Origin of the sequence: Corynebacterium macginleyi, assembly GCF_003688935.1 — a bacterium.
Taxonomy (GTDB): Bacteria; Actinomycetota; Actinomycetes; order Mycobacteriales; family Mycobacteriaceae; genus Corynebacterium; species Corynebacterium macginleyi.
Map to the genome: position 1 here is coordinate 57,672 of NZ_REGE01000005.1, position 57,406 is coordinate 115,077.

A 57,406-nucleotide genomic window follows, 5' to 3' on the forward strand; every position below is an offset into this window, starting at 1 on the left:
GGATCTACTGATTCCCGGCGGTATCGACAGCACGCAGGTTGCTGCAGCGGTCATAGGTGTCATGGCACAGGAGGAACCTGTGGTGGTCGTTAGCAAGCAGCCGAGCGTCGAGGCTTGGAAGGGCGAGGTTACTGCCATTCGCGATTCCATGTTTCGGATGCGCGGCCTGACGGGACGGGAGCTACTTCAGGCCTGCGGCTCCCCCGTGTTATCCGCGCTGGTGGGCTTTATGTCACAGGCAGCACGGCGGCGCACGCCCATGCTTGTTGATGCCCCGTTGACTGCCACCGCCGCCGTGTGTGCCGCTGCAGACACACGCATCCACGACTGGCTCCTAGCTGCCACTATCGCGCCACAGCCTGCTCACAGGATCGCTTTAAAAAAACTGCGACTTGAACCTCTACTGGATCTACAGATGGAACCGGTGCCGGCGCTCGGCTCCTTATCTGCACTGCCCCTTGTATTGCTGGGTATAGAAATCACTGCGGACGCTAGCCAGGAAGACTCTTAACTGCGCGTTGCACCCCCTGCTACAACGCGCCTATCCTGTGGTTCGTCCCAGCCGACTAGACCAAAATGTGCAACCAGCCGTGGGTATCATCCACGCCACCTCGCTGGATGCCGGTCAGGTGCTCGCGCAAGGCCATGGAGATTTCTCCGGCCTCGTTATTGTTGATACTGAAATCTGTGTCCTCCCCAAGGACGCGCCCCACCGGCGTAATGACGGCAGCAGTACCGCAGGCGAAGACCTCGGTCATCTCCCCTGATTCCACGTCGCGCTGCCATTCTTCGGCGGTAATGCGCCGCTCGCTTACGCTATAGCCTAGGTCCTCGGCGACCTGCAGCAACGACTGGCGAGTAATACCTGGCAGTAGGGAACCAGAAAGCGCCGGGGTGACGATCTCAGCATCGCTACCTGTGCCGTAGACGAACATGAGGTTCATCCCGCCCATTTCCTCGATATACCGGCGTTCAATGGCATCCAGCCACACCACCTGGTCACAACCTTTTTCCTCAGCCTGCGCCTGCGCCAACAAGGAACCTGCGTAATTGCCAGCAAATTTCGCAGCACCAGTACCACCCGGAGCGGCGCGAACGTAGTCGGTAGACAGCCAGACTGAAACTGGCTTAATTCCGCCGCTAAAATACGCCCCGGCGGGCGAAGCTAAGAGGATGAAACGGTAAGCATTTGCCGGGTGAACGCCGAGCGATACCTCGGTCGATATCATAAACGGGCGCAGGTAGAGCGATGCTTCTCCCCCTGCTTCTGGAACCCAGCTCTTATCTATATTCACCAGCTGGCGCAGCGCCTCAGTGAATTCTTCTTGCGGTAGCTGGGGCATCGCTAAACGCTGTGCCGAACTAATAAACCGTTGTGCGTTTTGATCGGGGCGGAAGGTAACGATAGAACCATCGGGCTGCCGGTAGGCCTTAATCCCCTCAAAGACGGCTTGACCATAGTGGAAAACACTGCTGGCAGGGTCCATCGTGAGCGGACCATAAGGGCGCACCTGTGCGTCGTGCCAACCCCTCTCTGTGGACCAATCGATGGTAACCATGTGATCCGTAAAGTACTGGCCGAAGCCGGGATTGGCCAGGATTCCTTCTAAGTCTTCTGCCGTCGTTGGCTGGTTCGTACGGGTAATCGTGTAATCAAGCATGCCCACAATCTACTCCTTGTATCTATAGACGGGTAGGAATATGTTCACTCTAGCGCGGTATTATGGGCGGAAGTTTCACAAGCACCGATTAAAAAGGAGGACTTTATGTCTCAGCACGCTGGACCCATACGGGGGGCATTTCCGGAACTGAAGCTAGAGAAAAAGACCCCGAAGAATGCGAGAGCCGTGCTAATCGCCGCATTCCAGGGCGAGGATGGAATTGAACTTCCGGGGACCTCACTGCTCAAGCCAGCTGCGTTACGGGAAACATATGAGTCTCTCCTCGCCGTTGACGCAACCGGCAAGGCCAATGAAGTCACCCGCATCCCCGCGCCCAAAAAGGCAGAGTTTGATTCCATCATCGCCGTCGGTCTAGGCAGTGCCGAGGATCTTGATGCGGAAACCCTGCGCCGCGCTGCAGGCTGTGCTGCACGCTCGATTTCCAAGCTGGACGAGGTGGCAACGTCCTTGGGCGATTTTGGAATCGCTCCCACAGTAGAAGGTCTTATTCTGGGCGGCTACAAGTTCCAGGGGCTGCGCTCTAAGCCTGGCAAGGATGCCGAGAAACCCGCTGCCTTTACGGTGATAGCAGAAAAATCCGCGCGTGAGGAATTTGCAGCGGCGAAAATCACCGCGGAATCCGTGGTGATTGCCCGAGATCTGGTCAATACCCCGTCGAACCTGCTGTACCCCGAGTCTTATGCAGACTTCCTCAGCGCCCAGGCCGACGAGGTTGGCCTCGAGGTAGAAATCCTGGATGAAAAAGCGCTGCAGAAGCAGGGCTTTGGCGGCATTACCGCCGTCGGCCGCGGTTCCGCTCACCCGCCGCGTTTGGTGCGCCTGAGTTGGAACCCGAAAAAGGCAAAAAAGCACGTAGCGCTCGTGGGCAAGGGCATCACCTTTGATACCGGCGGCATATCCCTGAAGCCGGGGTCTGGCATGTGGGACATGATTTCCGATATGGGAGGTTCCGCCGCCATGGCCGCATCCATCATCGCCGCGGCCAAGCTCAACCTGCCAGTAAAGATCACCGCTACCCTGCCGCTGGCAGAAAACATGCCGGGCGATAACGCCACCCGCCCGGGAGATGTCATCACCCACTACGGCGGCATTACCTCTGAGGTTCTTAATACTGATGCAGAGGGCCGCCTCGTGCTAGCTGATGCCATTGCGCGCGCTAGCGAAGATAAGCCAGACTACCTCATTGAAGCCGCCACGCTGACCGGCGCCCAGCTTGTCGCCCTAGGAGGGCGCACCGCCGGCGTCATGGGTTCGGAAGACTTCCGCGACCGCATGGCGGGCATCGGGCGTGAGGTAGGCGAAAATGCGTGGGCCATGCCGCTATTGGAAGAGCACGAAGAATCTGTGAAATCCGCCAGCGCCGATATCCGCAACATCGACACCAAGCGTGAAGGCGGCATGGAATACGCCGGCACCTACCTGAAGCACTTCGTGGGTGAGGGCATCGAGTGGGCCCACATAGATGTTGCCGGGCCATCTTTCAATACCACCGGCGCCTATGGGTATACGCCAAAGATGGGTACGGGCGCACCTACCCGCACCGTTATCGCTGCCCTGCGTGAGATCGCTGAATCAAAGTGATACGCCGCGTAGCCGCCTGAGCATAAAATAGCGGAGCTATGAACACTGCTTTAATCATCGTTGATGTCCAACACGATTTTTGCCCGGGCGGCGCGCTTGGCACCGAACGCGGTAACGAGGTCGCGGAGAAGATCTCTTCTTTACAGGCCGACTATGCCACCGTCGTTGCCACACAGGACTGGCACATCGACCCAGGGGCACACTTTGCAGCGGACCCGGATTTTGTCGATTCGTGGCCGGTTCACTGCGTTGCCGATTCCTATGGTGCTCAGATGCACGAGGCTATCGGGCCTGCGCAAGCGTATTTCCACAAGGGCGAATACACCGCCGCGTACTCCGGATTCGAGGGCGCTGCCGACGGCGTATTGCTGGCGGAATGGCTGCGTGAGCACGATATTGACGCAGTAGACATCGTCGGCATTGCCACGGATCACTGTGTGCAGGCAACCGCTACTGATGCTTTAAAAGAAGGTTTTTCCGTCCGCGTCTTAAGCGAGTATTGCTCTCCCGTGGATCCAGACCGCGGCGATGTGGCCCTGGCAAAACTAAGAAAGGCGGGCGCCACCATCGTCTAAGTCTTGCCCCGAATCAGGGTTCTCGCCGCGCTCAAAGCGGGCCCGACGTAGGCGCTGTTCTTCCCTTTTACGCAGAATGCGTTGGCGTTCAATGCGCTCGCGCATGCGTTGGGGGTACCCGGTTTCTTCGACGTCGAAAACGTCGCACTGCAAAATTCTTGCTACCGCGTCAATCCCCTTCGGCCCACCAATGCGCCGGTGAATAAACTCGCCTTGTTCATCCACAACGACTACTGACATTTCATTGACCACGGTCTCTGGCTCAATAAATGCCTCGATAAATGCCTTATCGGCGGCCCATGTTTTAAGCTCTTGTTCATCTTCCGGGCGGATAGTTTCTCCCGGACCGCGGGGCGGTCGCAGTGGCGATCGGGACTTTTTGCGGCGGAAGAGGTTGAACATAACCCACTAGTTTACCCGCATGGAGGGTATTACTAACCCCACCACTGCACGATGACAGGCCTCACGCTGTAAGATTGTGCGGTAGTGATAGATTACTTCCAACTTTTCGAGGAGTCTTAAAACTCATGGCGAACTCCGTTGAGATGCCCGAGCTGGGCGAGTCCGTAACCGAAGGCACCATTACCCAGTGGCTTAAGTCCGTTGGCGATACCGTCGAGGTGGATGAGCCTTTGCTCGAGGTCTCCACTGACAAGGTCGACACCGAAATTCCTTCCCCCGTGGCCGGCACGATTCTAGAAATCAAGGCCGAAGAAGACGAGACCATCGAGGTCGGCGAGGTCATCGCCCTCATCGGTGATGAAGATGAGGCTGGCTCCTCTTCCAATGACTCTGATGACTCCGACGACGACAAGTCTGCGGACGTCAAGGAAGAGTCCACGTCTGATTCCTCCGCCAAGTCCTCCGGCGAGACCACCGATGTGGAGATGCCCGAGCTGGGCGAGTCCGTAACCGAAGGCACCATTACCCAGTGGCTTAAGTCCGTTGGCGATACCGTCGAGGTGGACGAGCCCTTGCTCGAGGTCTCCACTGACAAGGTCGACACCGAAATTCCTTCCCCCGTGGCCGGCACCCTGGTAGAAATCCTCGCCGAAGAGGACGAAACCATCGAGGTGGGAGAAGCTATCGCCCGCGTCGGTGACGGCAACGCCGCACCATCCACGGATGACTCCGCTTCCGATGACGCTAACGACGCCAAATCTGAAGACAAGGAAGAAACCAAGTCCAAGGATGAGGAAGCGCCTAAGTCTGATGAGAAGAAGGAAGAACCGAAGCAGGATTCTTCCCTGAATACCTCCACCAAGGTCAACAACGGCGATAACGTTCCATATGTCACCCCGTTAGTGCGCAAGCTGGCTGATAAGCACGGCGTGGACCTTAACTCCGTTGAAGGCACCGGCGTGGGCGGACGCATCCGCAAGCAGGATGTCCTTGCCGCTGCTGGTCAGGGCGAGGCGGGGCCATCAACAAGCGGCGATAAGAAGGCTGCTGACTCCCCACGAGCACGCTGGTCCACCAAGTCTGTGGATCCAGACAAGCAGGAGCTTATCGGCACCACCCAAAAGGTCAACCGCATCCGCGAAATCACCGCTCGTAAGATGGTGGAAGCGCTGCAGATTTCCGCACAGCTGACTCACGTGCAGGAAATCGATATGACTCCTATCTGGGATATGCGCAAGAAGAACAAGAAGGCATTCATCGATAAGTACGGCGCCAACCTGTCCTTCCTGCCATTCATCGTGAAGGCCACCACGGAGGCTTTGGTTTCCCACCCGAACGTGAACGCCTCCTATAACCCAGAGACCAAGGAGATGACCTATCACGCGGATGTCAACGTTGCCATCGCCGTAGACACTCCGAAGGGTCTACTCACTCCGGTCATCCACAAGGCACAGAACCTGACTCTGCCGGAAATCGCGCAGCAGATTGCGGAGCTGGCTGAAAAGGCACGCAATAACAAGCTGAAGCCGAATGACCTGACCGGTGCCACCTTCACAGTGACCAATATCGGTTCGGAGGGTGCCCTGCTCGATACCCCGATCCTGGTTCCACCCCAAGCTGGAATCCTGGGTACCGCGGCTATCCAGAAGCGCGCTGTCGTAGTCAATGAGAACGGCCAGGATGCCATCGCCATCCGCCAGATGTGCTTCCTGCCATTCACCTACGACCACCAGGTCGTCGATGGTGCGGACGCAGGCCGCTTCGTTACCACCATCAAGGACCGTCTGGAAACTGCAGACTTTGAGGCTGACCTCAATATCTAAAAGAAGTTAATTAACAACATACCTCCCATTCTTTCCGTACGAAAGGATGGGAGGTTTGTCGTGCCTGGGGTACCGCGCGGAGGTGTAGCGCGTGAACTTCCAGGGTCAATATCAGACGAATTTCTTCCCGGCACTAGTGGCTATATGTGACTAATCGGGAGGTAAGCAGGGTACAACTCATTTTCATCGATGAATTACTGCATAAAAGTTTTTCAAGGGCCCTGTTTTTACCGTTTGTTAATCCTATACTTAGGGGCGGTTGAGACCATTGCACCCGATGAAGGAGACCTCACAGATGGATTTCATCTCCCGCCACCTAGGGCCGGATTCGGCCGAGCAGGCCGCCATGCTCGGCACGGTGGGCTACGACAGCGTACAAGCGCTAGTAGATGCCGCCATCCCTCCCAAAATCCGCGCTACGGAACTTCCCCGCCTGCCAGAAGCACTCTCTGAGGACGGAGCGCAGGCCGCTTTGCGGGAATTCGCCGATCAAAACACCGTACTTAAGCCCTTCTACGGCCAGGGCTACTCGGATACCCTGACCCCCGCCGTCATCCGGCGCGGCCTGCTTGAGGATGCCGGCTGGTATACCGCGTACACCCCCTACCAGCCTGAAATTTCCCAGGGCCGCTTGGAAGCACTACTTAACTTCCAGACCATGATCGAATCGCTCACGGGGCTGCCTATCGCAAATGCCTCGCTGTTGGATGAGGCTTCCGCTACCGCCGAAGCCGTCGGTCTGATGTCCCGCGCTGTGAAGAAGGGCCGTCGTGTTGTGCTGGATTCCCGCCTCCACCCGCAGGTGCTGACCGTTACTGCTGAGCGCGCCCGCGCCATTGAACTCGAGGTAGAGATCGTGGACCTGCGCGAAGGTTTGGTGGGCGAAGACCTCGTCGGTGCGGTCATCGCCTACACCGGCACCGAAGGCGAGATTTTTGATCCCTCTGGCCTCATCGAAGAGCTGCACACCCGCGGCGCGCTAGCCGCCGTTGTCACTGACCCGCTGTCACTGCTACTGCTGGAAGGCCCCGGAAACCTAGGAGCCGATATCGTGTTGGGCTCGTCCCAGCGCTTCGGCGTCCCCCTCTTCTTCGGCGGCCCACACGCTGCCTATATGGCGGTAACGGATAAGCTCAAGCGCCAGATGCCAGGCCGCATCGTCGGCGTTTCCAAGGACGCAGATGGCCGCCCCGCCTATCGCTTGGCGCTACAGACCCGCGAGCAGCACATCCGCCGCGAGCGCGCCACCTCCAATATCTGCACCGCCCAAGCACTGTTGGCCAATGTAGCCTCGATGTACGCGGTCTACCACGGGCCGAAGGGCTTGAAAGACATCGCCGAACGCGTACACGGGCTGGCATCCTCTTTTGCCCAATCCATCATTAACACTGGCTTGGAGATTACGGCACAGGACTTCTTCGATACTGTCACCGTCAGCGGTGTTGACGCGCAGAAGATCAAAGCCGATCTCCAAGATGCCGGCTACTTGGTGCGGGCTATTGGCACCGACAAGGTATCTGTATCCTTCGGTGAATCCGCTACGCAGCGCGATGTCGCGCACTTGGCAGCGGCTTTCGGTGCTACCCCGGCGGAGGCACGCTTTGACCTGCCAAAGGATCTGCAGCGCACTAAGGAACCGCTTGGGCACGAGATTTTCCATTCCATTCATTCCGAGACCCAGATGCTGCGCTACCTGCGCAAGCTCGCGGACAAGGACTTAGCATTGGACCGCTCCATGATTCCACTGGGCTCGTGCACCATGAAGCTCAATCCCACTGCAGCCATGGAACCCATCTCCTGGCCGGAATTCGCCGGCATTCATCCGTATGCCCCAGAAGAAACCACGACTGGCTGGCGTGCGCTGGTGGAAGAAATCGAAGGCTGGCTCGCAGAGCTGACCGGCTATGCCAAGGTCTCAATCCAGCCCAATGCCGGCTCCCAGGGCGAGTTGGCGGGCTTGCTTGCCATCCGCCGCTACCACGTAGCCAATGGCGATAATGAGCGTGATATCGTGCTTATCCCGGCCTCAGCCCACGGCACCAACGCCGCTTCGGCCACCCTGGCAAACCTGCGCGTCGTCGTGGTCAAAACCGCCGAGGACGGCTCCATTGATATGGCGGACCTGGAAGAAAAGATTGAAAAGCACGGCAACCACATCGCCGGCATCATGGTCACCTACCCCTCCACCCACGGCGTCTTTGACCCCGAGGTACGCGATGTCTGCGATAAGGTGCATGCGGTCGGCGGCCAGGTCTACATCGATGGCGCGAATATGAACGCGCTAACCGGCTGGGCTCGCCCAGGCGATTTCGGCGGGGATGTCTCCCACCTCAACCTGCACAAGACCTTCACGATTCCACACGGTGGCGGCGGCCCGGGTGTTGGCCCGGTGGCGGTGGCGAAGCACCTCGTTCCGTTCCTGCCCAGCGATGCCGCGTCCCCTGAGCTTAATGCCACCGCGAAAACCCCGGTGGGCCAAGGCGTTCCCATTACCGGCAGCAAGTACGGCTCAGCAGGCGTGCTTCCTATTTCGTGGGCTTACCTGGCAATGACCGGCGGCGAGGGCCTCGCCGCCGCATCCGGCCATGCAGTATTGAGCGCAAACTACCTGGCGGCCTCGCTCCACGAATACTTCCCTGTCCTCTACACGGGCAACGAAGGCCTGGTGGCGCATGAGTGCATTATCGATTTGCGCGAGCTCACTGATGCCTCCGGGGTCACCGCCGCCGATGTAGCCAAGCGTCTCATCGACTTTGGCTTCCATGCCCCCACCCTGGCCTTCCCCGTAGCTGGTACCTTGATGATTGAGCCCACCGAGTCTGAAGACAAGGGCGAGCTGGATCGCTTCATTGAAGCGATGCGCACCATCCGTACCGAAATCCAGGAGATCATCGATGGTGAGGTAGCTTACGAGGACTCCGTTATCCACCACGCACCGTTTACGGCTGAGTCGGTGACTACCGATAACTGGGAGTACTCCTTCAGCCGCACCAAGGCCGCCTGGCCAGTGAAGACCCTGTTGCATAGCTACAAGTATTTCCCGCCGGTTCGCCGCCTCGACGAGGCCTACGGCGACCGTAATCTGGTGTGCAGCTGCCCGCCGCCAGAAGCATTCGAAATCGACGAATCCCAGGAGTAACAATGACCGAACTTCTAACCTCCCCGCTCAATGCCAAACACCAGGAACTCGGCGCGACCTTCACGGCCTTTGGGCCGTGGACTATGCCGCTAAAGTACGCCAGCGAGCTGGAAGAACACCACGCTGTCCGCACCAGCGCAGGCCTCTTTGACCTGTCCCACATGGGAGAAATCTGGGTCAATGGACCCGATGCCGGCAGGTTCTTGTCCTATGCCTTCATCTCTGACTTGGATGCCGTGAAGGTGGGCAAGGCTAAATACTCCATGATCACCGCTGCCGACGGCGGCATCATTGATGACCTCATTTCCTATCGCTTCGAGGAAAATAAGTTCCTAGTTGTGCCCAATGCCGGCAACGCCGATATCGTCTGGGACGAGCTCAATAAGCGTTGCGAGGGCTTCGATGTCGAGCTTAAGAACGAGTCCCGCGATGTCGCCATGATCGCTGTACAAGGCCCCAAGGCTGCGGAGATCCTTGTCCCGCTGGTAGAGGATAATAAGCAGGAGACCGTCTACGAACTGGGCTATTACGCCGCCACGATGGGAAAGGTAGCACGCACCTTTGCCATCATCGCGCGCACCGGTTATACCGGTGAGGATGGCTTCGAGCTCATCGTCTATAACTCCGATGCCCCGCAACTGTGGGACGAATTGCTCAAGGCGGGCGAAGAATATGACGTCAAGCCGTGTGGCCTGGCGGCACGTGATTCGCTGCGTTTGGAGGCCGGCATGCCACTCTACGGCAATGAGCTCTCCCGCGATATCACGCCGGTAGAAGCAGGCATGGCGCGCGCTTTTGCTAAGAAAGAAGCAGACTTTGTAGGCGCGGAGGTCATTCGCAAGCGCGCCGAAGAAGGCCCCCAGGTGGTTATCTCCGGGCTCACCTCGGATCAGCGTCGCGCCGCGCGCGCCGGCGCCGAGGTTTTCCTCAATAACACCAAAGTCGGCACCGTCACCTCCGGCCAACCCTCCCCCACGCTTGGCCACCCAGTAGCCATTGCGCTACTCGATACCAGCGCAGAGCTCGAACCTGGCACCGCGGTCGAGGTAGAAATCCGCGGCAAGCGTTATCCTTTTGAAGTAACCACGTTGCCGTTCTATAAGCGCGATAAGTAAGACACCCGCACACCCTCGAAACTCAGCCCGAAAGGACTACACATCATGTCAAACCTGCCCCAAGATTTCTCCTACTCCGAAGACCACGAATGGGTTAACGCCGCCAAGGGCGCCGTGGAAGGCAAGACCGTTCGCATCGGCATCACTTCCGTGGCTGCAGACCGCCTGGGTGAGGTCGTCTTCGCAGAACTGCCTGAGGTAGGCGATACCGTCACCGCCGGCGATTCCTGTGGCGAGGTCGAATCCACCAAGTCCGTGTCTGACCTGTTTTCCCCCGTCACCGGAACTGTAACAGCCGTCAACGATGCCGTACACGATGACTACGCCGTCATCAACAACGATCCCTTCGGCGAAGGCTGGCTCTTCGAGGTCGAAGTAGATGAGGCAGGCGAGCTCATGGAGGCAGATGACTATGCCTCTGCTAACGGCCTCGACTAGAAAACGCTTAGTTCGACACCCCCTCGAGCACAAAATAGGCGGGAGGATGCCACGGCATTCTCCCGCTTTGCTTTTCCCTAACCAAAAAGACGACACTAGAGATTATGAGTGCACCACGCGATCCTTTCTTTCCCGCTGAACGCTCCATTCGCGCCTCAGCTAATCCCCTTGAAATACGCCACTTGGGCCGCATGGATTACCAAGAAGCGTGGGATTATCAGGCGGGTCTAGCGGCTGCGCGAGCTCAAGGCACGCAGGACGATGTGGTCTTAGTAGTAGAACACCCTAATATCTACACCGCAGGCAAGCGCACACAGCCAGAAGATATGCCGGATAAAGGCTTGCCGGTCATCACCGTGGACCGCGGCGGGCGTATTACTTGGCACGGCGAGGGACAATTGGTGCTCTACCCCATCATCAAGCTGGCAGAGCCTGTCGATGTCGTCGACTATGTCCGCCGCCTCGAGGAGGCCACCATCCAAGCCGTGCGCGAAATGGGCGTGACTACCGCGGGACGCATAGACGGCCGCTCTGGGGTGTGGGTTCCCGCTACCACCCAGGCAAAGGACCCTTCCGCCTCGCGGCGTGATCGCAAGATAGGCGCGCTGGGAATCCGCATCACCCGCGGGGTTACCATGCACGGGCTGGCGCTCAATTGCAACAATACGCTGGAGTATTACGACCACATCGTGGCCTGCGGCATCGATGATGCAGATATCACCACGCTCTCGCTGGAGCTCGGCCGCGAGGTCACGCTGGACGAGGCCGCAAAGCCGCTCTTGCGAGCGCTTGATGGTGCCCTCTCGGGCCGGCTTATCGTCGCCGATCACAGCTTCGGTTCCGCACCCGATCCCACGAAGATTGCGAATAAGAAGGCGCGACGGCAGAGTCACCAAGCGCAGGAATAGGCGCGGTGGAGCTAGTGTGGAATAGTTCTGCGCCTGCGCGCCATGCATCAGGAATAGCTATTAGCCATCATCACCTTTGAACGATAAAGTGAGTATCTGTGACTGTAAAGCCTGAAGGACGCAAGATGCTCCGCATTGAGAAGAAAAATGCGGAGTCACCCATCGAACAAAAGCCGCGGTGGATCCGCAACCAGGTTCGCACCGGACCGGGCTATGAGGACATGAAGTCCCGCGTGGCGGGCGCTTCCCTGCATACCGTCTGCCAGGAAGCCGGTTGTCCGAATATCCACGAATGCTGGGAATCCCGCGAGGCAACTTTCCTCATCGGCGGCGACAGATGTACCCGCCGTTGCGACTTCTGCGATATTGCTACTGGCAAGCCAGAACCACTTGACCGTGATGAACCGCGCCGCGTGGCTGAAAACATCCAGGAAATGGACCTCAACTACACCACTATTACCGGTGTGACCCGCGATGACCTCCCAGATGAGGGAGCGTGGCTGTATGCAGAGATAGTCCGCAAGATCCACGAGCTCAACCCGCACACCGGCGTGGAGAACCTCACCCCAGACTTCTCTGGCAAGCCAGACCTACTCGAAGAGGTATTCGAGGCGCAACCGGAGGTCTTTGCCCACAACCTGGAGACCGTGCCACGCATATTCAAGCGAATCCGCCCAGCCTTCCGCTACGAGCGCTCCCTCGATGTCATCCGCCAGGCCCACAACTTTGGCCTCATCACCAAGTCCAACCTGATTTTGGGCATGGGTGAGACCGAGGAGGAGATTGAGGAAGCATTGCGCGACCTGCGCGAGGCTGGCTGCGACATCATCACCATCACCCAGTACCTGCGCCCCGGCCCGCGCTTCCACCCCATCGAGCGCTGGGTGCGCCCGGAGGAGTTCGTGGCTCACTCCAAACTGGCTAAAGATCTGGGTTTCGGCGGCGTCATGTCCGGCCCGCTAGTTCGATCTTCCTACCGCGCCGGCCGCCTATATGTACAGGCCATGGAAAAGCGCGGCTTGGAGCTACCGGAGAACCTCAAGCACCTGACGGAGACATCGCAAGGCGCTACCGCCCAGGAGGCGTCCACTTTGCTGGATAAGTATGGTCCTTCGAAGGAAACCCCGGTGACCACCCGCATGGCCAAGACGCCGGCCACCGCTAATTCCCTAGCGGCAACCATGCGCTAAACCCCAGATTTTTCTTTCTCGGCCCTCGCCATCTGCCGGGGGCCGTTTAACATTTTTGCCACCTGACCTTTAAAGTAGGAACCATGTCGAAAGATGACAAAGCAGCCCTGAAAGCTGCCAAGAAACAAGAACGCGCGGCCAAGCGCCAAAAGCGCAAGCAAACCTGGTCCCAGTTGTGGCAGGCATTCAATTTGCAGCGCAAACAGGACAAAGCGCTTATCCCTATTATGCTAGCCGCCTTCCTCGGCGTCGGCCTCTTGTTCTTCCTCATTGGACTACTCTTTAATGGCCAGCGGTTCATGCTAATCATCGGCCTGGGCCTAGGCGCGCTTTTGGCGATGTTCCTGTTTACCCGCCGCCTGGAACGCGCTATGTACAAGCGTGTCGAAGACCAGACCGGCGCCGCTGGCTGGGCCTTAGAGCAGCAACTACGCAATACCGTCGGCATCGTGTGGTCCGTAAAACCCGGCATCGCCGCCACCCGCCAGCAAGACCTTATCCACCGAGTCATTGGTAATGCGGGCGTCATTTTTGTGTGCGAGGGCAATAAAAAACGCCTTCGCCCCACCCTTAACCAGTTGAAAAAGCGCGTAGACAAGATTGCCGGGGGCGTGCCGGTATATGAGGTCTACGTCGGCGCCGACGAGGGCGAGGTGCCAGTATCCAAGCTGCGCAACCACCTCATGAAGCTACCCCGCAACTACAATAAGAACGCGACGTATGACAATATCCGGCGCATTGAGGCCATGGATTCCATGCCAGGAACTATGCCCGGCATGCCAAAAGGCCCAATCCCACAGCAAGCCCACATCATGTCAGGCATGAACCGCCGCATGCGCCGTGCGCAAGAACGCAAGAGCAAGGGCTAAACGCTGCTCTAGTCTCCTCCTCGCCTTGGCCGGGCATTCGGGGCTCTCGCCTTGCTTCACCACACAAATAGTCCCTGCACCCACTCGATTGATAACGGCTGCAGGGACTGTCGTGGTTTTCGTGGCTTTCTCGCGCCGTTAAGAGTTGATAACGATGGTGCCCGTTGCACGGTCGTGCATGCCGCGGCCATCTGCATCCACCATGGCTGCAGGGAAGATAACGCCGGTAAGCAGCGTGCGTACGGCAGCGCGCCACAGGCCCACGTGGGCGCCGGGAACATCCAAGCGTGCGACGCCCATGCCAAGGATGAGCATTCCCGGCGTCCGTGCAAACAGCCAGCCGCACACGATGCCCATTAACGCCCAGAGCGCATAGCCCAAAAAAGACACGCCGCCGAGCTGCGTGGTGAGCATGTGGATGAGGTTGGCCAAAAGCATGCAACTGATCCAGTCAATGGCCACTGCACCCGCACGGCGCCCTACCGAGGCCATGGATCCGGGGCCAGATTCCGGCAGGCCCAGGTTTTCCCCGGGCCATCGGCCGGGGGTTCCTGTATCGTCATATTCTCCCGGAATATTGGGCCCATCGAGCCACGTGCGCTTGTCTGCCATGCTCACCAATTTAGTTGCCCCTCACTCAGAAGTGAAACGAGACTAATAGCCATGCCCGGTGGATAAAACTAGTAGGCTATAGGAAGATAATTCATCGGCCAACAAACAGGAGGCAATCTTGTCTTTCGAGACAGTGCAGGACATCGTCCACTTTATTCAGAATGAGGACGTAAAGTTCGTGGATGTCCGCTTTACAGACGTCCCCGGCACCGAGCACCACTTTTCCATCCCTGCCAGCGAATTTACTGAAGAAGATGCTGAAAATGGCTTGGCCTTTGATGGTTCTTCCATTCGTGGGTTTACCACCATCGAAGAATCCGATATGACGCTGCTGCCAGATCCGGCCACCGCGCATATTGATCCCTTCCGTACCGCAAAGACGCTGAATATCAAGTTCTTCGTCCACGATCCCTTTACCTATGAGCCGTTTACTCGTGACTCGCGCAATATTGCCCGCAAGGCCGAGGAATACTTGCAATCCACCGGCATCGCCGATACCTGCAACTTTGGTGCCGAGGCCGAATTCTACCTCTTCGATTCCGTGCGCTATGGCACCGATATGCAACACGGTTTCTATGAAGTAGACTCCGATGAAGGCTGGTGGAACCGCGATAATGAGACCAACATGGACGGCACTCCCAATACCGGTTACAAAACCCGCGTAAAGGGCGGCTACTTCCCCACCCCGCCGTACGATAAGCACAGCGAGATCCGCGATGACATTGTGGCCAACCTGCAAGAGGTGGGTTTTGAGATCGAGCGCTTCCACCATGAGGTGGGCGCTGCCCAAAACGAGATTAACTACCGCTTTAACTCCCTGCTGCACGCCGGAGATGACATTCAGACCTTCAAGTATGTGGTCAAACGCACCGCCCAAAAATGGGGCAAGACGGCGACCTTCATGCCGAAGCCCCTGGCCGGCGATAATGGCTCCGGTATGCACGCCCACATGTCCCTGTGGAAGGACGGCGAGCCGCTCTTCCACGATGAGGCCGGCTACGCCGGGCTTTCCGATATCGCTCGCTACTTCATCGGCGGTATCCTGCACCACGCCGGTGCCGTACTCGCCTTTACCAACCCAACCCTGAATTCTTACCACCGCTTGGTTCCTGGCTTTGAAGCACCGATTAACCTGGTGTACTCCCAGCGCAACCGTTCGGCCGCGATCCGCATCCCGATTACCGGTTCCAACCCAAAGGCTAAACGCATCGAGTTCCGTGCCCCGGACCCATCTAGCAACCCTTACTTGGCGTTTGCCGCCATGATGATGGCCGGTATAGATGGTGTGAAAAACCGCATCGAGCCGCACGCCCCGGTGGATAAGGATCTCTACGAGCTGCCGCCAGCAGAGGCCGAATCCATCCCGCAGGCACCGACCTCCTTGGAAGCTTCCCTCGAGGCGCTGAAGGAAGACATGGACTTCTTGACCGAGGGCGATGTCTTCACCGAGGATCTCCTCGAGACCTACATCACCTACAAGTACGAAAACGAGATCAACCCCGCCCGCCTGCGACCTACCCCACAGGAATTCGAGCTCTACTTCGACTGCTAATTTGCTGCTCGTTCTCAGCTGGCTTCCGTTCCGTAGCAGCCACCTAACTAACCCTTAGGTGGCTGCTGTCGTTTTGGCTGCGGTGATGCAGCTGGGCACACCCGGGAGTGTAGGCATATCCGCCGCTCACTTTGAAGATGAACGCTCTCCAGTACGCGCATGAGAGTTTTCCCCGCGGAAAACTGGCTCAATCAGAGTAATTCCGCCAGCTTCCCCTGCTAGGCGTGGCACGGCAATCTACCACCCAGCTCGTTTCTTCAACTAGCTCCAACAGTGCCATACACACACTGAGCCTGACCCACGAAGAAAGACTTTCCTCCGTTTATCATCGGACGATGCGCTCTTTTCCTATCACCTTCATCGCGTGGGATGGTGCGGACCTCGCTGGAGTGCGGGAGGTGCTCGCCGGATTACGCCGTGACGGGGTCTTGCTATACCAATCAGGCCTAGCACTAGAAACCTCCTGGCTTGGCGATGACGCCCGGGATTTCTACGGCACCGCCTGGACATGGAGCCCAGAAGATAGTGATCTGTTTTTTAAACTGGCGCGGCGCGGCAGACTCCTGACGACTGTAGGCACCACTGCCATATGCTGTGGATCTGAGGCCGATGTGGCGGAAGCACGAGACTCTATCGCTCAAGAGTTGGTCGTGGCGCGCAGCGCAGAGGAGCTACAACAACTGCTCATCTGCGCGCAGGAATCGCACTAAAGCCCGGGCTGCTCGCTGCGCTTCATCCAACCCATGCGGGGAGAAAACCCCTGCGGGTGCTTGAGGTGCGCCACGGCATCCGCAATCATCAGGCGATGGCGGCGTGACAGGCTATCCGGGAGGCGGCCCACCGAGAACCACTGCGCTTCGGTGTTTTCTTCATCGCTGATGATAGGCTCAGCGCCGTCGGTAACAGACAGGCGCAGGGCAATACCCATGAACATGCATTGATCGCCATTGGGATAGGTCACCGGACCGGACTGGCCGACACCGAGGAGCGCTTCCACCTTGGCATCAAGACCTACTTCTTCTTTGACCTCACGCAAGGCAGTGGTCGTAATCTCCTCGCCCGGCTCACAAATGCCTTCCACCGGGGTCCACACGGCATTATCGGCGCGCTTAACCAAAAGCACAGACGGCACCTCCCACAGGGCCGCACCGGTTGGTACATCGCGAACAATAATGGCGCTGCACGCCGGAACAAAGATCTCCTCGTGGCCGATGGATTCGCGTAGCTTCACTATATAATCAGGCGTTGCCATAAGACCCAGCGTAGCCAATCCGGCCTCATCCTATGCCACGGGGCCGAGGACCTGCAGCGCAAGTTCTTGAATATCCGGTGCGGTGGTAAAGGCCACGGCAATGTTTTGTTGCGTGTCTTCGCAGCTATGCCCCTCGTCCAAGGGCTCGGTGGTTCCAGAGACCAATCCGACGATGGTCTGCCGGCCATCCACATCGCCGTAGACGGGCCCGCCGGAATCACCGACGGCACTGCACATCTGCGCCAGGGCTGCGTTGGATTCATGTTCTAGCCCCTGGTAGTTCAGCTGTGTAAAATCCACCGCGTTCTTCACGTTCCCACAGGTCACATTGGTAGTATTGCCCAGCTTGCACACCGCATCCGGTAAGTTGTGCAACCGCGTCGCCACGGTCGTGGCTACCTCGCCTGGAGTGAAGTAGTCCGCGTCGCGGTAAAGCTCGATGAAGGCAACATCCAGATGATGGGTGTCTGCGGCGAAGAAATCAGAGTAGACCACCTCGCCTACCGGGTCGGCAGGGTAAGCGAAATCGCCCGCTTGTGTTCCGGCCCAGACCTTATCCCCAGGTTTGCCACAATGAGAGGCTGTCACGGCAATGCTACGGCCATCGGCAAGCGCGAAAGACCACGCCGCAGTGCAGGACTGGAAGGTAAAATATTCGCCCGGCTGCGGGTCATTCGCAGATAGATTTAGCGCTGCACCGGGGAGCATAGGTACCACCGCGGGCTCATAAAATTCGTTCGGCGGCGCCGCCGGTAGCGTTTCGGTGAATTGCGCAACCACCCGATCCTGCTGCTGGGTGTCATAGGTTCTACACGCTGCCACCGCGAACAGCGCGGCTGTCAGCAGGCTACTGACCATCCGTATCCGCGTCACCTGCAGAGTCCCTACCCTGTTCTTTTTTATTCGCCTCTGCCTGTGCTTTTAAGTCACGGATGAATTTTTCCGGATCGAATTCGGTGTAGTATTCCGGTCCAGCAAAGTTCTCTAGGGCCATATAGTGGCTACACCTCCGTGTTTTCTATGCTCGATGAAATATAGTCCTTGACCGCTGCGGCATCGTTGGGCATATCGACCACGTGGCGCTCCGCATCCACAATGCCAACGAAACGCTCCGGTGGCTGCGGTGCGCTCCCGATGGCCTCGGTGATGGTTTCACTGAATTTTACTGGCAATGCCGTTTCCAGACAGACTATGGGAGTAACCACGCCCTCTTCCTGGGCCACACGCGCGACTTTTATGCCATCGGCCGTGTGCGGATCCACCAGGTAACCATAGCGCTCGTATACATCCTTGATTGTGGCAAGACGGTCATCATGGGTAGAGGAACCAGACAAGAAACCGTAGTCTTCGCGTGCGGCCGTGATGAGAGATTCTCCAAGGCTAAACCCGCCGTCTTTGACCTTGGTGCCAAAAAGATCCGCAACGCGAGCGGCATCGCGCCCTACAAGATCGAAGGCGAAGCGCTCAAAATTAGAGGCTCGGGAAATATCCATAGACGGCGACGAAGTAGCCATGGTTTCTGCGGCAGGGCGCGGGCGGTAGTTGCCGGTGCGGAAGAACTCATCTAACACGTCATTCTCATTCGTCGCCACGATGAGGCGATCGATGGGAAGGCCCATGCTGCGGGCAATATGCCCGGCGCAGATATCGCCAAAGTTACCGGTAGGAACGCTGAAGGACACTTTTTGCCCGTTATCATCGGTGACCTTAATCCAGCAAGAAATATAGTAAACTACTTGAGCCAATAGGCGGGCCCAGTTAATAGAGTTAACCGCACCGATGCGATAGTTGGATTTAAACTCCACATCGCTGGAGACTGCCTTTACTACGTCCTGACAATCATCAAAAACACCGTTGAGGGCGATATTAAAGATATTCGGATCATTCAGACCGAACATTTGGGCTTGTTGAAAGGCGGTCATGCGCCCGGACGGCGTTAACATGAAAACGCGGATGCCATCGCGCCCACGCATGGCGTACTCGGCGGAGGAACCGGTATCGCCCGAGGTAGCCCCCAAAATATTCAGCGTCTCGCCGCGGCGGGCAAGCTCGTATTCAAAAAGCTCGCCCAAAAGCTGCATGGCCATATCTTTAAATGCAGCGGTGGGGCCTTCTGACAGGTGACCAATAAACAGGCCATCCCCAAGCTCGGTGACCGGGACAATCTCAGGGGAGGAAAATTTCGGGCTGGTATACGCCCGGGCGGCGATTTTATCCAGATCTTCTTCCGGAATATCGTCGATAAACAATTTGATTACCTCGGCCGCAAGGGCGGCATAGCCGCCAGTTTTCACCACTTCGCGCCACGCGTCCAGCGTGGCAGAGTCCAGTTGCGGGTAGGTTTCAGGCAGGTACAGGCCACCGTCGGGCGCAAGCCCTCCTAGAAGGATATCCGTAAAGGATGCGAGCTGGCCGGTGGTATCACGGGTCGACATATATTTCACAAGATGAATCCTAGTAGTTAACGCGTAAGGTATCATCCATGTCGCAGCCAAATCCGAGAGAAGTTATCACAACTCAAGCGTTAAAAGTTTGGCTCGCAGCGATGGCAGTCTATCTCGTAGCTATTACCGGGCGGTCTTCCTTCGGCGTAGCCGGCCTCGATGCTATGGAGCGCTTCGGCGTCAATGCCGGGCGCATCGCGGTATTTACTTCCGTGCAATTGGGCGTTTATGCCATCGCGGTCGCCGACTCTCCAGAAAAGCTCGGGGTTATTCCTTTGGACAAGGAACCGCCCAATTCCCAAAGCAGCAGCATCGGCACCCGACTGGGAGCGGTCTTTACCTCGCCCATCGCCTGGCAGGCATACTTTATCCACTACAGCGGCATGTTACCGCTGGTTGTCTTTGTCATGCTGTGGGGCATGCCCATGATGACCCAAGGCATGGAACTATCCAAAGGCAAGGCCGGCCTCGTACTGACCCTTTTGGCCGTATTTTTGGTTCTGCTTGGGCCCTTGCACGGGCGGATTTCCTCCCGCGCACACAATATAAGGCCCTGGGTCGCGCTCGGGGTCGTGAGCCTGCACGTGCTGACCTGGGTGCTATTTTTCGCCTTCGGCACCAGTGGGGGTCTTGCGGCCATTATCGCAGTCTCCTTTATCCTCGCGCTGTGCACACCCACCTCAAATTATGGTTTCGACATCATCCGCGAGAACATGGACCGCGCTGTCGTCGCGACCGCAACCGGCTTGGGTAATATGGGCGGGTTTACTTCTGGCATGCTGGGCGCGCAGTTATTTGGCATGGTCTTGGACCACTCTGCCAATGCCCCCAATTACTCCATGACGGATTTCACCACCGCCTCCCTCGCCGTCTGGGCCGTATGGCTGTGCGGCTTGGCCGGAGTCGTCATCACCTACATCCTACGTCGGCGCGGCGGCTACGCCGGGCCGACCGTGAGGATAGTAAAGGTAACCTAGCGCAGCTTATTCGGGCCTTTTGGCCTCATCGACATCCGCTGCCCCCGCGCCTTCAGTCTCCTCTGCTTCTTCCGCGTCTGGGTCCAAGATAAAGCTGATAGTTCCCTCTGGGTCCGCGAGAAACTCTCTAGTGGCGGCCACGGCTTCGGCCTTCTCAAAGGAGATGCGCTGGAAGCCGGTGTCATTTAATTCCACGATATCGGCATTGGGGCAACCCAGCAGAATCGGTGAATGCGTGGCGATAAATAGCTGCGCACCACGGTCAGCGGCTTGGGCAATCTCAGCGATCAGCGCCAATTGTCGAATGACGGATAAGCCCGATTCTGGCTCGTCCAAGATATATACCCCCGCCCCATCAAGGCGCTCATAGAGCACATCGAAGACGGACTCGCCGTGCGAGCGGGCCTGCACATCTACCTGGGTGGGCAGGGTGGAACGCCCGCCGGATTCTTCGGGGGATTGCTCGCGCGATAGGAGGTATTCATGATTTTCTGCGCGCAGGAAATAGGCCCGCTGAATTAGCGCCGTGCGCTCACAAACCACTGGGCTAACGGGCAGGATTGCTTCCGGATCCCCCATCCGTCCGCCCTTGGGAGAGCACCCAAGATCCGTTGCCATGGCGGCCAATAAACTGGATTTTCCTATGCCGTTATCGCCAACGAAAATCGTCACCGGACGGGTAAAGGAAAAGCGCCTCAAATCTGCCAGGTAATCGAAGACAGGCAGGTTACGGCGATAATCCCGCGGCATGGATTTTAGGCGAACGGCATCAACCAACATGCCTGACAGTTTAGCGGCAGCGGCGGTGCGTGGATGGGGTATTCCGGGCTATCGCCGCGCTATTGCTATTGCTCCTTCGAGGGCTGACTTGAGATGCAGGATTAAAGGATCCCCGGTTGCTGCTTGGGCTATGGTCTCTGCTGGAACCGCATTTACCGCAAAGGCAATACCTAATCCCCCGCTAATAGGAAAAACTATGGCTGCGGCCACCGCCAGAGTTGTAGATAAATTATTCTTAATTGTCATCGTCTCCTCCAGTCCCTCGGTAACGCACACCTTGATTTTTGATTCGTTACCGTTTCGTTATGGAAAACTCTAGGGAGACGAGCTGTTAAGGCCATGCCCTCCGTCTGCCGGTTTCCTGAAACTTCTTGGAGGCCATTCCTCGGCCCGGAGGACGCCCCAGCGACTGCACCAACCGAAGCACAGACCGGGATCTAGACAGAGTCTGGTACGGCCCTAATTCGCCGGGGCGCTTTCGGCCACGATGCCATCGCTGGCGGGGATGACAATCCCTTTATCGAAGGCGCCAATGATGGCCTTTTCATCCTCTTCATCTAACTCGCCAGAGGCCACAGCACTCTTTAATTCACGCTCTAAATACTGCCGGACATCAGACTTCCCGGATTTATTCTGGGTAATTTCGCGCGGAACCGACTCTATGGGAATCCCCAACGCCTTCGCCAGCGCCATCACGCGGTTGGCTTCTAAAGCCGCATCGCCTGCTACCGCACCAGTGCCCTGGGCGGGCGCTTCTTGTTGCACCACTCCCCCAGCCACGGCATCGCCTACGGTCATCGTCCCTTTCGGAGGCTGATGGCGGTTAGTTACCCACATACCCCCGACGACGGCAATAATAGCCACCACGGTAATACAACCCCACAGGTAGATGAGCTTCCTGCGATGGGCTTCCGGAGATTTAATCATGGTAATCCGAATTTCCTCCGAAGAATCCATAACCGTTACCGCGCGAGGAATTGCCATTGCCGCGTTCAATCAACATATCAATGAGCGAGCGGATCGTAGCCTCCCCAATGCGATCGGCGGGCCCGCGCGAGCTGAACTCCGCACCGCGCTGACGATCAAGGCCGTCTTGGCGATGCGCCGCATCGGGGTTCTGCCCGGCGCCGGGGGTGCTCGTTTGTGGGGCCGAGACCGTGATGGTCAAGGTGGTTCCCTCTATCTCGAGGACGTCATCATCACGGACTCCTGCCGCGCGAGCGGCAGAAAGCAAGGCGGCTAATTCTCCCACGGTGGCAGATCCCATCTCAAGCTGCAGCTGAAATGACATAACCAAAGGTCCTTTCTCTAAGTTATTCCTACTCTAGAGTCCGATACTTCATAAGTTAAGGGATTGAGAGCCATCTAAACCAAGTTATGCGGCAACTTTAAGAATGCTCGAAGGATTCTTCCTCTCCCCAGAAGACCTCATCGACCACCTTGCGCGCGTGTCGAGTCAATTTCAGGTAAGTATCCAGGAAATCCTGATTATTCTCCGGCGTCCACCCAGCTGCGCCGGCGACTTGGGCCAATTGCGGGCCCGGCCCAGGCAACTGGTCCACGCGCTTGCCGCGCACCAGCACCAACGCGTTGCGGGCGTCTGTTGTCATCAACCATGCCTCTCGCAGTTCACTTGTTTGTTCGGTGCTTAAGATTCCACTTTCTTCCAGCGCCTCCAGCACCGGCAAGGTCCCTGGCTGCCGCAGCGCGGGATGCTCATGTCCGTGCATCATAATCAGCAGCTGCACCGTCCACTCAATATCGCTCAAGGCTCCGCGGCCCAGCTTCGTGTGCGTGGTGCGATCGGCCCCACGCGGCAGGCGCTCATTATCCACGCGTGCCTTCATGCGCCGGATGGCGCGGATGGTGGACTGGCTCGCACCGCTATCCGGGTAGCGGTATTCATCGATCATCTCTATAAAACGCTGGCCCACTTCTTCATCCCCAGCGATGAAGGCAGCGCGCAGCAGCGCCTGCATTTCCCAGGCCTCGCCCCACTCGCGGTAATAGCGCTTGTAGGAGGCAATGCTGCGCACCGCCGCACCAGATCGGCCCTCCGGGCGCAGGCCCAGATCGACGTCCAGGGGTGGATCCCCAGAGGGCTTGGCTAGGCGGCGGCGCAGCTTTTCGACGATCCCTATGGCCCACCTCATGGCCTCACTCTCGTCATCTGCGGCATCAGGCTCTGCCACGAAAAGCACATCTGCATCGGAGCCGAACCCAAGCTCTCGGCCGCCGAGTCGGCCCATGCCAATAACTGCAATTCGCGCCGGCGGTTCCGCATCCTCGTGGTCAATCCGCCAGGCCCGCACCTCCGCGCGCAGGGCGGCTTCTAAAACCGCATTCCAGATAGTCGAAAGCTCCTGGCACACCTGCTCGACGGGGATAATTCCTAAGAGATCACCACTGGCTATGCGCGCCAGCTCCACCCTGCGCAGCGAGCGCGCGACCGCCACCGCCTTATCCGGATGCACGTGGCGCTTGCTGGAATTGACCAACGCCTGAGACACCTGCTCTGGTTTGGTTTCCAGCAACTTGGGACCGGTCGCGCCATCGGAAAGCTGTTTCACCGAATCCGGGGCGCTGATAATGAGGTCCGCGGTAAAAGACGACGTTCCTAGAATATGCATCAAGCGCTGGCCGACGATCCCCTCATCCCGCAAAATGCGCAGGAACCACGACTTATCACGAGCAGCATCGGAGAGCTTGCGGTAATTGAGCAACCCCATATCCGGGTCCGCGGTTTCTGCCAGCCATTCCATCAAGGTGGGCAGCAAGATCGCTTGAATGCGTGCCTTGCGGGACGTGCCTGAGGCCAAGGAGGTCAGGTGCTCGAAGGCGCGCACCGGCGCGCTATATCCCAATGCCGCAAGCTGCAGCTTCGCCGCCTCTGGTGAAAGTTTCAGCTCATCGGCGGACATGGTGACCACGGAATTTAGCAGCGGGCGATAAAACAGGCGCGAGTGCAACTCTGAAATGCGCATCCTGATGCGCCGCAAATGCGCAAGCATCCCCTGCACCGCAGACTTAGTGCCCTGCGGCGAAAATCCAGAAATCACCGCGAGCCAGTTAAGGCCCGCTTCATCCTCGTCTGCCGGCAGCGTATGCGTGCGGCGGAAACGCTCCAATTGCAGGCGATGTTCTAAAAGGCGCAGGAATTCATAGGCCTCGATGAGCTGCGTGCCATCTTCGCGTCCTACGTAGCCGGCGGAGATAAGGGCGCCTAGGGCATCCACTGTCGACAGCGCGCGCAGGGATTCATCGGAGCGGCCGTGCACCAATTGCAGCAATTGCACCGCAAATTCGATATCGCGCAGCCCGCCGACCCCCAGCTTGAGCTCGCGGTGTTTGAGCTCATCCGGCACATTATCTAAAACGCGCCGGCGCATGGCCTGGACGTCTTCCACGAAGGAATCACGCTGCGAGGCCGTCCACACCATCGGTTGGATCTGATCCAGGTAATCCTGCCCCAGCGGCAGGTAGCCGGTCATCGCCCGCGCTTTGAGCAGGGCCTGAAATTCCCAGGTTTCTGCCCATCTGCGGTAATACGTCACGTGCGAATCTAGTGTGCGCACCAGCGCGCCAGACTTGCCCTCGGGCCGAAGGTTCGCATCGACATCAAAAAATGTCGTGGACCCAATCCGGTTAAACTCCGCGGCTAGACGGGTAGCCTTGGGCGTTGCCTTGCTGCCGACGAAGATAACGTCCACATCAGAAATATAGTTAAGCTCGCCGGCACCGCACTTGCCCATCGCCATGACCGCAAGCTGTGCATCGAGCGGATCGTCGCCGTAGATCTTGCGCACCGCGACAGCGAGAGAGGCGGTAAGGGCGGCATCGGCAAGCGCTGTAGTCAGCGTGGTGACCTGCCGGAAACTTAATTCCGGCTGCGGGCGGGATCGCCGCTTGCGGGAGTGAAAGGTCCCCGCCACATCGTGCGCGGCAAGGCGCATCATCAGCGTGCGGTACTGGGTCCGCATCTCCTCTTTATGCTCGCCTTTACTCGCGCGGTACGTACCCGGCGCGCTGAGATCGTCTCTCGCCGGATCGGGAACATCGAGCTCTGCAGCAAACCTTGCTGGTTGCGCGCCGACCACCTCAAGCAGGCTGGTAAACATCTCTTCAGGCTCCGGAAGCGGCTTTTTCAGCTCTGCCCACAGCTCTGGGTGGGCAGCGAGGTGATCCCCAAAGGCCGTTGACGCACCCAAGAGTGCGAGAAGGCGCACCCGCACCTGCTCATTACTGCGGATTTCGGCATCGAGCTCCGGGGCCTGCTCGTAAATGCGCACGAGGTTGTTGAGTGCCAAATCTGGATCACCAACCGCAGCCAGGGTCCATAAAAGGTCAACGGACTCCAGATTATTCCATCCCAATTGTTCTAAGTCTTGTGCAGCATGGGCCCGGCTAAGGCCCAACGAGGCCGGTGACGGCACCGTGTCGGGACGCATTATTCTCCTAGAAATTCAGGTTGTTGCGCAGCTCGACTGCAGTAATTTGGCGCTGATACTCGCGCCATTCTTCCCATTTGGCGCGCAAAAAGAACTCGAAGACGCGCTCGCCCAAGACCTCCGCCATGAATTCGGACTTTTCAAATTCACGCAGGGCTTGGTCCATGCTGGAGGGAAGATCCTTATACCCCATGGCGCGGCGTTCGCGGTGGGTGAGCTGGTGGACATCATCTTCTGCAGGATCGTCTAATTCATAGCCTTCCCGGATACCCCGCAGCCCAGCGGCGAGGATGACCGCATAGCCCAAGTATGGGTTCATGGAGGCATCGATGGATCTGATCTCCACCCGTCGCGATTCCTCCTTAGTCAGGCGGTACGTCGGCACGCGCACTAGGGCAGAACGGTTCTGCACGCCCCATGTGGCCGTCCCCGGCGCCTCATTGCCAAACATCAGCCTCTTATAAGAGTTGGGCCATTGGTTGATAATCGGACTCATCTCTGTAGAGTGCTCCAAAATTCCGGCGATGAATTGCTTGGCGGTGCGTGAGAGCGAAAATTCATCATCCGGGTCATGAAAAGCGTTGGACTGGCCTTCAAAAAGGCTAAAGTGCGTGTGCATTCCAGAGCCCGGAAGATCCTCAAACGGTTTAGGCATAAACGTCGCCCGCACATTTGAATCCGTAGCTACCTGCTTAATAACCCTCCGGAAGGTCATAATATTATCCGCCATGGTCAGCACATCGGCGTGGCGAAGATCGATTTCCTGCTGACCCGGCGCGGTCTCGTGGTGGCTAAATTCGGTGGCGATGCCGAGCGATTCCAACGCCAACATCGCGCGGCGGCGAAAAAGCGGCGCGGTATCATGCGTCGCTTGATCGAAATACCCCCCGTTATCGGTAGGTACCAGGTCTGTCAGCTCCCGGCTATGTTCCAACAGATAGAACTCGATTTCTGGCGAGGCCATGCAGGTAAATCCATCCTTGGCCGCCTCCGTAACCTGGCGGCGCAGGATATGGCGCGGATCCACCACGGAGGGCTGGCCATCCGGCTGCGCAATATCGCAGAACATGCGCGCCGTTTGCAAATCCGGCTCGTTGTCATCAAAAGGCAGGATTTGGAAGGTGGAAGGATCCGGCAACGCGATAGTGTCCGATTCAGAGATACGGGAAAAACCCTCTACCGACGAGCCATCAAAGCCAACCCCCTCCTCAAAGGCGGATTCGAGTTCGGAGGGACTCATCACTACGGATTTGAGGGCGCCCATGATATCTGTAAACCACAAGCGGATAAAACGGATATCGCGTTCCTCAACGGTGCGTAAGACGAATTCGTGTTGGCTATTCATGCCCTAAACCTTACCGGCTCACCGCTAAGCAGTGCGCAGTTCATTAGTCAATTTCCACATGGTCAGATTCGCAGGTCGCCAGAGTATTCAGGGGGTAACAAGCGGGGGTTAATGCAACAGGTATGCCGGCAGGCACATGCTTTGCTGGTGAGGCAAGCGAACACCTGTACATGCTTTCTAAAGGAAGAACGCTACTATGACCTCTCACGTCGATGAATTTTCTGCCAGCGCTATCGATGCCATCGTTACTGCCGCCCAATACGGGTGGTCCCCAGACGATTTACGCCACATTCTTGGTTCTTATTCCTATCCCCTCATCTACCGCGCCAGCCCTCACGTACCTGCCCGCATTACCTCACCTGCACTCCGCAAAGCATGGTTGCAATTAGAAGCGCCGCAAGAAAATTTCGTTCCCCGCGATAAAATGCGCGCCATCATAAAAGAGCTGGTACATCTGCCGCGGTTGCGCGATACCGAGCTTTTAGCAGGCGGCGAGCTAAGCCAGGCCGAAAACTCTAGCGACCAGCAGGATAAACTCCGCCGCAAGGTCTTGGGGCTGCTGCGCAAAGCAGAATCCACGTCCTTTGTAGAAGAGGCAGAGGTACTCATTTCCAAGGCGCAATCGCTACAGCAAAAATACCGCATCGAAGATCTTTTAACCGTTGACCAGCCCCGCCTTATTTCCCACCGAGTGCACGTGCACCCGCCGTATATCAAGCACCAGGTCACCTTGTTGGGCACCATCGCCAATGCCAATGGCTGCACCAGCCTACTCATCCACGAAAAGGGTCTGGCCTGCATCATCGGCGCACCCGAAGACGCTGCGCACTGCGCCGACTTGTTCTCCTCCTTGAACCGCCAATGCGATTGGTACATGCGCAACAGTGAAGGTGCCGAATTTGCGCGCGTAACACAGACTACCGCTGCCTATCGACGCAGCTTCCGGCTTTCCTATGCCGCCCGTATCGGGGAACTGCTGCAGCTGGCCAATGAAGACGGTATTGAAGAAAAACTCGATGAATCCCCTTACTGCAGCCACCACGCAGAACTCATCGCCACCCAAACGCTGCCCGCACTCCAAGCGCGCACCGATCATGCCGAGGAAACCCGAAACCGCCTATTTCCCAATCTGAGTACTTCTACGCTATCCATGAATAGCTTGCATGGCATCACTGACGGTATCACGGCCGCGGATAAGTCTCACTTAGGCGGGTCTGCCATGGGCATCGATTCTTGATACCGGCGGCCCTTGCTCCGTAGCTTCCTCTGTCTGCTTTCAGTCCATGGTTTTGGTAGCGCATTTCTACCTGTACGCACAGCAAACGCTGCGAAATTTTTTAAGGCGGTGGCTGCGCCTCACGGGTAGAATCGCAGATGAAATTAATTGTTGTAAAAGCTTAAGGGTACGTGAATGTCAACACAGACTTTTCTGGAAGTAGAAGCGAAATTCGCCGTAGCGGAATCGACTCAACTGCCTGAACTTACTCGACTCGAATCCGTTGACCATATTGCAGAAACACGCCATCACGCTCTATCTGCTATTTATTACGACACGGAAGATTTGCGCCTGACACACGCCAAAATCACCTTGCGCCGCCGCACCGGCGGCAATGACGATGGCTGGCACATCAAGATCCCAAGCGAGAGTGGACGCACCGAGATCCACGCCGAACTGGGAGAACCGGTAGACGGCAAATACGAAGTACCCCAAGAACTTGTGCAGCAGGTGCGCTCTGTCGTTCGCCACAACGAGTTAAACCCCATCGCGCAGGTGGATAATAACCGCACCGAGATACTGCTTGCGGACGAGCAGAACAATCCGGTCGCAGAATTCTGCGATGACCACGTCACCGCCTTTTCTTTTCTGCCCGGCGGGCAGCAGCAATCCTGGCGCGAATGGGAAATGGAACTCGCCGGTGAGCTTCCAGGTACGGAAGAAGGAAGCCACTTTATACGCCGCGCCACATCCCTTCTCATCGGCGCTGGGGCTCGCGTTTCTTCGTCCCCGTCTAAGCTAACGACGGCCTTGGGCGATTCTTACAGCAATGCTCCCCTTCCGCCTGCGCTAATCACCCCAGATGTTGAGAAGGATTCCCCAGCAGCCGCGGTGATTGCAGCGCTGCAGGCCAACCGCGACAAGCTCATCGATTACGATCCGCGCGTTCGCCGCGATGAATGGGACTCGGTGCACCAAATGCGCGTGGCCACCCGTGAGCTGCGCAGCCACCTACAGACTTTTCACGGCATTGTCGTCGGCCCGCAGATCGAGAAAATCGAAGCCGATCTCAAGGAGCTCGCCAACATTTTGGGCGTTGCCCGCGATGCGGAGGTCGTCGAAGAGCGCTGGCTAGAGCTCTTGGAATCCGAGGATTCCGATACCTTGGATGCCGCCACTCGCGAGCACATCTCCCGCGATATGGCAACCGCCTACCGGCGGGCACACCGGAGGATTATCGCCGCACTAAATTCTGAGGAATACCTCGAATTACTCGAGTCCCTTGACCGCCTGCTGGCGAATCCCCCTACTGCCGGTTCCCAGTCCGCAGAAGATACCGACGGTACTGATGATTGCGTTGCCGTTGACCCGACCGGGGCTGCAGTCGATAATCCAGCCGAAGATGGCGCGGACACGAACGCGGCAGAGGAGGAATCTAACGCTGAAACGGGCGATACGCAGACCGAGGACGTCGATGTCGTCATGGCGCGCCACCTAGAAAAGGCCTACAATAAGCTGGTCAAGCGGCATAAGAAGGCCGTGGACAACTGGAATAACGCGGAGCTGTCGCTACAGGAGCGCGAGAATTACTTCCACGATATGCGCAAGGCTGCGAAGAAATTGCGTTACGCAGCAGAGGCAGCCGGTTCAGCAACGAAACTAAAGACCAAGCGCCTGTATAAGAGCTGCAAAAAGATGCAATCGGTTTTGGGGGATTTTCAAGACTCGGTGACCTCGCGGGATAAATTGCTAGAACTGGCCCGCAATGCTCACCGCCGCGGGGAAGATACCTTCGGCTACGGCCTGCTGTACCAGCGCGAACGCGCTATCAGCCTGGCTGCCTTAGAGGATTACACTGAATCCTTCAAAGACATCGAGGCCGCGTTTAAACCGCTGCGCAAAAAGCTGAAGAAATAGCGCGGCTGGGACACCGGCCCTGCCGAGCTGGGCGATTTCAGGTGATGGTCCGAAAACAACTACTCCCAGCCATCATCTTCTTTATCTGCTGCATCGGCTGCCTTGGTGCGAGCGCGCGCAATTTCTATGGCGCGCTCGGCCTCTTCACGGGTGTCATAGGGCCCCATGCGGTTCTCCCAGCCGGATACTTTGCCCCTGCTGACTTTTTTGGTGGAAGGGTCGTAATACCACTTCTCATCTGCTGTAATCGCCACGGTAGTCCCTTTCGTCTCTATGATTTTGGGCAGCACGTGTGCCCCGCCTGTCTGTGGTGGGTACCCACAATACCCATGTACGAGCACACGCGCCCGCTAGAATATGAGGTCAGTATTTCTTCTGATTCCTCCCGTGCACCGTCAAATAGGGCAAGGGAGCCGCTTTATCGGCTACTTTGTCCGTGGCGCTAGCCCCGCCACGTAGCCGCGTGTTTTTATCTGCCGAATTGAAAAAGGAGCTTTTGCCTTCATGCCACTGTGGTCGACGCCAGAGTCCCCTATTGCCGCGCGTGTTGCACAACAACACGCCTCTATCGTGGGAACTGACCCCACCCATACCGCCAGCGCACCCGGGACCTGGCCGCTCATGGGTGAGCATATCGATCATTATGGCGGCATCGTTGCCGCAAGCTTGTCGGATCTGCGCGCGGCGGCGGCCGTCAGCTTACGCACAGACGGCATCGTGGCTGTCCACTACATTCCGACTAGGGGGGAGCCTGTGCACGATTCCATTGGCCTCCAGGAGGTGGCTACGCTCGCAGCGGCGCAACAACCCACAACGGACTCAGAAGGGCAACCGGTCATCCCGCCTGCACCTGAAGGTGGTCTAGCCGCGCGCATCGGCGGCATCGTGCACACCATGATTAACCGCCAATTACTATCCCGGGAGACGGCAGGGGCAGATATCACGATCGTGAACGATATCCCCGCCGATATCGGCTTGGGCGCTGCATCGGCGGCGGATGTTGCCACAGCGCTTGCATTAATGGGCCCGGTCGATAACCTCGATGCGCCCTTGCGCGTGCGCGTTGCGGAAGTCTGCACTCAGGCTGTGACCACTTTTGCTCATCAGCCAGCTCTTCGCGCGCGTCACACTGCCGCGCTGCGCAGCAGTGGTGACGGCGTGTGCATCATCGACTATGCCGATGGATCAGTCACCCACGCGCCCCACGTCGTGGACCAAGACGTAACGGCCTTTGCCGTGGCGGTACCCGGGGGCAATGCGGAAGAGCAATCACAGGCGATTAGTGCTATCCGCCAGCGCCAGCAATTTATTGATGACGCCTGCCATTCCTTCGGCACGGAGTCGCTGCGCCTATTGCCCGATGCGCAACAGCGGGTGGTGGAGTGGCTCAAGGCAGTGCACAAGGTCTACGGCGAAGACGGGCGCCCCAGCATCACAGCGGCTACCGAGTGGATGGCATTTTATGCTGAGGAAAACACGCGTGTGGAGCACTTCGTGCGTTATCTGCGCTCACACCGCCGCAATGAACTCTTCCCCATTGTGTTGCAATCACAGGCCTCGCTAACCAATATTTATGGCTTTGATTCCGCGGAAAAGATCGCGGAGTTAGTCACAGTCCGCGGCGCGCTCGCCGCGCGCTCGGCGCACGCAGGGCTATCCAATGCCGTTATCGCCTATGTCCCGAGCAATCGCGCGACAAACTTCGCAGCGGACCTAGCAGACGATGGTTTCTTGCTGGTGACATTGGCCGCGGGCGAGCCCGCGAAGATAGAAGATTAGAGGATTAGAGGAGCGAATGAGCCGACCTATAAGCCGGATTCTGTCTAACCGCGGCACCCCAGCCAGTGAGGATACCGCGCGGCGATCATCCATCTAGACCAACCGTTGCCAGTTGGTTCCAGCAGCTACCTTCAGGCTCGAGCGAGCAGCCTTAAAACGCCTGATCGGGCCCTGCAACGTGGCAGGGCCGTGATGCCTTGCTCCCGGTGGGGTTTACCCAGCCACCGCCATCACTGACGATGCTGGTGCGCTCTTAACGCACCGTTTCACCCTTACCTTGTGTCCCCAACTTGGGCCGAAACGCAAGTGGAGGCACAAGGCGGTCTACTTTCTGTTGCACTTGCCCGCGGGTCACCCCGGGTTGCCGTTAGCAACCACCGTGCTCTGTGGAGTCCGGACTTTCCTCGGCGCCCACGTAGCAGCATTCATGCTGCCCGTTTGCGGCGACGCGATCGCCCGGCCGGCTCATTCGCGCTACCTAGTCTAGCGTAGCCCTTCCAGGTGTCCCACATCGTTGAATCCATGCACCATAGAACCACCGTCCCAGAACTCGACCTCTGAGAGCGCAGCCAGATCCAAAAACAGGTGGTGGAAGGTGGCCGGACCAGCATTCAGAGCCTGGCAAAGGAAGGATTTGATGGGGTTGACATGGCTGACAATCAGTACCGTCTTGCCGCTATAGCGCCACTGCAATTCCTTGCGGGCAGCACGCACGCGACGATTGACGGCCTGCAGCGATTCCCCGCCGGGACATGGTGCGGCGGCATCGTGCAACCACTGCTCGTGGATCTCTGGGTCGCTCTGGCGTGCTTCGGCCGCAGTCTTTCCTTCCCACTCGCCAAAGTCCACTTCACGAAGGTTTTCTTCGGTAACGACGTCGATATCGCGACCATGTGCAACGGCGGCCGCCATATCCTGGCAGCGTTGTAACGGCGAGCACACGATGGCGTCAATAGTGGTACCGACAAGCGCCTGTGCCGCGGCGAGCGTCTGCTTTTTGCCTAGTTCAGTAAGACCTGGATTGGTGAGCCCAGAATATTGCTTGGCTGCAGACATCTCGGTCTGCCCATGTCGCAGCAGAATGAATCGCGTTGTATCGCCGCGATCGCCCAGCCAGTCGGCAGGGTGTGGCGCGGTGGTATCCCACTCCTGCTCGCCCTCGACCGGCATAGGCGCGGCAGGCATGGACTCGGCAGGCTCATCGGTATCGCTCTTAACGATGCCCACCGTGTGGCCTGCCGCGGCCGCGTCCATAGCATCGTTGGATAGCGCGTCCGCCACCTTATTTTTCGCGCGCGGCACCCACTCGAGACTGAAAGAAGAAAATCCATCGATATGCGTGCGCGCCTGCAGGGCCAACTTTTGCATATCGGGGTGTTTAATTTTCCAACGCCCGTTAATCTGCTCCACAACGAGCTTGGAATCCATATAGAATTCCACCTCGCTGGCACCGAGCTCAGAGGCGGCCTCGAGCCCACGCAATAAGCCGTGGTACTCGGCCACATTATTAGTGGCTTTGGTTCCTACCACATAGACAATTTCGCGCAGGATAGTTGTGCCATCTGCGTCATAAAGGACGGTGCCTGCCCCGGCTACTCCCGGGTTGCCGCGCGAGCCACCATCGGCATAGATGATGACCTTCATCATGCGAGGCGTACCAGGTAGGAACCACAGTCGCTGCACTGCGGTAACTCATCAGCAGGCGCATTGCGCACGGCGCTTTTATCGACGGGTGGTAATACAATGAAACAGCCACCACAAGCCCGGTTGCCCTTGAACTGCGCGGCGCCGACGCCGTTTTCTTGCCGCTGCGCGTCGTATTCCGCAAGGGCATCGGAGGGCAGTTGTTCGCGCAAATCCGCGATACGCACGGCGGGATCGGGCTGGTTATCCGCGGCCTCTTGCGCGGCTTCCGCGGCGCGGCGCAGCATTTCTAGCTTGCGCTCGGACTCCGACACGCGCGCGCCGTGCACATCCAGGTTGGACCGTAGCGCATGGATCTCATTGTGTGCTTCTTGCAGCTCACTCATCAAATCCGCGATGCGGGACTTGGTGGCGTAAAGATCGTGTTCAATATCCTTGCGCTTCTTAGCATTCAATTCAGCGCCGAGCTGGCCCTTGTCATCGCGTTCGCGCCTGCGCAGCTTGCGTTCATCGGCCTGGATGCGCAGGATTTCATTTTCCATATCATCGACAGCCATTTGCGCGGAACCGGAGGCATCGAGCAAGCGCTTATGTTCTTGTTGCGCCTTGTCGTATTCGATCTTTTCCGCCAGCTCTTTATTCCCGCCAATGCCTTGCGAGCGTTCCAAGTTGGCCAATTCCAGCAGGACCGGTTGTAGTTCTGGCGACAATTTCACTTATGACTCCTTTGGGCGTGCGGAGATGGTCCACGGATCAGTTCGCAGACTAATAATTTCCGTATTTAGTTCTAATGCTGTTTCTACAATATCGCGTGCTTGTGCCGTCCAGGGAAATTCGCTGGCCCAGTGGGCGGTATCGATGACCGCTGGTCCTCCGCCACGCAGATGCTCGTCCACCGGGTGGTGACGTAGATCGGAAGTGACGTAGACATCGACACCCAGCCGCGCCACGGCCTCGAGGAAGGAATCCCCTGCGCCGGACGAGACCGCCACGGTGCGCACCCTCTGCTCCGGGTCGCCCGCGGCTCTGATGCCCCAGGCGGTTTCAGGCAGGGCGTTGGCCACCTGTTGCGTAAACTCCCGCAGGCTCATCTCGCGGGGCAGCTCGCCCACGCGTCCCAACCCCAGTGCGGTATCGAGATCACCACTTCCGGACGTTTTCACGATGTCATAGGCGGGCACCTCATACGGGTGCACCTCATGCAGCGCCGCAATCAACGGGGCCCGCAGCGAGGCGGGAGCCACAAACTCCACCCGCACTTCTTCGCCGCGGTGCAGCTTGCCGATGTCCCCTTCTACCGGCTCCGCGCCCTCCTCCGGCTGAAATTGTCCGGCGCCTGAAATATCAAAGCAGCAATGAGAATAGGCACCGATGTGGCCAGCGCCGGCATTAAAAAGCGCCTCCTTTACCTGCTCCACGCTGCCGGTAGGAATATGCACTCCCCACTTATCTATGGTCTCTGGCTCCTCCGGCACGATGGGCCGACCTGGGTTAATGCCAACGAGTTCCGCGAGCTTATCATTAACCCCTGGGCGGGCTTTATCGGCGTTGGTGTGGGCGGCAAAAAGCGCCACACCATTTTTAATCAGGGTATGTACGACTCTACCTTTGGGGGTATCGGCCGCCACGGATTCCACTCCGCGCAATAGCAGCGGGTGGTGGACTACCAACATGTCTGCGCCAAGCTCAACTGCGCGAGCCGCTACTTCTTGAGTGCATTCCAAGGCAAAGGCGACGGTGCGCACCTCGTCTGCGGGATCGCCGCAGATTAGCCCCACCGCATCCCACTTTTCGGCCAAATGGGGCGGATAGGCCTTATCCAAAACGCGGCGCACATCGCCCACTCGCACAGCAGACATGGGGATACTCCTTTATGGTCGTTTACGCTCGATTCTTGTAAATTACACTAGTGCTATATCCTGCCCCCACTACAGTACTATCTGCGCAAAGGGTTTTCGCATGACTGAATCTTCTTCTCACTCGGGTCTCTACCTTGTCTTCGTGTGCACCGGCAATATCTGCCGCTCACCCATGGCCGAAATTATCGTCCGCGATGAATTGGAAGATGCCATGCTTGACCTCGTCGCCACCGTGGATTCCTGCGGACTTGGCGGCTGGCACGTAGGGCAAGGCGCAGATGAAAGGGCCGTTGCAGAATTGCGCCGCGCCGGACACGATGGGGCCTCGCACCGCGCAACCAAATTGGGCGAAGAACACATGGACGCTGACCTATTCCTTGCGATGGATTCCGGTCACTACGATTCACTCATCGATGCGGGCATTGAGCCTGCCAAGGTCCGGCTAATGCGCAGCTTCGATCCGAGTGCGCCGGAAGGCGCTGAGGTCGCCGACCCTTACTATGGCACCGAAAAAGACTTCGAAACCACGCGCAAAAATATCGAAGCCGCCGTTCCCGGCCTGCTGGATTGGATTCGCGAGAACCACGACTAAACTTGGGGGCATGCTAAAGACGTTCCTCAAGCCTGGCTGGGTGCTCATGCTACTTTTCGTGGTGGCATTTTCCTACCTGGCCTTTAGCGTCCTTGCCCCATGGCAATTGGGAAAGGACGAAGACATTGTAGAACGCAATGAAAACATCACGCATGCCTACGAGGCCGACCCACAGCCGGTTGAGCAGCTCTTAGATGAAGACGGCGCCATTTCCGGTGATGAATGGTCCCGCGCCACACTCACGGGGCACTACCTGGCCGAAAAGGAAGTCTTGCTTCGCCTGCGCCCCGCCGGCTCCGGTCCGTCCTATCAGTCCTTGGTGCCTTTCCGCACCGACGGAGGCCTGACCATGCTAGTTAACCGTGGTTGGATAAGCGCCAAGGAAGGCAATGCGGTCCCGGATATCCCGCCCGCTCCCTCTGAAAAGGTGAGCATTACCGGCATGGTGCGCTCAAATGAGGCAGAGCATCAAACCTCCCCCATCACACAGGAAGGCTACCGGCAGGTCTATTCCATCCACACGCAGCAGGTGGGCTCGCTTATCGGTGTCGACTTAGGCCATGATTACATCCAGCTCTCTGAAGGCCAGCCGGGGGTACTCACTGCCATGCCCATCCCGCAACTCGACCGCGGCAACCACCTTTCCTATGGCTACCAGTGGATTGCCTTCGGTATTATGGCTCCGCTAGGTTTGGGCTACTTTATATGGTCCGAGATCCGCGAGCGCCGCCGCCTGCACGAAGAAGAAGCCGCTATGCAGGCCCTCGACGCGGATGCAGAATCGCTTGCCGATGCCACCACCGAGACCGAATCTCACGCCGGGGCTACCTCGCAGCCCGAACCACACACACAGTCGTCAAGCTCTGCCTCGCATACGTATGCCGCTGCGCTGCGCAACCGCTCACGCTACGGAGATTCCAAACCGGACCACTATGCCAAGCTGAAAAAACGCCGCCGCGAGCGCTACGAACCGTAGTCGTGGGCTAGCCAGGGCGCTGTCTCGGCCGCATATTTGCCCACACGGAGGCGACTGAGTTCACGACAAAATTGTCACCCTGTTTCTGCGAATGCAATCGTGATACTTGATAGGTCAGCCGGGACATGCTTGACACTATGAACAGCCCCAATCGCAACCTCGCCATCGTCACAGCAGTCCGTGAGCAAGAGCGCAGTCCATCTAAAGTAGTCAAGGAATGCAGAATCTCTCGCCTACGCGTCTACCAAATCCTTAATGCCTCCGACAACAGAGGCACCCAACCCATCGGACCGAAATCCCGCGCCCCGCGCACTCGACCCCAAGCCGTTCCAGACGCACATTTTGCTACTTAACCCCCTATTCACCCCATGAGGCCGACCGTAGACGCACCGAAACCAGCTATCTCACCTATCAAGGTGAGAAGTCTGCTCCCTGGGGGACTTATCGCCGGTTTCACGTTCTTTAAAACTAAAAAGTTAACTTTTAACAACATACGGCTGCCGATGGTTGAAGCTCTTATACAAATCGCCGAGGCGCGAGGTTACCCATCCGGTGGCATCGCGGCGGCCCACCCCGGACACGACGGAGTACACGAGTTCCGCGCCGACCGCTTCGCAGCACGCCTCCTTATCTCCCCTGTCGAATACGCCGCTGCAGAAACCATCTACGGACCACATCCAGCACCCTGGCCAACGAACTCGGTGCTACGGCCAAAGTCCTCACAAGCTGGCAAGCTCTACATGAAAGAAAGCCAGTACTCCCCGTGTTAACACACCATTTCCAAATTCAGATATGTAAATAAAGCTCAAACCCGTTACCGAAAGGAAAATCGTGTTCAAGTTTAAGAAGTGTGTGGCTACTGTTGCTATTGCTACGGCGATAGGTTGCGGGTCCCCTGCTGTGGCGTCCGCTGCGCCGGTAGTACCTGCCGCAACGAGCAGCTCCGACGAGCTGTTTCAAGCATATGCGATTGCTTTGAGCATTGGAGCTGCGGCTTTCTACGGCCTCCCCAAAGAGGCACAAGACTGGATTCTTAGCAATTCCGCGATTCTAAAAATGCTCAATTTCCAGTCCAACAAGGCTAGTGAGGATTATGCCCGTATGAAGGCCTCGCTGACTGAAAGCTAAGACCACAACCACTTCAGGACGTAACAAGACGCAAAAAGGGGCCACTTGGTTTATACCGAGTGGCCCTACCCATGCGGTGAATCGGTGCGTGAAGGATGGGCATATCCCTGGACGGTTGACTCCCTACGGCTTGCGGCATGTGGCGGCGGGGCTGATGTTAGCGTCTGGTGCGTCGGTGAAAGCGGTACAAAAGCAGTTGAGGCATAAGTCTGCGATGCTCACCCTCGATACGTGTGCGGACTTGGTTGTGGTGACCTTGATGAGGTGGCGGGCCGGATGGATGAGAGGCTTCGTGAAATACCGTCGGGCGCGCCGTGCTTTTCAAGGTAGCGTTTTTGTCGTGGGATTGAGTAAGACCCCTATTCCGATTTCTCGAAAAAGGGGTCTAATCTGGTGCGGCCTGAGGGGATCGAACCCCCGACCTATTGGGTGTAAACCAATTGCTCTTCCAGCTGAGCTAAAGCCGCATGCGCCCTTGCGCTGTCATGTACAGTAGCGCAAGCTTATAAAGCAACACAAATCAGCTGGTAAAGACTATTTTTTGGTGTATCCACGCTGGACCAGGCAGGAGCCTTGCCACTCACCTAAACGCTCAGCTTTGGTTTGTACCAAGCCAGCCAGCTGCGCCGATTCAGAAATGAGCCCGGGTTCAACAGTACCCGGCTTGCCTGCACCCGGGGTCAGCAACCAAACAGCACCGTTATCCGCGAGCGGGCGACTGGCATCGACCAAACCGTCCACGAGGTCACCGTCTTCCTCGCGCCACCAGAGAAGGACTACATCGCACAGTTCATCATTTTCCTCTTCGAGGAAATCCTCACCGAGTACGGCTTCGATCGATTCAGAGATTGTAGTGTCACAATCCTCGTCCCACCCAAGCTCTAGAGCGATCTGCCCTTCCTTGATTCCGAGCTTGACAGCAGCGTCAGCCACTATGCATTTCCTTCCTTAACCAGTGAATTCTTTCCCACACCCCACCTGCGCATAACACGGAGGGCGAGCGTTATTACATGTAGTGTAACGTCCCAGGGCGTTTTTTACTTGCTATAGCACCCCCTTCGATCAATTTTCAGGGCTTTTCTACCCACATCGGGATCTGTTTTGGGGAACAAATAGTGCCGTTTAGGGGTCTTCTACCCACGTTTGTTCGCTGCCCTAGGGCCGTAAACCGCAGGTGGTGAGGGGGTCACTGGAAAGCGCCGTGTTTTATCCGGACTAGACTCCCACTCACGATCAGGGAACGCGTATCGTAGGAGTTAAACTTTGCAGACCCTAAATTAGGAGGTTTACATGGCCGAGACGGACCCCGCCAAGGGCGATTCCAACTTTCCCCTTATCCGCGATGGTGTTGCATCGTACCTTCACGATAGCGACCCAGAAGAAACTCGCGAGTGGATGGATTCCCTCGATGGTCTGCTAGACCATTCAGATCACGAACGCGCACGCTACCTGATGCTGCGCCTTCTGGAGCGCGCCACCGCTAAACGCGTGGAGCTCCCTTCGTTGACGTCGACGGACTTCGTCAACACCATTCCCACCGACATGGAGCCGGAATTTCCTGGCGATGAGGAGCTAGAAAAGCGCTACCGACGTTGGATCCGCTGGAACGCTGCCATCATGGTGCACCGCGCGCAACGCCCCGGCATTGGCGTCGGTGGGCATATCTCCACCTATGCGGGTGCCGCCCCACTCTACGAAGTCGGACTCAACCACTTCTTTAAAGGCAAAGACGATCCTTCAGGCGGCGATCAGGTCTTCTTCCAGGGCCACGCCTCCCCAGGAATGTACGCCCGCGCCTACATGGAAGGTCGCCTCTCTGAGGAGGATCTCGACGGCTTCCGTCAAGAAGTCTCCTTAGGTGAAGGCAAGGGTCTGCCTTCTTATCCGCACCCGCGCCTGATGCCATGGTTCTGGGAATTCCCCACCGTCTCCATGGGTCTAGGGCCAGTCAACGCTATTTACCAAGCACGCTTCAATAAGTACCTAGAAACCCGCGGCATCAAGGACACCTCAAAGCAGCACGTCTGGGCTTTCCTGGGCGATGGCGAGATGGACGAGCCAGAATCCCGCGGCCTGCTGCAGACTGCTGCGTTGTACGAGCTGGATAACCTCACTTTCGTAATCAACTGCAACCTGCAGCGTCTCGACGGCCCAGTGCGCGGTAACACCCAGATCATTCAGGAACTAGAGTCTTTCTTCCGCGGCGCTGGCTGGGACGTCATCAAGGTCATTTGGGGCCGCGGTTGGGACAAGCTGCTGGAAAAGGACACCGAAGGTGCCCTCGTCAACGTAATGAATGCCACCTCAGACGGTGATTATCAGACCTTCAAGGCTAACGACGGCGCCTATGTGCGCGAGCACTTCTTCGGCCGCGATGAGCGCACCGCTAAGCTGGTAGAAGACATCACCGATGAAGAGATTTGGGCGCTACGTCGCGGTGGCCACGACTACCGCAAGGTCTATGCAGCGTACGCTCGCGCCCTGGAGAACAAGGGCTCGGGCAAGCCGACCGTCATCTTGGCCCACACCATTAAGGGCTACGGCTTGGGCCACAACTTCGAAGGCCGCAACGCTACCCACCAAATGAAAAAGCTGACGCTGGAGGATATCAAGAACTTCCGCGACAAGCAGGAGATCCCATTCTCTGATGAAGAGCTAGAAAAGGACCCATACCTGCCACCGTACTACCACCCGGGTAAGGATTCTCCGGAAATTAAGTACATGCTGGAGCGCCGTAAAGAACTCGGCGGCTTCCTCCCTGAGCGCCGCGCGGACTTCACTCCGCTGGAAGCACCTGCTTTGGACAAGCTGCGCTCCGTACGCAAGGGTTCTGGCAAGCAGGAAGTCGCTACCACCATGGCCTTGGTGCGCACTTTCAAGGAAGTCATGCGCAATAAGGAACTAGGCAAGCGAATCGTGCCCATCATCCCGGATGAGGCCCGTACCTTCGGTATGGACTCCTGGTTCCCCACCATGAAGATTTGGAACCCGCGCGGTCAGAACTATGTGCCGGTGGACCACGACCTGATGTTGTCCTACCGCGAGGCCGCCGATGGCCAGATCATGCACGAGGGCATTTCTGAAGCCGGTGCGGCGGCATCTTTTACCGCCGCCGCAACCTCGTATGCCACCCAGGGCGAGGCCATGATTCCGCTGTACATCTTCTACTCGATGTTCGGGTTCCAGCGCACTGGCGATGCCTTCTGGGCCGCCGGCGACCAGCTGGGCCGCGGCTTTATCATCGGCGCTACCGCCGGCCGTACCACCCTAACTGGTGAGGGCCTCCAGCACATGGACGGCCACTCGCCTATCCTGGCAGGCACCAACCCGGCAGTCATTTCTTACGACCCGGCCTTCGGCTTTGAAATTGCGCATCTTGTAGCGCGCGGTATCGAGCGCATGTACGGCAAGGACAGCGAGCCGGTCATGTACTATCTCACCGTGTACAACGAGCCAGTCCGTCAACCGGCTGAGCCGGAGGACTTGGACGTGGAAGGCCTGCACAAGGGTATCTACCACTTCAATACCGCTGAGAATGGCTCTATCCCGGCTAATATCCTGGCTTCGGGTGTCGGCATGCACGAGGCTCTTCGCGCTCAAGAGATTCTGGCTGAAGACTACGATGTCAGGACCTCATTGTTCTCCGTGACCTCTTGGAACGAACTAGCCCGCGACGGTGCCCGCCGCAATAAGGAGGCGTTGCGCAAAGGTGAGGAGCCCTCCGAGGCATTCGCTACCTCCCAGCTCAAGGACTTCGAAGGCCCATTCGTCGGTGTCTCGGACTTCACCACCGAGTTGCAGGAGCAGATTCGTCCCTACGTCCCTGGTACCTACATCACGTTGGGGGCAGACGGCTTCGGCTTCTCCGATACGCGCGAGGGCGCTCGCCGCTTCTTCAATATTGACGCGGAATCGATCATCGTCGCCGTGCTCGATGGTCTTGCTCGGGAAGGCAAGATTGATCGCTCCGTCGTAGAAAAGGCAGCCTCCGAACTGAAGTTGGATGACCCGACTGCACCTAATAGCGGCGAGTAACCCCTCCTACACGTCCACAACAAAGATATAACTCAGGCGCTTCCGGCTTAGTGCTGGAAGCGCCTGAAATATTTTTAAACCCTCACCTTCTCCCCGATACCGCCTGTCCGTATTTCCCTATGCAGCGGGCTGATCACTACTACACTGAGCACTATGGCAAATGACCTCAGTGCCCAATTACAGGCAAAGTTCCAGGGTTCTGCTCCGGATAAGGACCAAAAACCGGATCAGGATACGTTGGGCGAACTCATCGCTCTCATCGTCAAAGTCACCGCTACAGAGGCTGAACTTGGCAGAGACACTGCGCTCTCGGATGTTGGTGTTGAATCCCTCGAGCTTATAGAGCTTACCGTACGTGCAGAGGAGCTTTTTAAGGTGCGCCTTACTGAGGAAACAATGCTTAACTGCGACACCATCGGCGATATCGCTGACTATTTGGAGGACCACCAATGATTTCTTACCTATCCGACATGGACGGCGTACTCATTAAGGAAGGGGAAATGATCCCCGGTGCCGATAAATTCATTCAGGCGCTAAAAGATAACAATATTGAATACATGGTGCTAACTAACAACTCCATGTCCACCCCGCGCGACTTGGCAGCACGCCTGCGCAATACCGGCCTGGATATCCCGGCCGAGCGCATCTGGACCTCCGCCACAGCGACGGCCAATTTCTTGGCTACCCAAGCCAGCTCCAGCAAAGCCTACGTCGTGGGAGAGTCCGGCCTGACCACCGCGCTCCATGAGGCCGGTTGGATCCTCACCAACGACGACGCAGACTTCGTGGTACTTGGAGAAACCCGCACCTACTCCTTTGAGGCCATTACCACAGCTATCAACCTCATCCGCAACGGTGCCCGTTTCATAGCCACCAACCCGGATGTTACGGGACCTGCTCCCGAGGGCGTCCTCCCGGCGACCGGCGCGGTAGCCGCATTGATCACCGCCGCTACCCACCGCGAGCCCTACTACGTAGGAAAGCCCAATCCAGTCATGATGCGCTCAGCGCTCAACCACATAGGCGCGCACTCTGAAAACACCGTCATGATTGGTGACCGCATGGATACCGATGTAAAGGCGGGCTTAGAAGCAGGTATGCGCTCGATTTTGGTGCGCTCCGGCATTTCAGACGATCGCGAAATCTCCCGCTACCCTTACCGTCCGACCGCTATATTCAAATCGGTGGCAGAACTCCCGGAAAGGATCATGGATCCTTTCGCCGACGAAGAATCTTAAACGATGCCCCCGCCGCGCGACCTAAGTCGTGCGGCTGCGCACATGCGGATTCGCTCGACCCCATTGCTTTCGAGCCGACTAACTCATGCGTTTTAGCTAAAGCACACGGTGGCACTAAAACCATAGCGCTGGGCAAGGTAAGATACCGCGCTATCCAACGCCGCAAGTTCCATCTCAGTTCCAGTAAGCACCTGACGACAGCCAATGCCAACGTTTTTCGCCCCGATGCCCGCGGCTGCACCGTAGACGAGCGCCTCCATAGAGATCTCGTCGCGGTACCACCGAGTGCACCACAGAGCGGTCAGCAGATCATCTCCTGGGACGATGAACTCCGATTCGGTGCGAATGCACCGATCCATAGCTCGCTCTACTTCTGGGCGCAGCGAGCGCGGCATCCCAGAAATTTTCAGCACACCTGTAACAACGACGGCCGCACCGTTGCGGCTGGGCCACGCGTAATTGGAGGCTGACTGATGAGCCGGGACTGTAGTAACGCAAGTATTCATAGCCGATTTCTCCCTCGACAAACCAGCACTGCGGACCTACACGCGTGGTGTGCGCCGCAATGCAAGACGAGCTTCGTCTTCCCCTACGAACTGTCTATTGCGTCTGCGCACAATTTTCCCGAGTCACACAACCCTCTTCAACCCTCAACTTTCACTTCAACCCCCAAGTCCTCAACCTGAACTCGAAGTCTAAACTGTGGCTAAAGTTGTTGAAGGAATTAAAGTTACAAAAGTGAAATTTGAGAGATGTACCCTGAATCTGTTCGTCCCGAAGCAACTTTTTAGCAAGAGCCACCCACAAGGCGGATACCAGCAGAAACACTTACTCAATAGTGCTCATCCCCTGACACCTCGGCCGAAAACTACCCCACTTCCCATAGAAGCAAAGCTCTTCATGAGTCACTATTGGTAAACCCATAGCGGGGGTAGCGGGGCACCGCGCCCAACCTCGTCCCCTGCTTTAAAAAAGACGCACAGCACCATCGGCGGAGAGATCGATATACATTTATTTTGTTTAAGAAATAGATTGACACGATCCTCACACGCCGCCTATACTGTGATGAATTCAAACAATCCGGTTTGAATTCCCTCCCTACTCAAAGGACTTTCCTATGTTTGACCTTTCTTCTGCTTTCGGATTCCAGGTTCTCTCCCTCGTTGACGGCATCTTCACCCAGTTCGCCATGTTCATCGAAGGCCTTGGTCTGCCGGTATTCTAAAAAGAGCAGCTTTAAGCTCCCCACTCCACTGGAATGGGGAGCTTTTCCCGTTTTCCTATCAAGGAAAATCTACGATGGAGTACTTACAGCGCCTGCCAGATCTTCGTATTGGTTTCATTCCACAGCGGCTTTGTCCAGTCACCAAATTCTCGGTCAGTTAATGCCACCATGGCGTAGTCTCCGGCCAACCAGAGAAAGGTTCCGGACATGCCGAAGTGGCCGGTGGCATCGGTAGGCAAGGCTCCCATCCAGTGGTCTTTTTCACCGCGAATTTCAAATCCAAGCCCCCAGGTGCAATCCTTAAAGCTTCCGTAGCCGGGCACGATTCCGCGCAAACCAGCAAAATGAACACGGCGCATATCGGCCACAGTGCTGGGGTGCAGGATCTGCGGGTTTTGGACCTCGGCCGCAAATGCCGCGAGATCCTGCGCGGTAGAGACCAAGCCGTGCCCAGCCGAACCCTCTAAACGGGTGGAGGACATTCCCAGCGGCTCGCACACACCTTCACGGAGGTACTCCGCAAACTCGATGTCAGTGGCATCTTCAACGATATCTGCTGCCCACTCATATCCGGCGGAAGAATAAATGCGTCGCTCGCCTACAGGCTTTTGCTGGGCGCGAGAATCGAATTTTACTCCCGCAGCATGAGCTAGCAGGTGTTCGAGTGTGGAGCCTTCCGGACCAGCAGCCTGGTGCAAATCCACCGCGCCTTCTTCCACGGCCAACAGCACTGCGTAAGCCGACACCAGCTTGGTAACGGAAGCGACCGGAAATTGGTGCGACGTATCGCCTACCGTGTCTATAACCTCGCCACAGTGGATCAACGCTCCGGCCACAGTATCTACGGGCCATTGACTTATCTGCTGCAATTCGCTCATAGCTTTCAGTCTACTGTTCATCATGGCCCCTAAATGCGGCGTCCTGGTTGGTACGGAAGTAAACCCGTGGTTACTGAAAAGGGAATTTTTGGTGTAATGTGGCGTGAGCGGTTGCAGACCCTTCCAATCCTAGAAAACTTATGAATATGACTAGCATGAATCACAGCGCCCAAACAGAGATGTCTAATGTCAACCGCCGCAAATTCCTCAAAACTAGCGGCACGGTCGGCGCCGCATTAGCGTTCACCACCACTGCGAGCACAACGCAGGCCACCACTGCTCATGCACAAAGCAGCCTATCTTCACGCCCAGAACCACAGATGATAGAGCCCGCGCCCGGTGAACATCCCTTCCTGCACGGAGTAGCGTCGGGTGATCCTATTCCAGATTCCGTTGTTCTGTGGACTCGTGTGACGCCAGATCTGGATGCGATGCCTGGCTCTGGTGCGGGTGCGCCCACCACAGTGGTATGGGAGATTGCGCGGGATGAGGAGTTTAGGGACATCATCAAGCGCGGCGAAGTAACCACCGATCCTGCACAGGACCACACGGTCCACGTGGATCCTCACGGCCTTGAACCAGAAACCGTGTATTACTTCCGCTTTCATGCCCTAGATAGGATCTCCCCCGTGGGCCGCACCAAAACTGCACCAGCGGTGACTGCATCCCCAAAGGAGCTAACCTTCGGTGTAGCCAGCTGTGCCAACTGGGAGTCCGGCTTCTTTCAAGCCTACGGCGATATCGCACAGCGCGGACGGTCAGGTCAACTAGATTATTTGGTCTTTCTGGGAGACTATATCTACGAATACCCACAACGCGAATACGCCGGTTTTGGTCCAGTGCGTCTACACCACCCCGCGCACGAGATTACGACTCTGGAAGATTATCGCACGCGCCTAGGTCGCTACCGTACCGATGAAAATCTCCAAGCGGCGCATGCTGCCCTGCCGTGGATCGCAGTATGGGACGACCACGAAACCGCAAATGATTCTTGGAGGGAAGGCGCCGAAAACCACACGGAGGGAGAAGAAGGCACCTGGATCGATCGCCGAAACGCCGCGATGCAAGCCTACTTTGAATGGATGCCGGTGCGTGCAAGCAACCCATCCAATAACGGCCATCTCTACCGGAGTTTGACCTTTGGGGATCTCGTAGAACTGACCATGATGGATCTGCGCACTTACCGCGATAAAAAGGTGACCTTCGGCCCTATCAAGATGTCTGCAGATGGGCGAAGTATGCTCGGCTCGGAGCAATACGAGTGGTTGGTCAATAAGATCGATACCTCTGCCGCCACATGGAATATGCTGGGCAACTCCGTCATGTTCTCGCCTATGAACCTGGCTACCCTGCAGCATAACGACACGCTAGCCCCTATATCGTCCTGTCTATCGTCCAATATCACCGGTATTCCGGTCAATGGCGACCAATGGGATGGCTACTCAGCAGAACGCCGGATGCTAATCGATGTTCTTGCCAAGAGCGAGTCCCACGCCCTCTTTGTTACCGGCGATATCCACTCCGAATGGGCACACAATGTAAGCAAGGATGGGCACACCTTCGGAGCCGAAATGGTTTGCTCGTCTATCTCTGCCCCCAATATCAACGAACAGCTTCGCCTTCCCGAGGGCAACAGGCTCTCCAAGTTGGCTGAGCGCTACCTTTTGGAGGCAAACCCGCATACACGCCACGTGGACCTCGATCACCACGGATATAGCTATGTCACAATCCGTCCGGATTCTGCGGAAATGCACTGGCTGCGCGTCGAAGATCTCCTCAACCCCTCCGCACCAGTAAACGAAGCCGTCACGCTAACATGGCGTCCGAATGAGGGGTTTAGCTCTTAAATATTTAGTGGGCAGTTGTTAACTCCTGCACGTTCGAGACAAAAAGTGAAATAGCCCCTTTGGGATATTTCACTCTCTATCACTCGCGTGCTCTTTCCCGCCTACGTGCCGCGGACTACGCGTTAGTCCACGGCAGTTTCATAATCAATGTAGCCGCGCTCGCCACCATCATAGAAGGTAGCCTGATCCGGCTCATTAAGGGCCAGACCTTCTTGCCACCGGCGCACCAAATCCGGGTTAGCAATGAACTGACGACCCACTACAACGGCATCCACGTAGTCTAATTCCAGCTCGCGCTCGGCATCTTCCTTAGTAGTAACCGTGCTGAAACCATCATTCATCAGTACCTTGGTTTTTCCATTAGCGCGAGCCTTCTTTGCCAGGGCCGAGATGAGATCGCCTTCCGGCTGGGCGTGCAGGAAGGATACATAAGCTAGGTTCAATGGGGCGATGGCGTCCAGCAGGCCGCCGTAGGTGGCCACCATGTCTGCCTCGTCGTCTTCAACAATGCCTTGCACGAGGTGGGCCGGGGAGAGGCGCACGCCCACACGGTCAGCACCAATTTCATCTGCGACAGCACGAATTACCATCTCAGGCAGGCGCCAGCGGTTTTCGGGGCTGCCACCAAATTCGTCGTCGCGCTGATTAGCAGACGATGCCATGAATTCGTGTAGCAGGTAGCCATTAGCATTGTGAATCTCTACACCGTCAACGCCCGCGTCGACGGCGCGGCGTGCGGCGGCGCGGAATTCCTCGACGATGCGCGGGAGCTGATCGACTTCGAGTGCGCGCGGTACCGGTGCGTCCATCTTTCCAGCAAAGCCGCGAACTTGGCCGTCCCAGTCCAATGCACTGGGCGCCTCTGCCCGGGCACCATTAATAAGATCCGGGTGGCTGGTGCGCCCGCCGTGCATGATCTGCATGAACAGGACGCCGCCTTCTTCGTGCACTTTGTCGGCCACCTCGCGCCAACCGGCCGCCTGCTCGTCATCGACGATGCCCGCCTGACCCGGAAACGCGCGGTTCGTCCATGCTGGGAAGGTTCCCTCGGTCACCACGAGCCCGGCGCTAGCGCGCTGGGAATAATACTGTTTGTGAAGCTCGCTGGGCACACCGCTGTGACCTGCGCGCTGACGAGTCAGCGGTGCCATGGTCACGCGGTTATTCAACGTATAACGGCCAAGTTCCAAAGGCGTAAACAATGATGTCATGTCTACTAAAACAGCTCGCGATTCAAATTTGTTCCACCTTTCGCCACATTTCCTTTAAGTCCGCGGCTAGATGCTGGTTTAAGTGCTATATACCAACCCGAGGAACTCGGTCGAATCTGGACTGGCCGCCTCGAGGTAATCGGCGGCCCTCCTAGTACCTACTGGGGTTCTGCAGGAATCTTGGGCTGCTGACTATTCGCTGACCCCGCTATTTCCGTCAGCGCCTTGGCCTCCATCTCCATCTCCTTGGGCATCGCCAGAATCGCCGTTTGAGGCAGCTGGCCCGTCCTGATTGCTGCCGTGCCCGTCTCCGGAATTTGGAGTCGAAATGGGTTCCTGGCTGGGTTGGCTAGGAACAGTCGCCGTATTGGTGGTTGTCGGTGTTGAGTCAGCGTCCGCCGGTTCAGTTGGGGTGCCAGTGGTTAGTGGGGCGTCCGTAGGCAAAGTCCCTTCAGATTCCGTCGGTTCCGCAGAAGAAGATTGCGTATCCCGATCCTTCCAATAAGCCGGCGATAGCCAACCTGCCTCCCCATTCTCTGGGTTGCTTGCCGCTAGGATGAGCAAACCAACGACGAGGAGGGCCGCCATAAGACCGGTGGTAGAGGCACGCACGCGCCCGCCGATGGTAGCAATCTTTTGGAATTGCGTATTGGTCTGGATCGTGCGCCAGATCTTTCGGCGCGACTCCTCGGCTTCATCAGGGCCATCTTCGCCCCTATCATCCGTCACTGCTTGCTTTTCAAGCTTAGTCTCAGCCAGCTCGACTTCCTCTGGGACCAGTTCCTGGTCTGCTGTGGGGTCATCCACTGGCGTATTGGAACGGGCGCCTTCGCCGGCAATGAAAGCGTCTTGAGTAGACTGCGCCGCAGCATGCTTTGCGGCCGTTGGTTTTTTCTTTTTCAGTTCCTGTAGCTCATCAAAATCGATGGCGGAACCATAGTGATCCCAGAATTCCGAGAGCAACGCCGAACGAATGGCGCGCTCAACCGACCACTGGCGAGCGGGATTAACCGTCACCATAACGCGGTAGCCCACCTGCCACGGCTGGCCGGCAACCTGCGGGGTTACCAATTGCGTGGCGGGAAGGACTGTAAGTTCGCCGGCAACATCAACGGAGATCTCCGGGGATTGAATAGCTTGCTCTGAAATCTCCTTGACGCGGCGCGTAATCTCCGGCAGGGTTTCGCCTTCGTGCACTGGGACGTTGATATTGACCACCGCACGGGACCATTCCTTAGAATAGTTCGTCACCACGCCCGCCGAACTATTGGGGATAATCACCAGCTCACCGGTAGGTGTGCGCACCTTCGTAGTGCGCAGGGTCAGCATCACCACATCGCCTTCCACCCCGGGAATCCCGGCAAAGGAGACGTAGTCACCTACACCAAATTGCTTTTCCGTGAGGATGAAAAATCCGGAAAGAAAATCCGAAATCACGGACTGTGCGCCAAAACCAACCGCCGCAGAAACTATCGTCGCAGGCACCGCAGCACCCAGGGCCGGAACGCCGAGGTTAGTCAGTGCGGCCGCAACCAATAGGAAGTAAGCAACAGCTTGGACGATGTAGACCAATGCCCCAGTCAGCGCCAGCCGCGCCTTGGTGGCTTCTTCTTGCTCATCCAAATTATGTTCGATGATCCGGATAGCTAGGCGCCCCATGCGGGGCAGAAGAATGCCGATTATCACGAACGCGATAAGCGGCAAGCCGTGGTCAACGATGAGGCCCCACAGCTCAAAAAAGTAAAACCTCAAATTCATGGTTCAAGGATATGGCACGTCGCTGAAAAATTGATGCCAGTTTCCTACCAGAAATCCGAACTCAGATGCTTATTGGAGGGGCATCGGCAAGCAGAGGCCTAAGGGCCTAGTCACGCGATTGGTAGCGGTCCATCAGGCGGTCAATCAACTCATCCGTAAGCTTGTCATCCTCTAAAATCGTATCGAGCAGCCGCTGGGATTCTTCGCTGGAGGTCTGCTCCTCTTCCTCATAGGAATCGCCACTAAAGTCCACGCCAAAGTCCATATCCTCGGACTCGCCTGAGACACTGCTCAACTGGTCAACATCCGATTCGAAGGACTGCAAAAACTCGCTGGCTTCTTCCGCCGCATCCTGGCGGCGCTTGCCGGAACGTACTTCCTTTTCGATGCGTCGCTGAAGCGCCTCTTCCATCTGGCGATGCCGCCAGGAACGCACGCGGTGGGGCTCCAGCTTGCGCCCAACGGCCCGGCCCTTGTTCTCTGCCTTCTTCGCCAGAACCTTAACCTGCGCAGCCGTATCATTAATCGGCGCCCACTCTTGGTTCGCGGGTACCCGCCAACCGGCCCAAATGCCCAACAGTGCCAAGAAAATCGAGACCAGCGGACCGACAATCATGCCGACCGCCAACATATCGAAGTGGTTTCCCAACAGCACAATCACCGCACAAGCAATGGCTGGAATCACCGTGGGCTGATTATCACCAAAGACCGCTGGCTCGCGCCCCATGGCAATATCGCGAATCATGGAACCGCCGGTTGCGGTAAAGACACCCATCATGATGCACGGAATCGGCGGCAGCCCATAAGTAATAGCCTTCACGGCGCCGGTGCCGGCCCACAGGCCAGAGACCACAGCATCACCATGTGCCTGGATATAATCCCAGGTCTTTCCCTTAAAGTAAACAAAGCGCGCGATTAACGCGCCTGTGAAGGCCAGATACAGATACTCTGGCTCGCTCATCGCCGCCACGGTGCCGCGATTGATGAGCACATCGCGCACCATGCCCCCGCCCAAGGAGGAAAACATCGCAATAAAGAAAAACCCGATGATATCGTACCCCCGTTTGCGGGCGATGGTGCCGCCGATAATTCCCATCAGCAATACACCGCTGACATCGGACCAGCGATAGAGGGACTCAATGAGCGGATCTACTTCTGCCATGCCGTTTATTAGACTGCACAGCTCGCCCGCACGCAATTCGACTGCCCCAATGCACGGCGGTGCTGCATTTTCCTGTTTTTCCTTTTCTATCTCCTCCCCCACATTCGCCATGGAAAAATGTCGTGCTCTTGCCGGCGTTCTTACGGGCAGGATGCTCATCTATCCCTGCAAACCAAGGATCTAACTTCGTCGGCACCGCACCCCAGTCCCAGCTAAGACACTGACACAACTGCCGACGCCGATAAGGAACCGTCTGTGCCTATGCCCTAGACGCTTATAGGAAGGTGATGGATGCCACGTATCGGCTCGATTCTCGCGATTCGTCCACTGCAGATCCCAGAAGACACAACTATTGACACTCGCATCGAGTTGACCGTCTAGCCATCTTTCCTGAGCGCGTGGGCGCCCAAAACTAAGAAGGAGACGCCAGCACTGCTTGCCGACGCCTCCTTCTACCGTGGGGCCACCGGGGCTCGAACCCGGGACCGACGGATTATGAGTCCGGAGCTCTAACCGACTGAGCTATAGCCCCACGCGGGATTCATGTCGTAGACTACGACATCCCGCTCTCAAAAGACTAGTCAATTGCTCGCGAAAGACCAATTCTCGGTCCTACGAGAAACAACTCTTGCTGGTTAGTCACGCCTTTTCACTTCGAACGGAGCCGCCGGAACAATTCGGCTTAGCTCAAACGCGAACCAAAATTCACATCGATGAAGTTGCGTCGCACGGTTTTCTACTTGAGCCAAGTGTCACAGGCATAGGACAGTATCAGTCGAACATGGCGTTCAATGCTGCGGCTGCAGCCGACGGTGGAGCATCAGCAGGAATGAATACCGTTCTCATCAGTCAAGCGACGAACCTGTTTGCTGGATGGCCTTCCGATATCTTGATTACTAAGCCCAGCAGTAGATTCGGGCTACCAAAACAAGGTGATTTATCCCCGCTCACGCGGGGATCACCTCTCTCATCATGGCCCGTGTTACCCCGCTTAGGGCTCATCCCCGCTCACGCGGGGAGCACGATGTCGGCGTTCCCGTATACGTCATCGCGGACGGCTCATCCCCGCTCACGCGGGGAGCACCTGGTTCTATTGCAGAGACTTTAAGCGATTAGCGGCTCATCCCCGCTCACGCGGGGAGCACGCTTCTACCTGCTCTAACCACTTCTTTCGAGCCGGCTCATCCCCGCTCACGCGGGGAGCACCAGTGCAGATAAGACTGAGTCGCGTTCTTTTGAGGCTCATCCCCGCTCACGCGGGGAGCACCCGTCGTCATTGCAGCTCCCCCTCTTTACCATCGGCTCATCCCCGCTCACGCGGGGAGCACAAAGGAACACTATGGCAGACGCTCTATTTGAGGGGCTCATCCCCGCTCACGCGGGGAGCACTTGCCGCGGTGGCTGGTTTCGTCTCCGGCGTGCGGCTCATCCCCGCTCACGCGGGGAGCACGGCCTTTTTCAGGGCGTTTTCGTTCCAGTCGGCGGCTCATCCCCGCTCACGCGGGGAGCACTGGAATTTGACGAAGGTATTTTCACCGCTCTGGGGCTCATCCCCGCTCACGCGGGGAGCACTCTTGCTGAACAGCAGAAATTCGAGCCTTAGGTCAATTCTACGTACAACTTGTAATTTAAGGAAGCTACTGCCGAAGCTCCGCGCGGCCTACTACCTGCCCTTCTGTTTCTTATAAGAATTACGGTTACGTCGGGCTTGAGACCACCCAGTCCTTCGCGGTGCTTGCTTAAACTTAGCCGGCCGCCTCATCAAGGTAATCCCGTCGAAATCCGTGGGTTCCCAATGATGTCGGTGAGTTTTGAACTCCATTCTCTGCTCATTCGCAGCTGAATGCACCATAAGTGCACGCCCATCTTTACAAAGCTCGGTTGTACGCTCCCAGAGCAAATCACGAATACGAGCAGAAGGACGTCCGACGAATACACCAGGGGTCAGCTCAATGAGCCACTTCGACAGATCGCCCCGTAGCCCAGCGGGACAAGCAGTAACAACCAGCACCATCATGACAGCGTGTCCTCTTCTGCCCAGTTAAGACCGGAAGCAATGACTTCAAGTTCGCTCCACAGCATTAGCTCGGCGTCACTGACAAGCTCGTTATCTGGTACATCAAAAAGTGCCTTAAGGTCTTGAACCATCCGCGGCATGAGGCGGCGTGAGACAACTTGATCCCGCACGAGACGACGCACTTCCACGGAAGGATTACCCTGTTGTGCTGCGACAGCATCAAACGCTGCTGGGATAGAAATCTCAGCTTTGTATAGGTCAGCAATGTCGTAGACAAATGACCTATCGGTGCCTGTATGTACTATTCCTAAGGCAGGAATGAAACCAAGCGCTGCAACGACACCGTGAGCAATTCCATATAGCGCAGCGCTACCTGCAGTCAGAGCTTGGTTAATTGGGTCAGAAGAATCGAAATCATTGGGATCGTAAGACCTCCGATTCCAATAGACTCCAGTACGCTGAGCTTCAGCCGCATAAATCCGCTTCATGCGTGCACCTTCGCGGCCACGCAGCTGGGATATCGTCAACTGAGAAACGTCTTCTCCTGGAAACCGCATGGCGTACATTCTGCGAGCCACATCTAAACGCTTCCGCTGGTGAGAAACTACCTGCGCATGAATTTCAGCCATACGGGACGATTTCGCCGGTGGCCGACCGTGCGCATAATACCGAACACCGCGCTCACCCACCCAAAGGGTGGTAACCCCGGCATCGCCAAGCAAGGCCATGCCCGCATAAGTAATCCTCGTCCCTGGACCAAGCAGCAGTGCCGCCAACTGCGTGGCTGGCACGTGTGCCACGCCGCGCTGGTCCGTTATCGTTAGAGAATTACCATCCCTATTAATCACGCAGCGCTCTGCGTAAAGAAAACTAATTCGGTCTCCCATCCGCGATAAAGCTTGTCGGGTGACAGGGACTTCACTCGGATTAGACATCAGGACCCCATCGGTCGAGCTAAGGTCATCAGGCCGCAACCATAACCACGAGCTCTTCCTATCCCATGAGTAAGGGTATGCCGTAGAGCCCCAGGGTCTTTGACCTCTAAAGCTCCGCGGTAACGGGCTGTGACGATACGTACACGCCTGTTGCCATTTCCTTTCCGGAAATCCAACGTTTTTCGCTCGATAATGGCGGGTTCTTCTTCCAACGACCACCGAGAACGCTCATCGTCGCTGACATCATCGCCAGCCCGGGGGGCTAGTCCGAATCCGGCATTTTCTGCACGCCGATACAACCACCCTAACTGATGTTCCACAGACACGTGAGCCTTAACTTTGCCTCGCTTGCCTTCATTAGCTTGCGAATAAGTTGGGTTGGCTACCAGCTCAAAGAGCCATCTTTGCCCCTTGGTCAGCGAATTAAGCAGTCGGTCATACTGAACCGATTGTGCCGGCCGTGTATCCCACCCTGCTTGTTCCACAATCACATGGTCGGTCGGCTTTTCCGGCCCCACGACGTAGAGCGAATGGTGATGCGCGCCCTCATCAAGGCGCCATAAAATGCGGCCAGACTCTTGTTCCACATCCGGTGGAAATGACGCGGCGACTGCAGCGTGCATTGCCTGTGGATTAGCAAGCAACTTTCGTCCTTGACGCCGCTGAGGATTGATGAGAATTTTGGTTAAAGTACTCATACATTCATCACCGCCTCCAAAAACGGATCTGGCCGCCGCTCAGTGCTTTCCAGGGGGTTGCCCACAATAGCAAATTCCTTTTGCACCACGGTGCGCCATGAATACTTGCGGTGCTGCGGATCAAAAGACTTCGGTATATCCTGGCAAGCCACGCCAGTTTCTCCTGGGAGGGAGTCCCTGTAGATCGGCAACGATACTTCCCCACCACTTGATTTCATACATTCCTTAGTGGCGTGCCATGTGCTGTGCTCTTGTAAAGCCTTAACCGCAGTTTTTTCGACCACACCAAGCACCACATTGGGTGGAGCCGGGCACGAACGCCGGCCCAAATAGAGCGGAAACACCGGCTGGTTTAGATTCTGCGCAAAATTTTCGAGTTGTTCGCGGTCCTCACTCTCGATTGCCGCGACGAATGCGGCATCTGACAGGAAATAGCGGGTGATGAGCTTTGCGGACGCTTGCGGATCTTTTTGCCAGTTTTGCGCGGTCTGATAATCGCGCAATAGGCTACCTGATTGGTCGACGCGCACTGCAAACTTGAGGCCAGCCAAATCGGCCATATCTTCGTCACGCCTACGCCCTTCAGCTGCTGCAAGCATGCCAAGCACTCCTGACTTTGAGGGCAAGGACGAAGTGGCACGCGTAGCGTAGCGAGATTCCGTTCCCCAAGACTGCATCGGTCCTTTAAGCAGCAACAACAATGATGCTGTCATCGTTTCAAGCCTCCTACTTCGAAAGCGCGGAAGTCAACCGCTGCGAAAGCTCTGGAAGGGTCACTTCTTCAGCGATTTGTGCGAATGCCTGGCGGGCCTCGCTCAACCCAACCACAAAAGCTGCCTTAGGCCGCAGCCCGTAGTTTTCTTCAAACTCGGCTTCTTCTTTCGCCAATGCATCGGCACCAGCAACGCGCAAGCTCTGACCGGTGGTCGGCTCTACTGCTTCTTCGAAGGCCGTAACCAGGCTAACCGGACGGGTATCGCGAACCGCAACATAGATGAGTTCAGGCATTGTGTGATTGGCAAAGGTATTTATTTTCCCCGTGGGCATTGACTTGATGAATGCATCGACGAAGTTCACTGCAGCTTGCTTTGCGTTTTCTGCCGAGTCAAGGTTTTGCGTCAGTCCATCTAGGTTTACTGTGGCATAGCGGTACAAGGTAGAAGACATCATTTGTACAGTGCCAATCATGCCTGCACCTGTTTCTTCGCCTTCCTCAGCTAAGTCATCGACCGCGGTGAAATAGTCAAATTCAGGCGCGCTGGCATGGATTCCCAGCGCATGCGCAACCTGCACTGCAGCATCGACGTTATAAGCTGCATCATCGGCAACCATGCGCCCAAACAACGCCACATCTACCGAGTGTTGGGTATCGAGGATCTCCAGGGCATCTTTCTTCTTAATCTTTTCACCGTCGGCCGAAACAATCGCCTCAGCGGCACGTTCAATCTGGTGTGGGCTCAAGAACAACAGGTATTTGGTCTGCGGATACTGCGCTGCGGCTAGTTCTTCTTCGGTGGTTTCCTCGGAATCTTTCAGCGCCTTTATTCGCTTCGCATCCACTTCCGTCTTAATTCCTGCAGCTTTGAAAAGCTCAGCGACTTCCTTTTGAGCTCGCTCTGCATTCCATCCGGCGTGTTGTTGAACCTTACGTGCAATCTTCTCTGGAAGCCGCTTCGATCGGTCTCCCACAGATTCGGCGTCGATTTCAGACTCAAAGTACTTGCGGATTGCACGCTTCCATGCTTGTGAAGAGACTCGCTGACGTGGTACGCCACCGTAAACGGCAGACTTAGGCGCCCCAGTGTCGTCACGGTTGATCAGGGAAGGCGGAAGGGTCTGCAGAGCGTGGATATCGATGGTCAAAGCCATTGCGAAAATTCCTTTCTAAAATTTGAAAACTGATTTTAAGAAGTCGGTTCGGTCTGAGCAGATGTATAAGAACCAAATGCGAAGTCACGTGACCATTTCAATAGCACGCCTTGCCGCTGCGCATACGCTTTTTGAGTAGCATTTTTGTTGCCGAGAATTCTCAGGTCCTGTGCAAATGCACCGTAGTCAAACCCCAAATTTTCCCCGCGCAATAGCGTTACCAAGGAACGAATATGTATGAGGCGTGAACCCTCATCGAGGGCTACGAGCATGGCATCAAACCGCGGTTT

The 57,406-nt window shown here is 57.0% G+C and carries 53 protein-coding genes, 2 tRNA genes, 1 other RNA gene, 1 pseudogene and 1 CRISPR repeat array (2 of these 58 only partly in view); of the genes and pseudogenes, 25 read left to right on the forward strand and 32 right to left on the reverse strand.

The annotated features are described in order from the left end of the window. Positions 1-511: the 3' portion of a nicotinate-nucleotide--dimethylbenzimidazole phosphoribosyltransferase gene (locus D9V82_RS05265; RefSeq protein ID WP_121911382.1), read on the forward strand. 266 nt of this gene lie to the left of the window's left edge; the window shows 511 of its 777 coding nt (coding positions 267-777); its start codon lies beyond the left edge, outside the window; the stop codon is at positions 509-511. A gap of 55 nt (positions 512-566) precedes the next feature. On the opposite strand, the gene D9V82_RS05270 is transcribed toward D9V82_RS05265, so the two are convergent. After that, the gene (locus D9V82_RS05270) at positions 567-1,661 is read right to left on the reverse strand and encodes a branched-chain amino acid aminotransferase (protein WP_121911449.1); all 1,095 of its coding nucleotides are present in this window, start codon (positions 1,659-1,661) and stop codon (positions 567-569) included. A 105-nt stretch (positions 1,662-1,766) separates the two neighbouring features. Between D9V82_RS05270 and D9V82_RS05275 the strand changes: the two genes are divergently transcribed. Further along, positions 1,767-3,263 carry a leucyl aminopeptidase gene (locus D9V82_RS05275; RefSeq protein ID WP_121911383.1) on the forward strand — a complete coding sequence of 499 codons (1,497 nt, stop codon included), beginning with the start codon at positions 1,767-1,769 and terminating at the stop codon, positions 3,261-3,263. Between the two features lie 38 nt (positions 3,264-3,301). After that, positions 3,302-3,838 (forward strand): isochorismatase family protein, encoded by a 537-nt coding sequence (locus D9V82_RS05280; RefSeq protein ID WP_121911384.1) that lies wholly within the window; start codon positions 3,302-3,304, stop codon positions 3,836-3,838. Here the strand turns inward: D9V82_RS05280 and D9V82_RS05285 are convergent. Further along, positions 3,809-4,240, reverse strand: a complete 432-nt coding sequence (locus tag D9V82_RS05285; protein WP_121911385.1) for an oxidoreductase — start codon at positions 4,238-4,240, stop codon at positions 3,809-3,811. The genes D9V82_RS05280 and D9V82_RS05285 overlap by 30 nt on opposite strands. 125 nt (positions 4,241-4,365) lie before the next feature. Between D9V82_RS05285 and sucB the strand changes: the two genes are divergently transcribed. The 7 genes from sucB (at position 4,366) to D9V82_RS05320 (ending at position 13,722) form a co-directional block, all read left to right on the forward strand. After that, positions 4,366-6,063 carry a 2-oxoglutarate dehydrogenase, E2 component, dihydrolipoamide succinyltransferase gene (gene sucB / locus D9V82_RS05290; RefSeq protein WP_121911386.1) on the forward strand — a complete coding sequence of 566 codons (1,698 nt, stop codon included), beginning with the start codon at positions 4,366-4,368 and terminating at the stop codon, positions 6,061-6,063. A gap of 295 nt (positions 6,064-6,358) precedes the next feature. Then, entirely contained in the window at positions 6,359-9,202 is a 2,844-nt protein-coding gene (gcvP, locus tag D9V82_RS05295) for an aminomethyl-transferring glycine dehydrogenase (protein WP_121911387.1), read from the forward strand. Positions 9,203-9,204: 2 nt separating this feature from the next. Beyond that, entirely contained in the window at positions 9,205-10,317 is a 1,113-nt protein-coding gene (gcvT, locus tag D9V82_RS05300) for a glycine cleavage system aminomethyltransferase GcvT (RefSeq protein ID WP_121911388.1), read from the forward strand. Between the two features lie 45 nt (positions 10,318-10,362). After that, positions 10,363-10,755 (forward strand): glycine cleavage system protein GcvH, encoded by a 393-nt coding sequence (gene gcvH, locus D9V82_RS05305; RefSeq protein WP_121911389.1) that lies wholly within the window; start codon positions 10,363-10,365, stop codon positions 10,753-10,755. A gap of 104 nt (positions 10,756-10,859) precedes the next feature. After that, a complete protein-coding gene (lipB, locus tag D9V82_RS05310) occupies positions 10,860-11,663 on the forward strand; it encodes a lipoyl(octanoyl) transferase LipB (protein WP_121911390.1) in 804 nt (267 codons plus the stop codon). Between the two features lie 125 nt (positions 11,664-11,788). Further along, positions 11,789-12,853: a lipoyl synthase gene (lipA, locus tag D9V82_RS05315; RefSeq protein ID WP_121911391.1), complete on the forward strand. Its 1,065-nt coding sequence runs from the start codon at positions 11,789-11,791 to the stop codon at positions 12,851-12,853. Positions 12,854-12,936: 83 nt separating this feature from the next. Continuing rightward, positions 12,937-13,722 carry a DUF4191 domain-containing protein gene (locus tag D9V82_RS05320; RefSeq protein ID WP_121911392.1) on the forward strand — a complete coding sequence of 262 codons (786 nt, stop codon included), beginning with the start codon at positions 12,937-12,939 and terminating at the stop codon, positions 13,720-13,722. A 138-nt stretch (positions 13,723-13,860) separates the two neighbouring features. Here the strand turns inward: D9V82_RS05320 and D9V82_RS05325 are convergent, their stop codons facing one another. After that, positions 13,861-14,334: an RDD family protein gene (locus D9V82_RS05325; RefSeq protein ID WP_121911393.1), complete on the reverse strand. Its 474-nt coding sequence runs from the start codon at positions 14,332-14,334 to the stop codon at positions 13,861-13,863. A gap of 118 nt (positions 14,335-14,452) precedes the next feature. Between D9V82_RS05325 and glnA the strand changes: the two genes are divergently transcribed. After that, on the forward strand, positions 14,453-15,886 hold the full coding sequence (glnA, locus tag D9V82_RS05330) for a type I glutamate--ammonia ligase (RefSeq protein WP_121911394.1): 1,434 nt from the start codon (positions 14,453-14,455) through the stop codon (positions 15,884-15,886). A gap of 335 nt (positions 15,887-16,221) precedes the next feature. Next, a complete protein-coding gene (locus D9V82_RS05335) occupies positions 16,222-16,596 on the forward strand; it encodes a hypothetical protein (RefSeq protein WP_121911395.1) in 375 nt (124 codons plus the stop codon). Here the strand turns inward: D9V82_RS05335 and D9V82_RS05340 are convergent. Genes D9V82_RS05340 through thrC form a run of 4 tightly spaced genes read right to left on the reverse strand, consistent with a single transcriptional unit; the run spans position 16,593 to position 19,582 of the window. After that, entirely contained in the window at positions 16,593-17,138 is a 546-nt protein-coding gene (locus D9V82_RS05340) for an NUDIX hydrolase (protein ID WP_121911396.1), read from the reverse strand. The genes D9V82_RS05335 and D9V82_RS05340 overlap by 4 nt on opposite strands. Positions 17,139-17,168: 30 nt before the next feature. After that, a complete protein-coding gene (locus tag D9V82_RS05345; protein ID WP_121911397.1) occupies positions 17,169-17,996 on the reverse strand; it encodes a trypsin-like serine protease in 828 nt (275 codons plus the stop codon). After that, positions 17,986-18,132, reverse strand: coding sequence for a hypothetical protein (locus D9V82_RS12200; protein ID WP_167449737.1), 147 nt, complete (start codon positions 18,130-18,132; stop codon positions 17,986-17,988). The genes D9V82_RS05345 and D9V82_RS12200 overlap by 11 nt, the downstream gene beginning before the upstream one ends. A gap of 7 nt (positions 18,133-18,139) precedes the next feature. Next, entirely contained in the window at positions 18,140-19,582 is a 1,443-nt protein-coding gene (thrC, locus tag D9V82_RS05350; protein WP_121911398.1) for a threonine synthase, read from the reverse strand. Between the two features lie 101 nt (positions 19,583-19,683). Here thrC and D9V82_RS05355 point away from each other — a divergent pair, with 101 nt between their 5' ends. Then, positions 19,684-20,559 carry an MFS transporter gene (locus D9V82_RS05355; protein WP_234462660.1) on the forward strand — a complete coding sequence of 292 codons (876 nt, stop codon included), beginning with the start codon at positions 19,684-19,686 and terminating at the stop codon, positions 20,557-20,559. Between the two features lie 6 nt (positions 20,560-20,565). On the opposite strand, the gene D9V82_RS05360 is transcribed toward D9V82_RS05355, so the two are convergent. The 6 genes from D9V82_RS05360 to D9V82_RS05385 form a co-directional block, all read right to left on the reverse strand. After that, positions 20,566-21,339, reverse strand: coding sequence for an AAA family ATPase (locus tag D9V82_RS05360; protein WP_121911400.1), 774 nt, complete (start codon positions 21,337-21,339; stop codon positions 20,566-20,568). Positions 21,340-21,387: 48 nt separating this feature from the next. After that, positions 21,388-21,585 (reverse strand): hypothetical protein, encoded by a 198-nt coding sequence (locus D9V82_RS05365; RefSeq protein WP_121911401.1) that lies wholly within the window; start codon positions 21,583-21,585, stop codon positions 21,388-21,390. A 213-nt stretch (positions 21,586-21,798) separates the two neighbouring features. Then, a complete protein-coding gene (locus tag D9V82_RS05370) occupies positions 21,799-22,266 on the reverse strand; it encodes a hypothetical protein (RefSeq protein WP_121911402.1) in 468 nt (155 codons plus the stop codon). Further along, positions 22,259-22,630: a hypothetical protein gene (locus tag D9V82_RS05375; protein ID WP_121911403.1), complete on the reverse strand. Its 372-nt coding sequence runs from the start codon at positions 22,628-22,630 to the stop codon at positions 22,259-22,261. Before D9V82_RS05375 ends, D9V82_RS05370 begins: the two co-directional genes overlap by 8 nt. Before the next feature lie 97 nt (positions 22,631-22,727). Beyond that, on the reverse strand, positions 22,728-25,787 hold the full coding sequence (locus D9V82_RS05380; RefSeq protein WP_121911404.1) for a bifunctional [glutamine synthetase] adenylyltransferase/[glutamine synthetase]-adenylyl-L-tyrosine phosphorylase: 3,060 nt from the start codon (positions 25,785-25,787) through the stop codon (positions 22,728-22,730). Between the two features lie 7 nt (positions 25,788-25,794). Beyond that, positions 25,795-27,132, reverse strand: a complete 1,338-nt coding sequence (locus tag D9V82_RS05385) for a glutamine synthetase family protein (protein ID WP_121911405.1) — start codon at positions 27,130-27,132, stop codon at positions 25,795-25,797. A 196-nt stretch (positions 27,133-27,328) separates the two neighbouring features. Between D9V82_RS05385 and D9V82_RS05390 the strand changes: the two genes are divergently transcribed. Both D9V82_RS05390 and D9V82_RS05395 read left to right on the forward strand, forming a co-directional pair. Beyond that, entirely contained in the window at positions 27,329-28,369 is a 1,041-nt protein-coding gene (locus D9V82_RS05390) for a DUF2786 domain-containing protein (RefSeq protein WP_121911406.1), read from the forward strand. Between the two features lie 174 nt (positions 28,370-28,543). Further along, positions 28,544-30,265 carry a CYTH and CHAD domain-containing protein gene (locus D9V82_RS05395; RefSeq protein ID WP_121911407.1) on the forward strand — a complete coding sequence of 574 codons (1,722 nt, stop codon included), beginning with the start codon at positions 28,544-28,546 and terminating at the stop codon, positions 30,263-30,265. A gap of 59 nt (positions 30,266-30,324) precedes the next feature. Here the strand turns inward: D9V82_RS05395 and D9V82_RS05400 are convergent, their stop codons facing one another. Next, entirely contained in the window at positions 30,325-30,519 is a 195-nt protein-coding gene (locus tag D9V82_RS05400) for a BPTI domain-containing protein (protein WP_121911408.1), read from the reverse strand. A gap of 250 nt (positions 30,520-30,769) precedes the next feature. Here D9V82_RS05400 and D9V82_RS05405 point away from each other — a divergent pair, with 250 nt between their 5' ends. After that, positions 30,770-32,044, forward strand: coding sequence for a galactokinase family protein (locus tag D9V82_RS05405; protein ID WP_121911409.1), 1,275 nt, complete (start codon positions 30,770-30,772; stop codon positions 32,042-32,044). Between the two features lie 13 nt (positions 32,045-32,057). Here the strand turns inward: D9V82_RS05405 and rnpB are convergent. The 4 genes from rnpB to D9V82_RS05425 all read right to left on the reverse strand — a co-directional run bounded on the left by rnpB (position 32,058) and on the right by D9V82_RS05425 (position 35,547). Further along, positions 32,058-32,512, reverse strand: an RNA gene (rnpB, locus tag D9V82_RS05410) — RNase P RNA component class A. A gap of 15 nt (positions 32,513-32,527) precedes the next feature. Then, positions 32,528-33,688 (reverse strand): bifunctional RNase H/acid phosphatase, encoded by a 1,161-nt coding sequence (locus tag D9V82_RS05415; protein ID WP_121911410.1) that lies wholly within the window; start codon positions 33,686-33,688, stop codon positions 32,528-32,530. Next, a complete protein-coding gene (locus D9V82_RS05420) occupies positions 33,688-34,404 on the reverse strand; it encodes a zinc ribbon domain-containing protein (protein ID WP_121911411.1) in 717 nt (238 codons plus the stop codon). The genes D9V82_RS05415 and D9V82_RS05420 overlap by 1 nt, the downstream gene beginning before the upstream one ends. Next, on the reverse strand, positions 34,405-35,547 hold the full coding sequence (locus D9V82_RS05425; RefSeq protein ID WP_121911412.1) for a Nif3-like dinuclear metal center hexameric protein: 1,143 nt from the start codon (positions 35,545-35,547) through the stop codon (positions 34,405-34,407). A gap of 100 nt (positions 35,548-35,647) precedes the next feature. Between D9V82_RS05425 and D9V82_RS05430 the strand changes: the two genes are divergently transcribed. From D9V82_RS05430 to D9V82_RS05445, 5 genes and pseudogenes are all read left to right on the forward strand, one after another. Beyond that, positions 35,648-36,139 carry a low molecular weight protein-tyrosine-phosphatase gene (locus D9V82_RS05430; protein ID WP_121911413.1) on the forward strand — a complete coding sequence of 164 codons (492 nt, stop codon included), beginning with the start codon at positions 35,648-35,650 and terminating at the stop codon, positions 36,137-36,139. Positions 36,140-36,149: 10 nt separating this feature from the next. Continuing rightward, on the forward strand, positions 36,150-37,115 hold the full coding sequence (locus D9V82_RS05435) for an SURF1 family cytochrome oxidase biogenesis protein (protein WP_121911414.1): 966 nt from the start codon (positions 36,150-36,152) through the stop codon (positions 37,113-37,115). A gap of 137 nt (positions 37,116-37,252) precedes the next feature. Continuing rightward, positions 37,253-37,447, forward strand: a pseudogene (locus D9V82_RS12020) (IS481 family transposase); the annotation flags it as partial. A 171-nt stretch (positions 37,448-37,618) separates the two neighbouring features. Continuing rightward, positions 37,619-37,885 (forward strand): hypothetical protein, encoded by a 267-nt coding sequence (locus D9V82_RS05440; protein ID WP_234457536.1) that lies wholly within the window; start codon positions 37,619-37,621, stop codon positions 37,883-37,885. Between the two features lie 61 nt (positions 37,886-37,946). Continuing rightward, positions 37,947-38,243 carry a hypothetical protein gene (locus tag D9V82_RS05445; protein ID WP_121911415.1) on the forward strand — a complete coding sequence of 99 codons (297 nt, stop codon included), beginning with the start codon at positions 37,947-37,949 and terminating at the stop codon, positions 38,241-38,243. A gap of 391 nt (positions 38,244-38,634) precedes the next feature. Here the strand turns inward: D9V82_RS05445 and D9V82_RS05455 are convergent. Next, positions 38,635-38,710, reverse strand: a tRNA-Val gene (locus D9V82_RS05455). Between the two features lie 67 nt (positions 38,711-38,777). After that, on the reverse strand, positions 38,778-39,176 hold the full coding sequence (locus D9V82_RS05460) for a DUF3052 domain-containing protein (RefSeq protein ID WP_121911416.1): 399 nt from the start codon (positions 39,174-39,176) through the stop codon (positions 38,778-38,780). Between the two features lie 357 nt (positions 39,177-39,533). Between D9V82_RS05460 and aceE the strand changes: the two genes are divergently transcribed. The 3 genes from aceE to D9V82_RS05475 all read left to right on the forward strand — a co-directional run bounded on the left by aceE (position 39,534) and on the right by D9V82_RS05475 (position 43,516). After that, the gene (gene aceE / locus D9V82_RS05465; RefSeq protein ID WP_121911417.1) at positions 39,534-42,278 is read left to right on the forward strand and encodes a pyruvate dehydrogenase (acetyl-transferring), homodimeric type; all 2,745 of its coding nucleotides are present in this window, start codon (positions 39,534-39,536) and stop codon (positions 42,276-42,278) included. Between the two features lie 153 nt (positions 42,279-42,431). Continuing rightward, the gene (locus D9V82_RS05470) at positions 42,432-42,731 is read left to right on the forward strand and encodes an acyl carrier protein (protein ID WP_121911418.1); all 300 of its coding nucleotides are present in this window, start codon (positions 42,432-42,434) and stop codon (positions 42,729-42,731) included. Beyond that, the gene (locus tag D9V82_RS05475; protein ID WP_121911419.1) at positions 42,728-43,516 is read left to right on the forward strand and encodes an HAD-IIA family hydrolase; all 789 of its coding nucleotides are present in this window, start codon (positions 42,728-42,730) and stop codon (positions 43,514-43,516) included. Before D9V82_RS05470 ends, D9V82_RS05475 begins: the two co-directional genes overlap by 4 nt. A 92-nt stretch (positions 43,517-43,608) precedes the next feature. On the opposite strand, the gene D9V82_RS05480 is transcribed toward D9V82_RS05475, so the two are convergent. Continuing rightward, on the reverse strand, positions 43,609-44,022 hold the full coding sequence (locus D9V82_RS05480; RefSeq protein WP_121911420.1) for a hypothetical protein: 414 nt from the start codon (positions 44,020-44,022) through the stop codon (positions 43,609-43,611). Between the two features lie 802 nt (positions 44,023-44,824). Then, positions 44,825-45,619, reverse strand: a complete 795-nt coding sequence (locus D9V82_RS05485) for a serine hydrolase domain-containing protein (protein WP_121911421.1) — start codon at positions 45,617-45,619, stop codon at positions 44,825-44,827. Positions 45,620-45,765: 146 nt separating this feature from the next. On the opposite strand from D9V82_RS05485, the gene D9V82_RS05490 reads away from it, so the two are divergent. Further along, positions 45,766-47,466, forward strand: a complete 1,701-nt coding sequence (locus D9V82_RS05490) for an alkaline phosphatase D family protein (protein ID WP_234456839.1) — start codon at positions 45,766-45,768, stop codon at positions 47,464-47,466. 122 nt (positions 47,467-47,588) lie between these two features. On the opposite strand, the gene D9V82_RS05495 is transcribed toward D9V82_RS05490, so the two are convergent. The 10 genes from D9V82_RS05495 to casB all read right to left on the reverse strand — a co-directional run. Beyond that, positions 47,589-48,677 (reverse strand): alkene reductase, encoded by a 1,089-nt coding sequence (locus D9V82_RS05495; RefSeq protein ID WP_121911422.1) that lies wholly within the window; start codon positions 48,675-48,677, stop codon positions 47,589-47,591. 192 nt (positions 48,678-48,869) lie between these two features. Then, positions 48,870-50,435 carry a mechanosensitive ion channel family protein gene (locus D9V82_RS05500; RefSeq protein ID WP_121911423.1) on the reverse strand — a complete coding sequence of 522 codons (1,566 nt, stop codon included), beginning with the start codon at positions 50,433-50,435 and terminating at the stop codon, positions 48,870-48,872. Positions 50,436-50,541: 106 nt separating this feature from the next. Then, positions 50,542-51,597, reverse strand: coding sequence for a trimeric intracellular cation channel family protein (locus D9V82_RS05505; RefSeq protein WP_121911451.1), 1,056 nt, complete (start codon positions 51,595-51,597; stop codon positions 50,542-50,544). 458 nt (positions 51,598-52,055) lie between these two features. Next, positions 52,056-52,129 (reverse strand) — tRNA-Ile (locus tag D9V82_RS05510). A gap of 402 nt (positions 52,130-52,531) precedes the next feature. Continuing rightward, a CRISPR array of direct repeats spans positions 52,532-53,169; the repeat unit is 28 nt; unit sequence GGCTCATCCCCGCTCACGCGGGGAGCAC. Positions 53,170-53,260: 91 nt separating this feature from the next. Next, complete coding sequence (cas2e, locus tag D9V82_RS05515; RefSeq protein ID WP_121911424.1) at positions 53,261-53,614, reverse strand: type I-E CRISPR-associated endoribonuclease Cas2e; 354 nt, start codon at positions 53,612-53,614, stop codon at positions 53,261-53,263. Beyond that, the gene (gene cas1e, locus D9V82_RS05520; RefSeq protein ID WP_121911425.1) at positions 53,611-54,549 is read right to left on the reverse strand and encodes a type I-E CRISPR-associated endonuclease Cas1e; all 939 of its coding nucleotides are present in this window, start codon (positions 54,547-54,549) and stop codon (positions 53,611-53,613) included. Before cas1e ends, cas2e begins: the two co-directional genes overlap by 4 nt. Next, the gene (gene cas6e / locus D9V82_RS05525; RefSeq protein ID WP_121911426.1) at positions 54,549-55,247 is read right to left on the reverse strand and encodes a type I-E CRISPR-associated protein Cas6/Cse3/CasE; all 699 of its coding nucleotides are present in this window, start codon (positions 55,245-55,247) and stop codon (positions 54,549-54,551) included. The genes cas1e and cas6e overlap by 1 nt, the downstream gene beginning before the upstream one ends. After that, positions 55,244-55,960 (reverse strand): type I-E CRISPR-associated protein Cas5/CasD, encoded by a 717-nt coding sequence (gene cas5e, locus D9V82_RS05530; RefSeq protein ID WP_121911427.1) that lies wholly within the window; start codon positions 55,958-55,960, stop codon positions 55,244-55,246. The genes cas6e and cas5e overlap by 4 nt, the downstream gene beginning before the upstream one ends. A 13-nt stretch (positions 55,961-55,973) precedes the next feature. Beyond that, a complete protein-coding gene (gene cas7e, locus D9V82_RS05535) occupies positions 55,974-57,116 on the reverse strand; it encodes a type I-E CRISPR-associated protein Cas7/Cse4/CasC (RefSeq protein WP_121911428.1) in 1,143 nt (380 codons plus the stop codon). Positions 57,117-57,151: 35 nt separating this feature from the next. Continuing rightward, a protein-coding gene (gene casB / locus D9V82_RS05540; protein WP_121911429.1) for a type I-E CRISPR-associated protein Cse2/CasB crosses the window boundary here: on the reverse strand, positions 57,152-57,406 show its final stretch. The gene runs 417 nt beyond the window's last position; only the last 255 of its 672 coding nucleotides appear in the window; its start codon lies off the right edge, out of view — the gene reads right to left on this strand; it ends in the stop codon at positions 57,152-57,154.

Coding starts and splice junctions, on each gene's coding strand:
- D9V82_RS05270 (WP_121911449.1), bottom strand. CDS start 1,661: ATGCTTGATTACACGATTACCCGTACGAACCAGCCAACGACGGCAGAA.
- D9V82_RS05275 (WP_121911383.1), top strand. CDS start 1,767: ATGTCTCAGCACGCTGGACCCATACGGGGGGCATTTCCGGAACTGAAG.
- D9V82_RS05280 (WP_121911384.1), top strand. CDS start 3,302: ATGAACACTGCTTTAATCATCGTTGATGTCCAACACGATTTTTGCCCG.
- D9V82_RS05285 (WP_121911385.1), bottom strand. CDS start 4,240: ATGTTCAACCTCTTCCGCCGCAAAAAGTCCCGATCGCCACTGCGACCG.
- sucB (WP_121911386.1), top strand. CDS start 4,366: ATGGCGAACTCCGTTGAGATGCCCGAGCTGGGCGAGTCCGTAACCGAA.
- gcvP (WP_121911387.1), top strand. CDS start 6,359: ATGGATTTCATCTCCCGCCACCTAGGGCCGGATTCGGCCGAGCAGGCC.
- gcvT (WP_121911388.1), top strand. CDS start 9,205: ATGACCGAACTTCTAACCTCCCCGCTCAATGCCAAACACCAGGAACTC.
- gcvH (WP_121911389.1), top strand. CDS start 10,363: ATGTCAAACCTGCCCCAAGATTTCTCCTACTCCGAAGACCACGAATGG.
- lipB (WP_121911390.1), top strand. CDS start 10,860: ATGAGTGCACCACGCGATCCTTTCTTTCCCGCTGAACGCTCCATTCGC.
- lipA (WP_121911391.1), top strand. CDS start 11,789: ATGCTCCGCATTGAGAAGAAAAATGCGGAGTCACCCATCGAACAAAAG.
- D9V82_RS05320 (WP_121911392.1), top strand. CDS start 12,937: ATGTCGAAAGATGACAAAGCAGCCCTGAAAGCTGCCAAGAAACAAGAA.
- D9V82_RS05325 (WP_121911393.1), bottom strand. CDS start 14,334: ATGGCAGACAAGCGCACGTGGCTCGATGGGCCCAATATTCCGGGAGAA.
- D9V82_RS05335 (WP_121911395.1), top strand. CDS start 16,222: ATGCGCTCTTTTCCTATCACCTTCATCGCGTGGGATGGTGCGGACCTC.
- D9V82_RS05340 (WP_121911396.1), bottom strand. CDS start 17,138: ATGGCAACGCCTGATTATATAGTGAAGCTACGCGAATCCATCGGCCAC.
- D9V82_RS05345 (WP_121911397.1), bottom strand. CDS start 17,996: ATGGTCAGTAGCCTGCTGACAGCCGCGCTGTTCGCGGTGGCAGCGTGT.
- D9V82_RS12200 (WP_167449737.1), bottom strand. CDS start 18,132: ATGGCCCTAGAGAACTTTGCTGGACCGGAATACTACACCGAATTCGAT.
- D9V82_RS05355 (WP_234462660.1), top strand. CDS start 19,684: ATGGCAGTCTATCTCGTAGCTATTACCGGGCGGTCTTCCTTCGGCGTA.
- D9V82_RS05360 (WP_121911400.1), bottom strand. CDS start 21,339: ATGTTGGTTGATGCCGTTCGCCTAAAATCCATGCCGCGGGATTATCGC.
- D9V82_RS05365 (WP_121911401.1), bottom strand. CDS start 21,585: ATGACAATTAAGAATAATTTATCTACAACTCTGGCGGTGGCCGCAGCC.
- D9V82_RS05370 (WP_121911402.1), bottom strand. CDS start 22,266: ATGATTAAATCTCCGGAAGCCCATCGCAGGAAGCTCATCTACCTGTGG.
- D9V82_RS05375 (WP_121911403.1), bottom strand. CDS start 22,630: ATGTCATTTCAGCTGCAGCTTGAGATGGGATCTGCCACCGTGGGAGAA.
- D9V82_RS05380 (WP_121911404.1), bottom strand. CDS start 25,787: ATGCGTCCCGACACGGTGCCGTCACCGGCCTCGTTGGGCCTTAGCCGG.
- D9V82_RS05385 (WP_121911405.1), bottom strand. CDS start 27,132: ATGAATAGCCAACACGAATTCGTCTTACGCACCGTTGAGGAACGCGAT.
- D9V82_RS05390 (WP_121911406.1), top strand. CDS start 27,329: ATGACCTCTCACGTCGATGAATTTTCTGCCAGCGCTATCGATGCCATC.
- D9V82_RS05395 (WP_121911407.1), top strand. CDS start 28,544: ATGTCAACACAGACTTTTCTGGAAGTAGAAGCGAAATTCGCCGTAGCG.
- D9V82_RS05405 (WP_121911409.1), top strand. CDS start 30,770: ATGCCACTGTGGTCGACGCCAGAGTCCCCTATTGCCGCGCGTGTTGCA.
- D9V82_RS05415 (WP_121911410.1), bottom strand. CDS start 33,688: ATGAAGGTCATCATCTATGCCGATGGTGGCTCGCGCGGCAACCCGGGA.
- D9V82_RS05425 (WP_121911412.1), bottom strand. CDS start 35,547: ATGTCTGCTGTGCGAGTGGGCGATGTGCGCCGCGTTTTGGATAAGGCC.
- D9V82_RS05430 (WP_121911413.1), top strand. CDS start 35,648: ATGACTGAATCTTCTTCTCACTCGGGTCTCTACCTTGTCTTCGTGTGC.
- D9V82_RS05435 (WP_121911414.1), top strand. CDS start 36,150: ATGCTAAAGACGTTCCTCAAGCCTGGCTGGGTGCTCATGCTACTTTTC.
- D9V82_RS05440 (WP_234457536.1), top strand. CDS start 37,619: ATGGTTGAAGCTCTTATACAAATCGCCGAGGCGCGAGGTTACCCATCC.
- aceE (WP_121911417.1), top strand. CDS start 39,534: ATGGCCGAGACGGACCCCGCCAAGGGCGATTCCAACTTTCCCCTTATC.
- D9V82_RS05470 (WP_121911418.1), top strand. CDS start 42,432: ATGGCAAATGACCTCAGTGCCCAATTACAGGCAAAGTTCCAGGGTTCT.
- D9V82_RS05475 (WP_121911419.1), top strand. CDS start 42,728: ATGATTTCTTACCTATCCGACATGGACGGCGTACTCATTAAGGAAGGG.
- D9V82_RS05480 (WP_121911420.1), bottom strand. CDS start 44,022: ATGAATACTTGCGTTACTACAGTCCCGGCTCATCAGTCAGCCTCCAAT.
- D9V82_RS05485 (WP_121911421.1), bottom strand. CDS start 45,619: ATGAGCGAATTGCAGCAGATAAGTCAATGGCCCGTAGATACTGTGGCC.
- D9V82_RS05490 (WP_234456839.1), top strand. CDS start 45,766: ATGACTAGCATGAATCACAGCGCCCAAACAGAGATGTCTAATGTCAAC.
- D9V82_RS05495 (WP_121911422.1), bottom strand. CDS start 48,677: ATGACATCATTGTTTACGCCTTTGGAACTTGGCCGTTATACGTTGAAT.
- D9V82_RS05500 (WP_121911423.1), bottom strand. CDS start 50,435: ATGAATTTGAGGTTTTACTTTTTTGAGCTGTGGGGCCTCATCGTTGAC.
- D9V82_RS05505 (WP_121911451.1), bottom strand. CDS start 51,597: ATGGCAGAAGTAGATCCGCTCATTGAGTCCCTCTATCGCTGGTCCGAT.
- cas2e (WP_121911424.1), bottom strand. CDS start 53,614: ATGATGGTGCTGGTTGTTACTGCTTGTCCCGCTGGGCTACGGGGCGAT.
- cas1e (WP_121911425.1), bottom strand. CDS start 54,549: ATGTCTAATCCGAGTGAAGTCCCTGTCACCCGACAAGCTTTATCGCGG.
- cas6e (WP_121911426.1), bottom strand. CDS start 55,247: ATGAGTACTTTAACCAAAATTCTCATCAATCCTCAGCGGCGTCAAGGA.
- cas5e (WP_121911427.1), bottom strand. CDS start 55,960: ATGACAGCATCATTGTTGTTGCTGCTTAAAGGACCGATGCAGTCTTGG.
- cas7e (WP_121911428.1), bottom strand. CDS start 57,116: ATGGCTTTGACCATCGATATCCACGCTCTGCAGACCCTTCCGCCTTCC.